This window comes from uncultured Microbulbifer sp. (assembly GCF_947498635.1).
Classification (GTDB): domain Bacteria; phylum Pseudomonadota; class Gammaproteobacteria; order Pseudomonadales; family Cellvibrionaceae; genus Microbulbifer; species Microbulbifer echini.
In genome coordinates, this window is record NZ_CANMKV010000014.1 from 57,672 (window position 1) to 104,646 (window position 46,975).

At 52.1% G+C, this 46,975-nt stretch carries 34 protein-coding genes, 1 tRNA gene, 1 pseudogene and 1 riboswitch (1 of these 37 running past the window's edge); of the genes and pseudogenes, 15 read left to right on the forward strand and 21 right to left on the reverse strand.

What is annotated here, in order from left to right; all coding sequences use genetic code 11:
* The 3 genes and pseudogenes from Q1A69_RS09400 to Q1A69_RS09410 all read right to left on the reverse strand — a co-directional run.
* A pseudogene (locus Q1A69_RS09400) lies at positions 1-455 on the reverse strand (ScpA family protein) (its annotated part extends 322 nt beyond the left edge of the window); the annotation flags it as partial.
* 159 nt (positions 456-614) lie between these two features.
* Positions 615-1,238 (reverse strand): L-threonylcarbamoyladenylate synthase, encoded by a 624-nt coding sequence (locus Q1A69_RS09405; RefSeq protein WP_299584448.1) that lies wholly within the window; start codon positions 1,236-1,238, stop codon positions 615-617.
* Between the two features lie 116 nt (positions 1,239-1,354).
* Positions 1,355-2,347 carry a PHP domain-containing protein gene (locus Q1A69_RS09410; RefSeq protein WP_299584450.1) on the reverse strand — a complete coding sequence of 331 codons (993 nt, stop codon included), beginning with the start codon at positions 2,345-2,347 and terminating at the stop codon, positions 1,355-1,357.
* 192 nt (positions 2,348-2,539) lie between these two features.
* On the opposite strand from Q1A69_RS09410, the gene Q1A69_RS09415 reads away from it, so the two are divergent.
* From Q1A69_RS09415 to Q1A69_RS09450, 8 genes are all read left to right on the forward strand, one after another.
* Complete coding sequence (locus Q1A69_RS09415; protein ID WP_299584452.1) at positions 2,540-3,265, forward strand: VC0807 family protein; 726 nt, start codon at positions 2,540-2,542, stop codon at positions 3,263-3,265.
* Between the two features lie 38 nt (positions 3,266-3,303).
* Entirely contained in the window at positions 3,304-3,603 is a 300-nt protein-coding gene (locus Q1A69_RS09420) for a YciI family protein (protein ID WP_299584454.1), read from the forward strand.
* Positions 3,604-3,632: 29 nt separating this feature from the next.
* Positions 3,633-4,313, forward strand: coding sequence for a TIGR04211 family SH3 domain-containing protein (locus Q1A69_RS09425; protein WP_299584456.1), 681 nt, complete (start codon positions 3,633-3,635; stop codon positions 4,311-4,313).
* A gap of 125 nt (positions 4,314-4,438) precedes the next feature.
* Positions 4,439-5,032 (forward strand): peptidylprolyl isomerase, encoded by a 594-nt coding sequence (locus Q1A69_RS09430; RefSeq protein ID WP_299584458.1) that lies wholly within the window; start codon positions 4,439-4,441, stop codon positions 5,030-5,032.
* Positions 5,033-5,035: 3 nt separating this feature from the next.
* Positions 5,036-5,794 (forward strand): pyridoxine 5'-phosphate synthase, encoded by a 759-nt coding sequence (locus Q1A69_RS09435; protein ID WP_299584460.1) that lies wholly within the window; start codon positions 5,036-5,038, stop codon positions 5,792-5,794.
* Positions 5,794-6,663: a Rossmann-like and DUF2520 domain-containing protein gene (locus Q1A69_RS09440; RefSeq protein WP_299584462.1), complete on the forward strand. Its 870-nt coding sequence runs from the start codon at positions 5,794-5,796 to the stop codon at positions 6,661-6,663. Before Q1A69_RS09435 ends, Q1A69_RS09440 begins: the two co-directional genes overlap by 1 nt.
* Positions 6,660-7,442 carry a 23S rRNA (guanosine(2251)-2'-O)-methyltransferase RlmB gene (gene rlmB / locus Q1A69_RS09445; protein WP_299584464.1) on the forward strand — a complete coding sequence of 261 codons (783 nt, stop codon included), beginning with the start codon at positions 6,660-6,662 and terminating at the stop codon, positions 7,440-7,442. The genes Q1A69_RS09440 and rlmB overlap by 4 nt, the downstream gene beginning before the upstream one ends.
* 318 nt (positions 7,443-7,760) lie before the next feature.
* Positions 7,761-8,990 carry an O-antigen ligase family protein gene (locus Q1A69_RS09450; RefSeq protein ID WP_299584467.1) on the forward strand — a complete coding sequence of 410 codons (1,230 nt, stop codon included), beginning with the start codon at positions 7,761-7,763 and terminating at the stop codon, positions 8,988-8,990.
* Positions 8,991-9,437: 447 nt separating this feature from the next.
* On the opposite strand, the gene guaA is transcribed toward Q1A69_RS09450, so the two are convergent.
* Both guaA and guaB read right to left on the reverse strand, forming a co-directional pair.
* Positions 9,438-11,015: a glutamine-hydrolyzing GMP synthase gene (gene guaA / locus Q1A69_RS09455; RefSeq protein ID WP_299584470.1), complete on the reverse strand. Its 1,578-nt coding sequence runs from the start codon at positions 11,013-11,015 to the stop codon at positions 9,438-9,440.
* Positions 11,016-11,104: 89 nt separating this feature from the next.
* Positions 11,105-12,592, reverse strand: a complete 1,488-nt coding sequence (gene guaB / locus Q1A69_RS09460) for an IMP dehydrogenase (RefSeq protein ID WP_299584473.1) — start codon at positions 12,590-12,592, stop codon at positions 11,105-11,107.
* Between the two features lie 172 nt (positions 12,593-12,764).
* Between guaB and xseA the strand changes: the two genes are divergently transcribed.
* Together xseA and Q1A69_RS09470 are read left to right on the forward strand one after the other, a co-directional pair.
* Complete coding sequence (gene xseA / locus Q1A69_RS09465) at positions 12,765-14,114, forward strand: exodeoxyribonuclease VII large subunit (protein ID WP_299584475.1); 1,350 nt, start codon at positions 12,765-12,767, stop codon at positions 14,112-14,114.
* A gap of 333 nt (positions 14,115-14,447) precedes the next feature.
* The gene (locus Q1A69_RS09470; protein ID WP_299584478.1) at positions 14,448-16,598 is read left to right on the forward strand and encodes a transporter substrate-binding domain-containing protein; all 2,151 of its coding nucleotides are present in this window, start codon (positions 14,448-14,450) and stop codon (positions 16,596-16,598) included.
* Between the two features lie 55 nt (positions 16,599-16,653).
* Here Q1A69_RS09470 and Q1A69_RS09475 read toward each other — a convergent pair whose 3' ends face one another.
* From Q1A69_RS09475 to ftsH, 3 genes are all read right to left on the reverse strand, one after another.
* Entirely contained in the window at positions 16,654-17,631 is a 978-nt protein-coding gene (locus Q1A69_RS09475) for an NAD(P)H-quinone oxidoreductase (RefSeq protein WP_299584481.1), read from the reverse strand.
* A gap of 241 nt (positions 17,632-17,872) precedes the next feature.
* On the reverse strand, positions 17,873-20,167 hold the full coding sequence (locus Q1A69_RS09480; protein ID WP_299584486.1) for a TonB-dependent receptor: 2,295 nt from the start codon (positions 20,165-20,167) through the stop codon (positions 17,873-17,875).
* Between the two features lie 808 nt (positions 20,168-20,975).
* Positions 20,976-22,928, reverse strand: a complete 1,953-nt coding sequence (gene ftsH, locus Q1A69_RS09485) for an ATP-dependent zinc metalloprotease FtsH (protein WP_299584489.1) — start codon at positions 22,926-22,928, stop codon at positions 20,976-20,978.
* Positions 22,929-23,295: 367 nt separating this feature from the next.
* Between ftsH and Q1A69_RS09490 the strand changes: the two genes are divergently transcribed.
* A tRNA-Arg gene (locus Q1A69_RS09490) sits at positions 23,296-23,372 on the forward strand.
* 108 nt (positions 23,373-23,480) lie between these two features.
* Here Q1A69_RS09490 and Q1A69_RS09495 read toward each other — a convergent pair.
* The gene (locus Q1A69_RS09495; protein WP_299584492.1) at positions 23,481-24,248 is read right to left on the reverse strand and encodes a transporter substrate-binding domain-containing protein; all 768 of its coding nucleotides are present in this window, start codon (positions 24,246-24,248) and stop codon (positions 23,481-23,483) included.
* A gap of 307 nt (positions 24,249-24,555) precedes the next feature.
* On the opposite strand from Q1A69_RS09495, the gene Q1A69_RS09500 reads away from it, so the two are divergent.
* Together Q1A69_RS09500 and Q1A69_RS09505 are read left to right on the forward strand one after the other, a co-directional pair.
* Entirely contained in the window at positions 24,556-25,413 is an 858-nt protein-coding gene (locus Q1A69_RS09500; protein ID WP_299584495.1) for a M90 family metallopeptidase, read from the forward strand.
* 727 nt (positions 25,414-26,140) lie between these two features.
* Positions 26,141-26,911: a hypothetical protein gene (locus Q1A69_RS09505; protein ID WP_299584498.1), complete on the forward strand. Its 771-nt coding sequence runs from the start codon at positions 26,141-26,143 to the stop codon at positions 26,909-26,911.
* 68 nt (positions 26,912-26,979) lie between these two features.
* Here Q1A69_RS09505 and Q1A69_RS09510 read toward each other — a convergent pair whose 3' ends face one another.
* The 4 genes from Q1A69_RS09510 to Q1A69_RS09525 form a co-directional block, all read right to left on the reverse strand.
* Complete coding sequence (locus Q1A69_RS09510; protein WP_299584501.1) at positions 26,980-30,993, reverse strand: translocation/assembly module TamB; 4,014 nt, start codon at positions 30,991-30,993, stop codon at positions 26,980-26,982.
* Positions 30,993-32,795, reverse strand: a complete 1,803-nt coding sequence (locus tag Q1A69_RS09515) for a BamA/TamA family outer membrane protein (RefSeq protein ID WP_299584504.1) — start codon at positions 32,793-32,795, stop codon at positions 30,993-30,995. The genes Q1A69_RS09510 and Q1A69_RS09515 overlap by 1 nt, the downstream gene beginning before the upstream one ends.
* Positions 32,796-32,956: 161 nt before the next feature.
* Positions 32,957-33,352, reverse strand: a complete 396-nt coding sequence (locus tag Q1A69_RS09520) for a hypothetical protein (RefSeq protein WP_299584507.1) — start codon at positions 33,350-33,352, stop codon at positions 32,957-32,959.
* A 109-nt stretch (positions 33,353-33,461) separates the two neighbouring features.
* Complete coding sequence (locus Q1A69_RS09525; RefSeq protein ID WP_299584510.1) at positions 33,462-35,441, reverse strand: acetoacetate--CoA ligase; 1,980 nt, start codon at positions 35,439-35,441, stop codon at positions 33,462-33,464.
* A gap of 177 nt (positions 35,442-35,618) precedes the next feature.
* Between Q1A69_RS09525 and Q1A69_RS09530 the strand changes: the two genes are divergently transcribed.
* Positions 35,619-36,506 carry a LysR family transcriptional regulator gene (locus Q1A69_RS09530; protein WP_299584513.1) on the forward strand — a complete coding sequence of 296 codons (888 nt, stop codon included), beginning with the start codon at positions 35,619-35,621 and terminating at the stop codon, positions 36,504-36,506.
* Between the two features lie 60 nt (positions 36,507-36,566).
* On the opposite strand, the gene Q1A69_RS09535 is transcribed toward Q1A69_RS09530, so the two are convergent.
* The 7 genes from Q1A69_RS09535 to thiC form a co-directional block, all read right to left on the reverse strand.
* Positions 36,567-37,040 (reverse strand): Dps family protein, encoded by a 474-nt coding sequence (locus Q1A69_RS09535; RefSeq protein ID WP_299584516.1) that lies wholly within the window; start codon positions 37,038-37,040, stop codon positions 36,567-36,569.
* A 241-nt stretch (positions 37,041-37,281) separates the two neighbouring features.
* The gene (locus Q1A69_RS09540; RefSeq protein WP_299584519.1) at positions 37,282-38,058 is read right to left on the reverse strand and encodes a HesA/MoeB/ThiF family protein; all 777 of its coding nucleotides are present in this window, start codon (positions 38,056-38,058) and stop codon (positions 37,282-37,284) included.
* Positions 38,052-39,614, reverse strand: a complete 1,563-nt coding sequence (gene thiE, locus Q1A69_RS09545; protein WP_299584521.1) for a thiamine phosphate synthase — start codon at positions 39,612-39,614, stop codon at positions 38,052-38,054. Before thiE ends, Q1A69_RS09540 begins: the two co-directional genes overlap by 7 nt.
* A 7-nt stretch (positions 39,615-39,621) precedes the next feature.
* Complete coding sequence (locus Q1A69_RS09550; RefSeq protein WP_299584523.1) at positions 39,622-40,428, reverse strand: thiazole synthase; 807 nt, start codon at positions 40,426-40,428, stop codon at positions 39,622-39,624.
* Between the two features lie 2 nt (positions 40,429-40,430).
* On the reverse strand, positions 40,431-40,631 hold the full coding sequence (gene thiS / locus Q1A69_RS09555; RefSeq protein ID WP_299584525.1) for a sulfur carrier protein ThiS: 201 nt from the start codon (positions 40,629-40,631) through the stop codon (positions 40,431-40,433).
* Positions 40,631-41,704, reverse strand: a complete 1,074-nt coding sequence (gene thiO / locus Q1A69_RS09560; RefSeq protein ID WP_299584528.1) for a glycine oxidase ThiO — start codon at positions 41,702-41,704, stop codon at positions 40,631-40,633. The genes thiS and thiO overlap by 1 nt, the downstream gene beginning before the upstream one ends.
* A gap of 111 nt (positions 41,705-41,815) precedes the next feature.
* A complete protein-coding gene (gene thiC / locus Q1A69_RS09565; RefSeq protein ID WP_299584531.1) occupies positions 41,816-43,726 on the reverse strand; it encodes a phosphomethylpyrimidine synthase ThiC in 1,911 nt (636 codons plus the stop codon).
* An 84-nt stretch (positions 43,727-43,810) separates the two neighbouring features.
* Positions 43,811-43,909: riboswitch (TPP riboswitch) on the reverse strand.
* Positions 43,910-44,183: 274 nt separating this feature from the next.
* On the opposite strand from thiC, the gene Q1A69_RS09570 reads away from it, so the two are divergent.
* Positions 44,184-45,110 carry an SGNH/GDSL hydrolase family protein gene (locus Q1A69_RS09570; RefSeq protein ID WP_299584534.1) on the forward strand — a complete coding sequence of 309 codons (927 nt, stop codon included), beginning with the start codon at positions 44,184-44,186 and terminating at the stop codon, positions 45,108-45,110.
* A gap of 69 nt (positions 45,111-45,179) precedes the next feature.
* On the opposite strand, the gene Q1A69_RS09575 is transcribed toward Q1A69_RS09570, so the two are convergent.
* Entirely contained in the window at positions 45,180-46,748 is a 1,569-nt protein-coding gene (locus Q1A69_RS09575; protein ID WP_299584536.1) for a thioredoxin domain-containing protein, read from the reverse strand.
* Positions 46,749-46,975 lie beyond the last annotated feature (227 nt).

Below are 46,975 nucleotides of genomic sequence, written 5' to 3' on the forward strand. Positions count from 1 at the left end.
TCTGCACGGGCCTGGTGGATATCGCGCCCCACTCGGGGGATCTCATCGAGATCCTCGGCAGCAGTCTTGAAGCGCTCATACTGCTGTAGGCGGCGAATCAACGCTGCGCGGGGGTCCTCGCCCTCCTCCTCTTCGGCAGCGGGGGGGCGTGGCAACAGCATGCGAGACTTGATCTCAGCCAGCATCGCCGCCATGACCAAATATTCCGCCGCCAGCTCGAAACGTATCGAGGTCATCATCTCCACATAGGTCATATACTGACGGGTGATGTCCGACACGTTAATTTCCAGGATATCCAGATTCTGACGGCGAATAAGATATAGAAGGAGATCCAGAGGCCCCTCAAAGGCCTCCAAAATGACTTCCAATGCATCCGGCGGAATAAAAAGATCCGGCGGCAGGTCGGTAAAAGCCTCCCCCAATACGAGCGCGAGCGGCTCCTCGCCGCTCTGCAGGTCTTGGTTTTCCGGGGTGTCGTCGGCAGAGGACTCGGTTTCGGTAGCCGCGACATCGGCAAGTACCTGCTCCTCCACCTCGGCTAGTAATTCTTCACTGGACACCCTGCCCCACCCTCAAAACCGCAAACAGTCGATTATACACCAGCAAGGCGCCAATCAACCCAGTATTTCATCAGCGGCACCGCAGCCCTGGCGGATCAGCTCCGGCTCCTCACCAGTAAGGTCGATCACCGTGGTTGGCTCCAAGCCACAAAAACCACCATCAATAATCAGTTCCACCTGGTGCTCCAAGGTATCGCGAATATCGTAGGGGTCGGTCAACGGCTGCTCATCGCCCGGCATAATAAGACTGCAGCTCATCAGCGGTTCGCCCACCGCCTCAATCAGCGCGAGGGTAATTGCGTTGTCGGGCACCCGAATACCAATCGTCTTGCGCTTGGGGTGGATCAGGCGGCGCGGCACCTCAGCGGTGGCCGGCATGATGAAGGTATAGGAACCGGGCGTGTGATTCTTTAGCAGGCGGAACATCTGGTTGTCCACCTTCGCATAAGTTGCCAGCTCTGACAGGTCGCGACACATCAAAGTAAAGTTGTGGTGTTTATCCAGCTGGCGCAAGGCGCGTATCCGCTCTACGGCCAGCTTTTCCCCCAAGCGGCAGCCTATCGCGTAAGCGGAGTCGGTGGGATACACAATGACCCCTCCGCTGGTGACTATATCCGCAGCCTGACTGATCAAGCGCCCCTGAGGATTTTCCGGATGAATTTGAAAGAACTGCGCCACAAAGCCCCCCAAGCTTTTATGAATTGAAACCTCTCACGGTGGGCACAGGTCGCCCACCAGGGATCCCGGGCCAGACAATATCCGCAACCTGCGCGCGCAGAGTGAACCCCACGCAATCAGGCCGATACCGCTTCCCCGCGTCGATCCCGGTGCAGAGTGTGCCACAGATTCCACACAGGCTCGACGTCTTCGGGCAAGTGCACACAACCGAGCTCCCTCCAGGGCTGCTCCGTCTGGTGGAAGTCACTACCCAGCGAGCAGTACAGCGGAGCCTTGTCAGACTCGACCACCACCGACTGCATCAGAGTCCGCAGCTCCCTGGTCTGTGTGGGGTTTTGCCGGCCGCAAAGCAGCTCTATCGCATCGCCTCCACACTGGTGGAACGCTTGCAGCAAACGCAGTAGCTGGGTCCGGGTAAGTCCATACTTGAGCGGGTGAGCCAGTACTGCGGAACCTCCGGCAGCATGGATGATCTCGACGGTTTCTTCTAATTGCGGCCAGGCCACCGCCACATCGCCGATTTTGCCGGCCCCCAGGTAACGCTTAAATGCGCGGGCAGTATCTTCCACGTACCCCGCCTCTACCAGCCAGCGAGCAAAGTGCGGCCGCCCCAGGACAGCATCCCCAGCAAGGGTGCGCCCCCCCTGCAGAGCTCCGGGAAAACCCCGCTTGTGTAAGCGTTCCGCAATACGCTCTGCCCGCTCCCGGCGCAGCTGTTCGCGCAGAATGATCGCTTCCCGCAGCCGATCCGATGCGGGATCAACATTCAACCCCACAATATGAACCGGGCGGCGCCCCCAGAGGCTTGAAAGTTCAATACCCGCCAATACAGTGATGCCCAAGCGGTCACCCTCCATCTGTGCCTCCACCACACCAGCCAAGGTATCATGGTCGGTGAGTGCCATCAGCGTCACACCCTGGGATTTCGCCCTCGACACCAGCTGCGTAGGACTTAAAATACCGTCGGATGCGGTGCTGTGGCAGTGCAGGTCGACTAGGTCTGTATTCAGATCTTCTGGCAAGGCTTTCAACAACAGGCTCTCACTCTCTTTGATGATGGTGGAAAAGTGTGGTGGTGAAAAAGTCGCAGTATCTATTATTTGGAACAATTATCCGGTGCAGCTGTCTTAGCCGCAGCCGGTATTTTCAGGGATAGGGCCCGGACCACAAGTCTGCCTTGGCGGCCACGAGGAACCGGAGTCTGACAGCAGTATTGTCAGCGGGGAAGTTTTTTCACCCGAAAGGCCATCACCTAATGACCTCTCAAAAGCTTCCCGCGGGCATTATCACCGGAATTGAGTATGACCGAAACGAATTCAACCACCCCTTCACCCCAGCAAAAACCCAGGAAGAAAGAGGGCCTGCTTGGCAACCTACTTCTAAATATCGTGATCCCCACACTGGTTCTGACCAAGTTGTCAGGGGATGACTGGCTGGGCACTAAATGGGCCCTGGTAGTAGCCCTGGCTTTCCCCCTCGGCTACGGTCTCCGCGATTTGATTCGCTCTGGCAAGGTCAATTTCTTCTCCGCCCTGGGCATTATCAGTATCCTCCTCACCGGGGGCATCAGTCTAATGGAGCTCGACCCGCAATATATCGCCATCAAAGAAGCCGCCATTCCCGGCCTCCTCGGTATTGCCACCGTCGCCTCACTCTACACTCGCTGGCCACTGGTAAAGACCCTGTTATACAACGACCAGATACTGGACACTGGCAAAATCGCCCAGAGCCTTGCCCATAAGGGCAATCAGGGCGCCTTCGAACGCACCCTGCAGCAAGCTTCCTGGATGATTGCCGCATCCTTCTTCCTATCGTCGGTGCTCAACTACATACTGGCAAAAATCATTTTGCAAAGCCCTCCGGGCACAGCAGCCTTCAATGAGGAGCTGGGTAAAATGACCGCCCTCAGCTACCCGGTGATCGCCCTGCCGGCCACCATCATTTTGATGCTGGTGCTGTTTTTCCTGTTCTCCCGTATTGGCAAACTAACCGGGTTGAAACTGGAAGAAGTCATGGTCCCCCAATAACAAGATTTTCCAATCAACCAACAAGAGCAAGATTCACAATGTGGTACGCAATCATCAGTGAAGATGTTAGCGATAGTCTCCCTTTGCGCAAAAAAGCGCGCCCCGCCCATTTGGCCCGAGTCAGTCGTCTGAAGGATGAGGGCCGCCTGTTAGCTGCGGGGCCACACCCGTCGATAGACAGCGAGGAACCCGGCGAGGCTGGCTTTAGTGGCAGCCTGATTATTGCGGAGTTCCCCTCCATCGAAGAGGCACAAGCCTGGGCTGATAGCGACCCCTATGTCGATGCGGGCGTCTACGCCTCAGTCACCGTCAAACCGTTCAAGTTAGTACTGCCCTAATAACAACGCTAAGCAGAAGCTGTATCACAATGAAGAAATTACTGTCAGGCCTGATCGCCGCCACACTGCTCAATGTGGTTCCGGCAACGGCGGCCGCCGAGACACGCTATATCACCGACCAACTGCATGTGCCCATGCGATCCGGCAAAGGCACTGGATTTCGCATCCTGCACCGTGGTTTGCCCAGCGGCACCCAACTCAGTGTGCTTGAAGATGCTCCGCAAGATGGCTGGACCCGTGTACGTACCACGAACGGCACTGAAGGATGGATAAGACGCCAATATCTGGTTTCCGAACCGGTGGCAAAGCTGAAACTGGAAGAGGCAACAGCCAATCTAGCCCGCTTCGAAAAAATGGAGGGCAACCTCGGTGGTGAGGTGCGCCGACTGGAGGAAGAAAACGGGAAACTGAGCAGCTCCCTGGATTCTATCCAACAACAGAATCAGACTCTGGCTGCCGAGCTGAAAACTCTCAAAGCCCTGTCAGCCGACGCCCTGGCGCTGAACGAGCGCCACCAAAAGCTCCTGCACCAGCACGAACTGCTGAAGCAGGAAAAAACTATGGCGGAGGCCGAGATCCAACGCCTGTCCGGCAGTGAGTCGCATAAGTGGTACATGTACGGCGCCCTATCCGTCCTGCTGGGAGCCCTGCTCGCAATGATCGCCCCGCATTTACGCCCGCGTAAACGCCACTCGGAATGGGCCAACTAATATCGCCTTAAATCCCTGATATCGCATACTATTGAGCCTGGGGAGGGGTACTACCCTCCCAGGACCCACATCCAACACATGGGCAGCAGCGCAGTGGCTCAGCCGTAAAACCTAAAGGACTAAGGATGATGCGAAAATTTTTTGTTTTGCTACTTTGTGCGGCATTAACACTCCCCGCACTGGCCAAAAACCCACACGTGGAGCTGAAAACCGATTTGGGCATAATTCGTATTGAGCTCTTTGCCAAAGAGGCCCCCGTTACCGTAGAGAACTTCCTCGACTACACCGATAGCGGCTTCTATAACGGGATCATCTTCCACCGAATAGTCCCGGGCTTTGTTGTGCAGGGTGGCGGTTTTACCTTTGACTTTCAGAAAAAGGAGACCCGCGACGCCATCGCCAACGAATCCGCCAATGGCCTGCAGAACCTGCGCGGCACACTCTCCATGGCCAGGACCAACGATCCCAACAGCGCCACCTCACAGTTTTTTATCAATCTGGTGGATAACACCCGCCTCGACGCCAAAGAAGACAAACCCGGCTATGCCGTTTTTGGCCGGGTGATCGATGGTATGGATGTGGTAGAAGAAATAGTGCAAAAGCCCCGCGGTCTCTACCGTCAACATCCCAGCGCCCCCAATGTACCTATTCGCATCCTCGAGGCAAAACGTATTAACACCGGCGACGATGCCGTCGCCACCAATAGCAAGGGAGAATAAGCTGTGATCGCTCTCAGCGTTAATCTCAATAAAATCGCCCTGATCCGCAATTCCCGTGAAGGTAACTTCCCCGATGTAGTCACCCACGCACGCACCTGCCTGGACGCTGGCGCCCAGGGTATCACCGTGCACCCGCGCCCGGATCAGCGCCACATTCGCCCAGGCGACGTGCGCGAGCTGGCCGCCCTATGCGGCAACCGTCACGGCATCGAGTTCAACGTTGAGGGCAACCCCTTTGCCGCACACCAGGGCGACTACCCCGGACTGATGGAACTTGTCCTGGAAACCCAACCAGACCAGTGCACCCTGGTACCCGACAACAATGACCAACTGACTTCCGATCACGGTTTCAACCTTAAACTGGACGGCCCACGCCTGGTCCCCGTGATTGCCAAATTGAAGGATGCCGGTATCCGCGTCAGCCTGTTTATGGACCCTGACCAGGAACAAATCAGCCTGGCCAAAGATGTAGGCGCGGACCGTATCGAGCTGTACACCGGTCCCTACGCGGAAGCAGTGGCCAAACAGAGTCCGGAAATGGAAGATATCTTCAATACCCACTGTGCCGCCGCCGAGCATGCACGCCACCTGGGCCTGGGAGTGAACGCCGGCCATGACCTAAACCTGGTCAACCTACCCCGCTACCGTGCACTGCCCGGATTGCAGGAAGTTTCTATCGGCCACGCCCTCACCGTAGACGCCATCGCTATGGGCCTGGAGAATGCGGTCAAAGCCTATTTGGACTGCCTCGCTGGCAAATAATGAAAACACTCAATATTATTGGTGCCGGGCGCCTGGGGAAAACGCTCGGGCGCTTGTGGCAGCAGGCTGGCTTTTTTCAAATTCAATCCATCCACAATCGCACCATCGACAGCGCACATGCCGCGGTCGAATTTATTGGTGCCGGGCAAGCCACCTCGTCAATCGAGTCCATGGCTGACGCGAATTGCTGGCTGATCTCCTGTAGCGATGGAGAAATCGAAACAGCAGCTGAGCAGCTGTCCTCGAACTTCCAGCAGCGTGAAGGGGCAATCGCTTTCCACTGCAGCGGCGCCCTCAGCTCTAAAGTACTCAAGGCCCTGCATCCAGCCTCTATCGCCAGCGCCCACCCAGTTCACAGCTTTGCCGACCCGCAACGCTCCCTGGATAGCCTCGGTGGCAGCAGCGTTGCCCTGGAGGGTGACAGCCTCGCCGTGCTGACGTTGACAGAGGCCTTCGCCTCTATAGGGTGTGGAACCCTGGCTATCAGTGCCGAGCACAAATCTCTCTACCACGCGGGCTCGGTGATCGCGTGCAATTACCTCACCACCCTGATTGATCTCAGCCTGCAAAGCTTCGCCGCTGCGGGCATCGACCGCGATAGAGCCCTCAGGCTACTCGAACCCATAGTGCTGCAGACCGTGAAGAATACTATGGCTTTGGGCCCGGAGGCCTCGCTCACTGGCCCAATTGCCCGGGGAGACTTGGAAACAGTAGCAACTCAGGCAAAAAGCCTCACCTCAGCAGACCCGCACTTGGCACACCACTATCGCCAACTGGGTCTCGCCTGTGTAAAGTTGGCGCGGCGCGGCCAGCTGTCCGATGAGACAGCGGCCAAATTGATCGAACTACTGAGTGAGCCAATGCGGTGAAAGACTCCTCTGAATACCTGGAAAAAAGGGCCTTCTTCGATAGCCTGCTGACCATATACGGGCGCAAACCGGTCCTGGAAGCACTGGAAGATCCAAGCCTCCCTCTGCACAAATTGCACCTGGCAAGCAGCAACCGACGCGATCAACTGATCAATCGCATGGAGGCCCTGGCCGAGGAGCGCCAAATAGAAGTTGCCCACTGGGATCGAAAGGGGCTCTCCCGCATCTCAAAAAATGCCCGCCAGGATCAAGGGGTAGCACTGGACCTCGCCCTGCCCAACTACGGCACTTGCAAAACATTCCTACAGCAGCGGGAAAGAGGTACCAGCCAACAGGCTTACGAGCTATTGGCACTCGATGGCATTACCAACCCGCAAAACCTCGGTATGATAATCCGTTCCGCGTGTGCCGGTGGCGTGGACGGTATCATCCTGCCAAGAAAGGGCTGCGCCCAGATCGACCCTCTGGTAATCAAAGCCAGCACCGGCGCCCTGTTTAAAACCCAAATCCTGCGCTGTGAAACCCTGGCGGATGCCCTGAGAGACTTTCGCGAGTCCGGTGCGCGTATCTGCGGCCTATCCTCCCACGCGCCAAAGACCCTGGCAGAAGTCACCGGGGACAGGCCGACTATTTTTGTACTGGGCAATGAAACCCGCGGTGTCAGTGATGCGGTAGCCAAGCAGTGTAATGAATTGCTGCGCATCCCCATGCGCAACGGTGTGGAGAGTCTCAATGTGGCCGTCACTGCCGCACTGATTAGCTTTCGTAGGGAGCTATAACAAGCCGATCAGTCTCTGAGTTTGGAGCAATTAAAAATAGAAGAGAGCTTATAAATATCGGTAAGAGCCCTTTTTTGTTGTTCTCTCTGGACTTTTCAGACCCACAGGTCAAGTTACCCTATGGTGAGGGCCCTGGCCTCTGTGATATTTTGTACACTTATTACTATTTAGTGCAATAGAACTTTTAAGCAAAGATTGAATTGAGCGGCCTAGCCTGAACATACCAGGAATTGGGCGATTTCAGGGTTTAGAGTGGCTGAACTCATAAAGATGTACTTTTGTTCCGCTATTAAGCGTTTTTTATAGATACCCAAATTCATGGTTCGTGCCCTTAAGACCCTTCATCTCGCAATCCCCCTATTCTTTTTATCAGCCACCACAATCCAAGTTGATGAGCTGTACCGAGCAGTTTTTTTCTGTGCCGTCCTGCCGGCAACACTGTTTTTGATCTGTAGAGAGCGGAAAAGTTTTTTTACCAATACCCCCAGTGCATTTTGGGTGGGTGCCGCCCTACTTACCTACTTATTTGCAAGTACCCTCTGGAGCACAGATATCACCAGTAAGGTAGCCATTCGCCACCTACGTTGGCTGATCGGAACCGGTATCTTCATTTGCTGCATGTACATCATAGGGCGGGATATCTTGGAGAACCGCCGACCATTTAGGCATATCGCCCACGCCATCGTTCTGTTTGCCACGGTCGCCACACTCGCGACCTACATGCTGGATGGGCTCTACCCCGCACGCCTCACCGGGCCCGGATTCCTCTCTCATGCCATTCAGGGACCCTCTGCACTGATTTCACTCTGGGCGATTGGCTTTATAGATAGAACCCCTTTTGATCGTCGCAATGCACTTTTAACGATCACAGCTACTTCGATGTTACTGGCTTATACCCTACTAACCCAGAGCCGGGGCCCTTTAATCACTTTGATCGTTGCGATTATCTTATATAGCGCCCTCTACCTACGCTCGCTGTACTCGCTAAAACTCTGGCCGCTGATTATGTTACCCATGGTGACTCTTGGTGCGCTAATTACCCAGATCGAATGGGCATTTTTCCAGGAACTGCTGGATCGTGGATCCAGCTTCCGCCTGGTAATCTGGAAACACACCCTGAGTGAAGCGAGTAATCACTGGCTTTTCGGCGCTGGCGTTGCAACCAACCTTCGAGAAACCAGCGCGGGACTGGCCGTCCTCAATGAGGTTGGTATCAATCCGGAGCACCCACACAGCATTATTATTTCCATGTTGTATTACGGCGGGGTAGTAGGCCTGGGGCTTTTCTGTATATTTTCAGGCCTCCTTCTCCGGGGCCTGATCTGTGCTCGACTTACCGGCACAGGCATTGCCTGTATGATCTCCCTAATCACCACATTCCTGCTTATGTCCTCCGACGGGTATCGCCTTACATCCGGCCCCTCCCCCATGTGGTTAACATTTTGGGCTCCCTTTGCCTTAAGCCTGGCGTACATCGCTCACCATGCCTCTAAAAAGCAGCTGGCGGTCAATAGCCCGCCCTATCCACAGGGTCTCCGCAGCGACTAAAACCTCTGTCGATGACCACACTTCCATTCACCTTCAATGGCGTGGATTAAATCCTCAGGGTACACACCCTTACCGGTTAATACGTAAGATATTCCGGGGCCGCTCAAAAGGAAAAGTGCGCGAACAGCCCCGGAACTAGGACTAAATGGCCCTGGGTTATCCTCTACCCACAGAATCTGTGGATATCTCTGAGGATAACTCCACTATCCCCGCTGCGAAGGCCCATGGTTGCGCCAATGTGACAATCTGAAGAAAAAATGACCACACATGGAAACGCTTAAAAAATCAACGAGTTAGGGTTAAGGGTGTAGAGTATTGGGAGGACGGGCGAAGCGGGTGGCTATCCCCAAGGGAAATAGCCACGACTGTGAAAAGTGGAACGCTCAGTGTGGAAAATCCGACTGTGGGGCGCTGAACACCCCATCAGAAAGCCGTGTAGCTAAACAGTTACTCCCACTCAATGGTGGCAGGTGGCTTGCTGGATACGTCGTATACTACGCGGGAGATATGCTCTATCTCATTAATAATACGATTGGATACCTTCTCTAAAAGCGCATAGGGCAGGTGCGCCCAGCGCGCGGTCATGAAGTCCACGGTTTCCACGGCACGCAACGCCACTACATACTCGTAACGGCGACCATCCCCCACAACACCAACAGATTTCACCGGCAGGAAAACTACGAACGCCTGACTGGTTTTGTGATACCAATCGGCCTTGTGCAGCTCCTCGATAAAGATTGCATCCGCCTCGCGCAGGATATCCGCGTATTCGGCTTTTACTTCGCCGAGAATACGCACACCCAGGCCCGGTCCCGGGAAGGGGTGGCGATAGACCATATCGTAGGGCAGCCCCAACTCCAGACCGACCTTACGCACCTCATCCTTAAATAGTTCGCGCAGGGGTTCCACCAGTTCAAACTGCATATCTTCCGGCAGGCCACCCACATTGTGGTGGGACTTGATCACATGCGCTTTACCGGTTTTAGCGGCGGCGGATTCAATCACATCCGGATAAATGGTGCCCTGGGCAAGGAAGTTGACATCCTGTAACTTGGCAGCTTCGCGATCAAAGATTTCGATAAACGTGTTGCCGATGATTTTACGCTTGGCCTCAGGCTCATCCACTCCGGTCAGGCGCGACAGGAAGTCGTCTTGCGCTTCAGAGCGAATCACACGCACCCCCATATTGTCGGCGAACATCTGCATCACCTGGTCGCCTTCGTTCTTGCGCAGCAGACCATTATCCACAAAGACACAGGTCAACTGATCGCCGATAGCCTTGTGCAGGAGTGCCGCCACAACTGAGCTGTCGACACCACCGGATAACCCCAACAGTACCTTGCCAGCTCCCACCTGCTCGCGCACCTTGGCGATGGAATCCTCGATAATATTGGCCGGCGTCCACAGCTTTTCACAGCCACAGATGTCAATCACAAAATGTTCGTAGATCCGCATCCCTTGCAAGGTATGCGTGACTTCCGGGTGAAACTGCACGCCGAAGAAATTCTTCTCGGCGGAGTACATCCCAGCAATGGGACAGGAATCCGTAGAGGCCATCAGTTCGAAACCTTGCGGCATCTGCACAACTTTATCGCCGTGGCTCATCCACACATCCAACAACGCCTCGCCGTCATCGTTGAGATGGTCTTTGATATCCTGTAACAGCTTTGATGTACCCTCCGCTTTCACCTGGGCATAACCAAACTCGCGGATATCACTACCCTGTACCGCGCCGCCCAGCTGGTGCGCCATCGTCTGCATGCCGTAGCAGATGCCCAATACCGGTACACCCAAAGTGAAGATCACTTCCGGTGCTCGGGGCGACCCCTCCTCCGGTACGGACTCGGGGCCACCGGCCAGAATCACGCCTTTTGGGTTGTATTCGCGGATCTCTTCCTCGCTCATATCGAAAGCGCGGATTTCGGAGAAAACACCCAGCTCTCTTACACGGCGGGCGATCAACTGGGTGTATTGGGACCCGAAGTCGAGGATCAGTATTCGGCTGGAGTGGATATCTTGGCTCATGATTGACTCGATAACATGGTGAATAACGGCAAACGGACCTGAAAGGTCCGTTTGCGGCTGGGTGCTGGAAGCTGTTTACTCGGGAAGGCTTAGCGCCCACCCACCGGATAGTTGGGCGCCTCTTTAGTAATCTGCACATCGTGCACATGGGACTCGCCCATGCCTGCAGTAGTGACCCGTACAAACTCTGGGCGAGTGCGCATGATTTCGATGTCCGCACTACCGGTATATCCCATCGCCGAGCGCAGGCCGCCCAGCATCTGGTGCACGATAGCGGACAGTGGTCCTTTATAGGGGACGCGCCCTTCGATACCCTCCGGCACCAATTTTTCCGCACCTTTACTGGCATCCTGGAAATAACGGTCGGAGGAGCCCTGAGTGCGGGACATGGCCCCCAGGGAACCCATACCTCGGTAGGACTTGTAGGTACGCCCCTGATATAGCTCCACTTCACCCGGTGCCTCTTCGGTACCGGCAAACATGGAACCCATCATGACAGCTGAGGCCCCAGCTACAATCGCCTTGGAGATATCACCGGAATAGCGGATACCACCATCCGCGATCATGGGGACTCCTGTGCCCTCCAAGGCAGAGGATACCTCGGCAATTGCCGTTACCTGGGGCACACCGATTCCAGTCACGATGCGAGTGGTGCAGATGGAGCCCGGGCCGATACCCACTTTGACGGCATCGGCACCCGCCTCGACTAAAGCGCGGGCGGCTTCACCGGTGGCAATATTTCCACCGATCACATCTACCTGAGCGTGCATCTTCTTGATGCGACGTACCCGCTCAATCACATTGCGAGAATGACCGTGAGCGGTATCTACCACCAGTACATCTACGCCGGCTTCAACCAGAGCCGCCACGCGGTCATCCGTATCGGGGCTAGTACCCACAGAGGCACCGACACGCAGGCGACCATCGGAATCTTTACAGGAATTGGGGTACTGTTCAGCCTTGTTAAAGTCTTTAACGGTGATCAGGCCACGCAACTCGAAATTATCGTTTACCACCAGCACCTTTTCGATGCGATGCTTGTGCAATAATTCGCGCACCTGGTCCGAGGGCGCATCCTCATGTGCCGTTACCAGACGCTCTTTCGGTGTCATGATACTGGCAACACTCACATCCAGGTCGGTGAGGAAGCGAACATCGCGGCTGGTGACGATACCCACCAGGTCCCCTCTGTCCATCACCGGTACACCGGAAATATTGTGGTGAGTGGTCAGTGCAATTAGCTCACGAACCGTGGCATCAGACTCGATTGTAATCGGGTCTTTAACCACACCGGCTTCAAATTTTTTCACAGCACGCACGGCGAGCGCCTGCTCTTCGATAGACATGCTCTTGTGGATAATGCCGATACCGCCTTCCTGAGCCAGGGCAATCGCCAGGCGCGCTTCCGTCACTGTATCCATAGCGGCGGAGACAATGGGAATATTCAGGGTAATGTTGCGGGACAGTTGGGTTTTAAGGCTGACATCCTTGGCAGTCACCTCGGAATAACCGGGCACAAGTAGGACGTCGTCGAAAGTGAGGGCTTCGCGCGCGATGCGCAGATTAGATTCAGACATTGTTGACACTCAAACCTCGAATAGGCGGGATTGGGTATCGGCGCGATTATACCCCCCAAGTAAAAAAGCGCAAATGAGAATTTACACAAAGTTGGATTTATCGAGTAAAGCACTTTACCTAAACTGGCGATACTGCAATATTGCTCCGCCAGTTTTTTCTTGAGAGGCACAGATGCAGCCCAGCTCCGCAGCTCCCAACACCAAGCGCAGCGTCCTGTCGGTTAGCGACCTCAACCGGGAGGTGAAACACCTGCTGGAGGGCAGTGTGCCCCTGCTTTGGATCAGCGGCGAAATTTCCAATTTCACTGTGCCCAGCTCCGGCCACTGGTATTTTAGCCTGAAGGATGCCCGCGCCCAGGTGCGCTGCGCGATGTTTCGTGGGCGCAACCGCAGCGTGGCATTCCCTCCGAAGAACGGTCGTGAAGTACTGATCCGCGCACGGGTGAGTCTCTATGAGGGGCGCGGTGAATTCCAACTGATCGTCGAACATATGGAGGAGGCCGGCTTTGGCGCCCTGATGCGCCAGCTGGAACAGCTCAAGGCAAAACTGCAGGCTGAGGGACTTTTCGATAGCGCCCGCAAACGTGCCCTGCCCTATTTACCCACCAATATTAGCATTATCACCTCCCCCACCGGCGCCGCTATCCGCGACATGATCCATGTGCTGGGGCGCCGTCACCCTGGGGCACAAATTGAACTCTGGCCAGTGGCCGTACAGGGACAGGGGGCTGCGCAGCAGATCGCCGCTGCTATTGAAAAGGCCGGGCGCAGCGGTCGCCACGACTTGCTTATTGTGGGTCGCGGCGGCGGCTCTCTGGAGGATCTCTGGCCCTTTAATGAAGAAGTTGTGGCGAGGGCTTTAGCGGCTTGCCCTATTCCTACAATCTCCGCCGTGGGTCACGAGACCGACACGACGGTTTCTGACCTCGCCGCCGATGTACGCGCACCCACGCCCTCTGCCGCCGCAGAAATCGCCAGCGCAAATGCCGCAGAGTTATTTCAACGCCTGGAAAACAGCAAGCTTCGATTATATCGAGCCACTCAACAACAAATGCGCCATTTGCAGCAGCAGGTCATGTTGCGACGCAACCAACTGCGCCACCCTCGCGAGCAGCTACAAAACCGCACACAGCGCCTGGACCATCTGGAAATGCGCCTATTCGCCGCGGGGCAGCAGCAGATCCAACAGCGTCGGTCGCAATTAACGGTGGCCCACAGGGCCTTCACTCACTGCCAACCCCAGCGCCGCCTACAGGAAAAACACGAACAATTACGTATGGCGCAAAACGGGCTGCAACGCGCAATGAAACACCTCTTGCAACGCAACACCGACAGGCTCAACCAGCAGGCACAGCTGCTCAACAATGTGAGTCCGCTGGCCGTTCTACAGCGGGGCTATGCCATTGCCAAAGACTCACAGGGTCGGGCCTTGAAAGATAGCCGCACACTCACCGTGGACCAGGAAATCCAAGTGCAACTGGCCCAGGGCCATTTCTCTGCCAGGATAGAAAGTATCGATTAAGGCTCACCCGGTATAAAAAGGAGAACCCCGTTTTCTCAATATCCCCCTGTCCACAACGCAGGCATTTACTCCCCGCACTGAGTTAAACCAATTTTCAACGCATCAATAAATAAAACCCAGTAAATGAGCCGCTGCGGCACGACACTATAATCCGCAAGTAGAGAGCTTCTGGAGCGATCTATGCAGTGTCGTTATAAGGCTGTAAGCCCCTTTATCAGGGTTTTGTTATATCTTTTGATACTAACCCTGGCATTTGCGGGCTGTGCAAAAAAAGCACCTGAGACCACAACACCCAGCTCAGAGACTACTTCTACGTCTCCTGAAGCCAATAACATGCCGGTAAAACGAAACAACGAGACACCTGTTACCCCTGCGAAAGAACAACAAGTCAATTACATTGAGACCGGCGACCTCAAGGCAATAAAAAAGCACGGTACCATTCGCTTTGTAAATTTGACCGGTGCCTCAGAAAACTTACTTCCCCGCGACAGCGTCGTCAGCCTGCGCCACTTCGAACTGGCAAATAAACTCGCCAACCAATTAAAACTGGAAGCCAAGTGGATTAAAGCCGCAACCCCCGACCAAGCGGTGGAAATGGTAATTGCCGGAGAAGCCGATATTATCGCCTATAACCTAACCGTTACGGATGCTCGTGAAAAAATTATCGACTTCGCAGTTCCTATTCGCCACTCCCGCCAACAGCTTGTTACAGGCCCCTCCGGGCCCGATATTAGCGACCCGAGCAAACTGAAAGATGTTGAACTGATTGTTCCACAGGGCTCAGCCAATATAGAAACGGCAAAAGAATTGATCGCCAAGTACCCGGACGCAAACCTCACGGTGAAAGAATTTGTTGTTTACGGCAATCGCGACGGCTTGGTGGACATGCTCAACCAGGGAAAAAATCGGGTGGCAATTCTGGAGGATTTTTCAGCCGAGGGTTTGCGCAACTACCGGGATGACTTGCGCTTAGGTGCCTATGTCAGCGAGGTACAGAATATTGCCTGGGGGCTGCGCAAGGATGCGAAAAGGCTCCATTCCACGGTGGATAACTTTCTTACCCGAAACCTGGTAAAAGCCCAGGAAGAGCGTATCACCGATTGGAAAGGCATCAAAAAATCCGGTGTTATTCGTCTGCTTACCTATAACGGACCCACGACATATTTCCTCTGGAAAGGACTATTGATGGGGTTTGACTACGACCTGGCAAAAGCCTTTGCCGATAAGCACAAATTGCAATTGCAAATTATCGTTGTGCCCTACGAGGAGGACTTGGCGGACTGGCTCCGGGCCGGTCGGGGAGATTTTGCCGGGGCTGAACTCAACATCACATCCTCCTATGAGGCAAAGGGAATGGTATTTACCAAACCCTATGTCGAGTCCGCAGATCAAGTGATCAGCAATAAAGATAAACCGCCAATCGAGCAAATTCAGGATTTGAATGGGCGAAAATTAACATTGCGTGCCTACTCCTCATTTATTGACAGCGCAAAAACACTGCGCGATGCCGGAATTAATGTGGAAATTCAAGTTGCGCCGCCAGACATGTCACAGTCACAAATATTCTCTTTAATTGAAGACGGGCTGATTGATGCCACCATCGCCCACTCAGGCCGCGCAAAAATTGAGGCTTCGGTGCAACCCAACCTGGTACTTGGCACCCTACTTGGTGATCCACAACCCCAGGGCTGGTTAGTGCTGCGCCAGAACTGGCACTTACTAAAAAACCTCAATAAATTCATACAGGACTATAGAAAAACCGCCAAGTACAAAAAACAGTACGCCGCCTATTTCGAGCCCAATAAACGCTTTATGCAGAGGGTGAGTAGCCGGGTTATTCCCGGGGAAAACCTTTCACCCTACGATGACCTGGTGAAAGAATCGGCCTTCAAATACGATTTTGACTGGCGCATGATCGTGGCGCAAATGTGGCAAGAGAGTAACTTCAACCCAAAAGCCGTCTCTCCCGTTGGCGCTCAAGGTTTGATGCAGGTAATGCCGGCAACCGCGGAGGAGATGGGCTTCCCTCCGCCACTCTTTGAACCGGAACGCGGTATCAAGGCCGGGGTGAAATATATGGATTGGGTGCGTGATCGCTTTAATCCATCACTGCCAACGGTCAACAAACTGTGGTTCACCCTCGCCTCTTACAATGCGGGTTACGGTCACCTACTCGATGCGCAGCGTCTCGCCAAACAATTGGGGCTCGACCCCAATATCTGGTTTGACAATGTCGAAGTGGCCATGCTGAAACTGGCACAACCTCAATACTTCAAGCGAGCGCGGTACGGCTATGTGCGCGGCTCAGAACCGGTGCAATATGTGCGCAATATCAGCAATCTCTACAAGGCCTATGTCGAAATGATGAGCGATGATGTCAGCGCAGTATCACCTATAAATCGCTCCCCGGATAACACTTACTGCTCACCACAAAATACTCCTGAGGGTGTTATCAAACAGATTCCCAAATATTCTGCACCCTAGCCAAATTTTACTTAGCCTCACATATTAGTATCTGACGAAGAAGGCCTCTTGAGATTTAGAGGGTTAATACAACCTTGCCGACGAGGTTGCCAGATTCTAGTAACCGGTGCGCCTCAGAAACGTCCCCCAGGGGAAAACGCGCAGCAATTTGCGGATGAATTTTGCCAGCTTCAATAAGTGGCCATACCTGGGCTTCCAAGGCCTGGGCAATCCCCGCTTTTACCCGATCCGTTCTAGCTCTCAAAGTCGATCCCGTCAGGGAAAGCCGCTTTAACATCACCGGCAACATATTAATCTCGACACTGGCTCCCTGGAGATAAGCAATGTTTACTATGCGCCCATCATTTGCCGCCACACGAATATTACGTTCAATATAATCGCCCCCCACCATGTCCAGGATGACATCGGCCCCATGGTCTGCGGTGGCCTCCCGCACTACCTGCACAAAATCCTCTTCTCGGTAATTAATTACCCGCTCCGCACCAAGCCTTTCGCAGGCTGCACATTTTTCAGCGGAGCCAGCGGTGGCAAAAACCCTGGCACCAAGCTGGTGAGCCAGCTGGATAGCCGTAGTGCCTATACCGGAACTGCCACCGTGTACCAATAAAATCTCGCCGCTTTGCAGCCGGGCGCGGTCGAACACATTGGCCCAAACGGTAAAAAAAGTTTCCGGCAGGGCGGCCGCTTCAAGCATAGATAGTGAGCCGGGTATCGGTAGGCACTGCCCTTCAGGCACAGCCACAAACTCCGCATAACCACCGCCATTGGTCAGGGCACAGACTTTATCGCCGACATTCCAGCGCTCCACCCCCTCACCAACTTCGGATATTCGTCCAGACACTTCGAGCCCCAGGGTTGGCGAGGCTCCGGGGGGGGGCGGGTAGTGTCCATTGCGCTGAACGATATCGGGCCGATTAACGCCTGCGGCGGCCACCTCAATTAATACCTCACCAGGCGCCGCTTGCGGCTTGGGCAGGTTCGTAAGCCGCATCACTTCGGGGCCACCATATTCCAGTAAATCAATCGCACGCATGTTTCACTCCTCTATTTCTTCACGACCCGGTAAAGCAATGGCAACTATTTCTGGATACCATCCTGGGCATACTCAGCACTACTGTACCGCTAATACCAAGAAATTACAGGTGAGTAAATACGACTGTGACCAGGGACTCCCACACACCCCCTCAAAAGAAAGTCTGTGCAAGCGACCCCGACCACAAGGAAGTCCATCAACGGCGGCAAGTGCCCCAATTAATGGCGAGAGCGTCTAATTTTTATAGCTCGTACAGGAACTCCACCCCCATCACACGGCCTTTATTGAGTGGGGTAAAGCTGGCGCCAATTCCCCCCATTTCGGGTGGCAATTGAGTGTTGTTGCCTTCGGCCATTTCATCCAGCATATTCTTGCCGAATAGTGAGACGGTATAGCTGCCATTGTCCGGCGTAAAGCCGATACTGAAATCCACCATGTCGACTTCCGACAACATACCGCGGTTGTCATCCGTATAAGGCGCCTCATCCCGATGATTGAAGTTCAAACGGGAAGTGAGTGTGCCGTAGGCCCCTAACTGCAGATCGTGGATAAAACCCGCACCGTAAGTCCAGGGCGCCAACCGAGGAATCTCCAGACCGAGATCGGTACCATCTACAAGACCATCCCCATTGAGATCACCCAATACCTTGTCGTAGTCCCCATCGACATAGCCAACATTAAAAGTAAACAGCAGGTTTTCGCTCAGGGCCGCCATAGCCTCCAACTCCGCACCGCGAATGGTGGCGTCAGCGGTGTTGCGGATTATCTGCGCAACACCGGTTACCGCATCTGGAAGGTTTTCCTCCCGCTGCATATCGTCGATGGTATTGTGGAATACCGCCATATTCGTGCGCAGGCGTCCATCCAACCAATCCACTTTGGCACCGATCTCGAAGCTGTTCTGCTCCTCCTGATCAGTAGCCTGTGGTGCATAAGGCTTTCCTGTTAGAGGGTTAATCCCGGCATTGCGGAAGTTATACCCACCGCTGCGGAAACCCTTGGTCCAGAAAGTATACAGCTGGGTATCATCGGAAACGGTCCACTGCAGGCCCACCTTGGGCGTGAAAGCACTCCAGCTCTCACTATCTATACCGTTTTCGTCATAGGAGGAACAACCGCTCAAGGTACAGGTATTCAGTGGAATAGAGGCAATCTTGGCGTCTTTTTTCTCTCTAGAGTAACGTCCCCCCAGGGTCAAAACCCAAGCCTCATTCAGGTCGATATCCGCCTGGGCAAATACGCCATAAGTACTGTGGTCCTGCTTGCCGCCCCCAGTCCAATCGAATGCCCCCATAAACAGCAGACGATTTTCCAGGTAGGTCACATCCTGGCTAAACCAGTAAGCGCCGGTAGTTAAGGCGGTGCGGCCAAAACGACCCGCATAGCGCAGTTCATTACTGAGCTGGCTCTGCTCAACACTAGAATCCGCATGGAAAAGCGTCAGGGGCAGGGAGTCAATATCCCCCATACCGCGCGCCTCATACTCACGCCAGGCAAGAATATTGGTGATGGTACCATCGCCGAAGGCCATATCTTTGTTGAACTCGGTAATAATCTGGCTCCACTCATCTTTCTGGGAGCCCTCTTCGTTCTGGGCCACCTCAAACGAGCCCTTGCTGTTATCCCAATCATCAATACCCACTGACGCAGCTATTTGGGTGGCGCTACCCCATGGAATAACCCCTGTATCCGTCACTTCAAAATAGGGCTCAGAACCACGGTTCTGCGCTACCACACCATCAGAATCCATCCGGCCGTGTTCCATACGTACCAGCAATTCAGCCGTGTCATTCAGCTGAATACTAAAACTTGGGCGAATAAACCAGCTATCGGAGGCGCCGGCATTATCATTGCCCGTAGCCACATTTTCGAACCAGCCCCGGTCATCGTTGTAATACACCGTTAAGCGACCGTTGACGGTATCGGAGAGGGCACCGTTGATTGAGCCAGCTGCTACGGTGTCCAGATTGTCTGTGGTAGAGAGTTTAAAGCGCGAGGAAAACTCCTCTGTGGGCCGAGCGGTCTTAATTACCACCGCGCCACCAGTCACGTTGCGGCCAAACAGCAACCCCTGTGGCCCCCGCAAGACCTCGACACCTTCCAGGTCAAACAGGTCGGTGACAACGCCAGCGTTTACCCCCAGATACATACCATCCACAAACACCCCCACGGTGGGATCAATGGATGGAATGGAACTGTTGATACCGAGACCGCGCACAGTAAAGTTTGCGGTGTTTTTGACAGTGCCCACATCCTCCAGCTGAACATTGGGCATCTTAAAAGATAGGCTTTGCAGATCCTTGGTGTGCAGTGCCTCTAACTGGTCACCGGAATAGGCAGTGGCTGCAACCGGAACCTCTTGCAGGATCTCGGCATCCGCACGCTTGCGCGCGGTCACTTGCACTTCCTCCATCAGAGTACCAACCGAACCCTCAGCGGCAAAACTGGGGGCTGCACCACTGGCTAACCAAAGAGTTGCTACTGAACAGGCAGATAGCAGAGCGGAATGCTGCTTGAGTTTTGACGGAATTCCCATGTTTTCTCTCCATTGTCTTATTTTTTTTATCTACAACAACGGACTTATCGCAATCGGTACTACTTGGTCCCGCCGCTCTACTCTCTCTAAGAAGATTCCGACTTTGCGAGACTCCGATCCAAGACCGCGCTGATAAAGAGACACAGATTTCGCAGGTTTTCTGTGACAGGAACAGATTACAGGCTACCTAAGCCAGGTGGAAGTCTATTCATCGTGGAGAACGATAAAAATAACTCAATTAGTCTGGAAAGTTCGTTTGAATCGAGAAAATTAAAAAATAACAAGAAACTTAATCTCAAAGTGCACTATATAAGTGCGAACCTATTCATCTCCCAGATTGTTATAACACTGGAAATATGGGAAATTATAAATTCTTCACGTACCCAACAATTATAAAAACTGTTACGTAGGGTCTGAAATACACAGCGGATGAAAAATCAGGAAAAAACCCGGCACTGACTCAAAATAAAAAGACCTAGCAGTCAGCAAATTTGCTTCAATCGCCATTTGGGTGAAACCGAGAGAAACCCTATAGATGGTACCCATGATCATTTTGTTAGAAATAAAATTCTCTTGCCAAGTATTGCCCTACTTTGCCAATAAGCTAACTTGACCATCAAGTCCAAAAAATTTTTTGCCAAATTTCTTTGGTGAGTTGAAATAATTGGCAAACTTGGAAAATACAATTACCAATCAAATTCTTATGTAAGTCATAGGTAGTCAGATCGACTAAAGATTTACTCCGGCATATAGCCGGTATACCTAACCCTGCCCCCATCAATCCATTCTGCTAACTAGGCTAGCCATTTCACTGGCCGCACTGCGCGATCACTTGATGTATTTCCACCCCATTCAGAGTTTCCTTTTCCAGCAATGCATGCGCTAGGGCATCGAGTTTTTTGACATTATTCTTCAGAAGCTCCTCAATTTCTTGTTCTATCCCGCTGATCAAAGCAATAACTTCATCATCAATAATCTCAGAGGTGTGCTCACTAAAATCTTTCTGTTGTGCCATTTCCTTGCCCAGGAAAATGTGCTCCTCTCCTCGCCGAAAAGCCACCGGACCCAGCTTTTGACTCATGCCCCAGTGCGTCACCATATGCTGAGCCAAGCGGGTAGCCTGCTTGAGATCGGACTCAGCACCACTGCTGACTTCTTTAAAGACCAGTTGCTCGGCCACCCTGCCCCCCAGCATCACGCCGATACGATCACGCAGGTAACTCACCTTCATGTTGTGATGATTCTCCGTGGGAATCTGCTCTGTCGCCCCCAAACTGTGCCCTCTGGGGATAATGGTGGCTTTCTCTAGAGGATCTGCGTGGGGCAACAGGACCGCCGTGAGAGCATGGCCGGCCTCATGGTAGGCGACGGTTTTTCGGTCATCCTCCCCCATAATCACTTCCCGCTCTCCACCGAGTACCACCTTGTCTCTGGCCTGTAACAAGCACCCCATATCCACTACCGATTTATTTAGCCTTCCCGCCAGCAAGGCGGCCTCATTGATCAGGTTTTCCAAGTCCGCACCGGCAAAACCCGCCGTCAGGGCCGCGAGGTGTTCCAGGTCGACCTCCCCATGTAGCGGGACATTTTTAGAATGAATCCTCAGGATTTCCCTGCGGGCGGGCCTGTCCGGCAAATCCAGAGTGATTTTGCGGTCAAACCGCCCGGGGCGAAGTAGTGCCGCATCCAACACGTCGGGGCGATTGGTCGCAGCAATCACTACTACCGCCTCCTGGGGATCGAAGCCATCCATTTCCCCAAGAATCTGATTTAGGGTCTGTTCCCGCTCATCGTGCCCACCACCCAAACCTGTACCGCGCGCGCGTCCCACCGAGTCAATCTCATCAATAAATATGATCGCGGGCGCCTCCTTCTTGGCTTCCGCAAACATATCTCGCACCCGTGAAGCTCCGACACCAACAAACATTTCAATAAATTCGGAGCCGCTGATGCTAAAAAAAGGTGCATCGCTCTCACCGGCCAGAGCCTTGGCCATTAGAGTTTTTCCTGTCCCAGGGGGGCCCATAAGCAGTATGCCCCGGGGAATTTTTGCCCCGAGATTGCGATAGTGCTCCGGGTCTTTGAGGTAGCCGGCAATCTCCTGCAGATCCCTCTTGGCATTGGCGAGGCCCGCCACATCATCAAAAGTGATCTCGGATTGACTGCGCTCAAAGCGCTTGGCCGGTGAGCGAGCAAAACTGAACGGGCTACCGGGAGTCACCGCACCCATGCGAGCCTGCATACGCCGTGCTAGCCAGACCAATAGGACAATAATCAGAATCCAGGGCAACAGGAGTATCGCCATCCTCTGTAGAAGACCCCCTTGGGGCGATTCAGCTTGGATTTTCACCTGTTGCCGCTCCAGTAAGGGGAGAAGCTGGGGGTCCTCTAGCGGGGGCAAGGTCGTCGCAAAGCGTTTTTCTTGCGGATTTTCAGTCTTATCCTTACCCGCCTCCTTATCTGCAGCTGAGTAATTGGCCGACGGCTTGAAGACCCCTGTGATGCGCTGCCCTTTAAAAAGTACGCTGGCAACCTTGCCCTCACCGAGGGCTGCTTTGAAATCGCTGTAAGACAATACCTCCCTTTCTACCCCAAACTGCCCATTCGAGCAGTATTGAAACGTGAGGATGATCAAAAAGAGAAGAACGAGATATTGCAGCCAGCTCAGTGGGCTCTGCTGCTGTGATTGGCCGGAGAGAGGAGAACCAGGCTCCTCTGGCGGTAGCTTCTTCCCCTTATCCTCGTTGTCCGCCATTGCCATAGGGTATCGCTCAGTTTAGATTCTCAGCCCTCATCACCTGAGGGGCAGAGATTTTGCCCCGGAACAATTAGTATAGTTCTCCGCCAACAACGGCGGATAAACACCTGTTAGCGATAACTAGACCTGAGAGAGACAGGGTGGCGAACACCTCGGCCAGATTTCTGATACCAAATACTCCAGAGCAACTATTTTAAAAAAAGGGCTTGCAAACCTCTTGTTCAAACGGCAGAATTCGCGCCCTGTCGGACTTACTAGGCGCATTTTTAAAAGCTAGGCAAGTTCGCTAACTTGCGGATTTTTAAGGTTTTTTCCTGGAAATCAGTTGACTTTTCAAAATCAACTGACTATAGTCCGCAACCATAACGACGCGCTCGTAGCTCAGCTGGATAGAGTACCTGGCTACGAACCAGGCGGTCGGAGGTTCGAATCCTCCCGAGCGCGCCATATAGAAAGGGCCTGTATTGAAAAATACAGGCCCTTTTTCGTTTTACTGCCAACTTCCAGCCCAGCCAAGAGAGATCACCAGCATCAACGCCGCGGTATAGCCCCTTATTATTGGCAGACATCTTCCCTCTGCTCCACATCATATTTTCTCAGCAACTCTCGATAGCGGCCACTGTTGCATAAGTTCGCAAGCCCACGGTTAAAGTCATCGCGCACCTTCTGGTCACGAAAGCCAACACGAAAATCTGTCGTCAAAGGGAATATCTTAAATAGATCAACCTGTGTCATCGTATACCCCATCTTCTGGCTATAAAACTTGAAAAGCGCCATGTCTACGACCGCCACCACGCCCTTCATTTTCCAAAATTGTGCGACAAGATCACGCGCTGTAGGTGCCAGGATCAAGTTTTGCCGCTGAGTACCGTTGGGGCCAAACATTTTTTCAAACTCCATGCCAAGATCCATCGGGGCCCCCTGCCAAGTAATGACTTTTTTACCCTTGAGATCTGCTATACGGCTAACTTTCATCTCATCGCTGGCTTTGGCAATGGCGTAATTGGAAAAACTAATCATATTGCCTGAATAAAACAGGTGGTCATTTTTCTTCATTACATTCACTGCGGCCTGCACCTTACCCTGCTCAAGTGCTGGCGCAGTTTGTGCAAATCCCATTTGAACAAACTCAACGTCATAACCCGGTAACGCCTGCCGTACAATATCCACCTCCAAGCCGCCACTTGCGCCATCAATTACATAGGGTGGCGCATCCCCGGCAATCGCCACTTTTAGTGGCGTACCCTCCGATAGGGCCTTCGCCGGGAGTGCAATAAAAAACAGAACGATAATCACACCGAAAACCGTGCGCAGACTATTCATAAGCAACCCAAAAAATGACGGGGAAATCACTTAGCTAACCTAAGTGTTGGCAGCCTGTGACCATTAATCAAGCCACTACAAACAACTTTCATGGCTTGCCCCTCTATTTTTAATCCATGACATATACCCATCAACCTCCTACCAGTCAGGAAACCTTGAAACCGGCACAATCCCCCCCATCATAAGAAAGGGCGAAGAATTAATTGGTTAAATTTGCAATGAGAGCTATAACACTAGACTTTTTGACTGCCTCAACAATTCGGTCAAAACCGGTGGGAAATTCACCGATCGTACGCAGTATCCAATTATGAATGCATTCTTCGCCATTATCCTATTAGCCCTTGCCGTCTGGCTTATTCCGCACTTTTACCGCCGCTGGCGTCTTCAGTACCGACGCTCCCAACCCTTAAACCCTGAGCAAGTACAGCTGTTAACTGAAACACTTCCCATTTATCAATATTTAAATCCGGCACAGCAGAGAGAACTACGCGGTAATATCGTACTATTCTTACACGATAAAGAGTTTGTTGGTTTCGAAGGCCTGCAGGTAAATGAAAAGATGAAAGTCGCCATTGCCGCTCACGCCTGCCTACTGCTGCTTGGCCGTAAAAATGAATGCTACCCCAACCTCTACACCCTACTCCTTTACCCAGACACATATGTCGCTCATGAAATCCGCCGGGAAGGCTATATAGAAACCTCTAGGCACAGTGCGCGAGAGGGGGAAGCTCATTATCGTGGGCCTGTAGTGCTCTCCTGGGGCGACCTGGAAGAAGATCTACAATTTCCACAGCGAGGACACAATGTCGCACTTCACGAGTTTGCCCATAAAGTAGATGAAGAGGACGGCTATTTCGATGGTCGTCCGCTGTTTGAGCAGTCAACGGAAGGTGCTAATTGGGCAGAAGTAATGAGTCAGGAGTTTCATCGCCTGCGCCAAAGAGCCGAACACCGTCAGCCCCCCGGCGACAAACCCTCAGTACTGGACTTATACGGAGCCCAGTCCCCGGCTGAATTTTTTGCGGTCGCTACCGAGAGCTTTTACACCATTCCTATTGCCATACGTACGCTGCATCCAGAGCTCTATAGAGAACTGAGCCGCTTCTATCGACTCGACCCTGCCACGCTGGTCAGCGGAAAGTCCGGGAGGGAAGCGAACGTATAAATCACCTTTGGTCAGTTAATTTTAAAGTGCAGGAATCCTCGATGCGTTTAATCAACAAACTCTCAACCCAATCAGAACAGAAAACCAAATAGCCAAACTTGATTTCAAGTAATAGCTACAAAGCCATACGTTTTCTGGCAGAAAAAACCAAGAGAAAAACCTAAATTTCTCGAAAAATCCACTCTCGCAGGAGGCCAGATCGCTTTAGCGATGCAATATTGGATGCAAGAAACTATCCATTCAGGTCATGGAATTTCTACATCTGCACGGTAAGAATAGTTTCAACTCTTTTCGCCTTCACCAAATAGAGTACATTTAGAATAAATGGTCTTCTTAGTTGAACCCGAACAAAGAAAACCCCCTAACGCTCGCCGACCAAGGCCTTCGGCTGAGCCCCATTAATTAAAAAGTTTCCGCTGAAGGCAATTACTGGAAAACATACAGTAAAAGCAAGAATCAAACACTTTGGTCTGCCATTCGAAAAAACGAGAAAGGGCGTTCAACAAGGTATCCTCCTGGCTTAATACATTAGTCATCAAACTTTCCAAAAGTATTTTATCCGATTAGGTAGATCAAACTTAAACCTCTATACTCGAGCAACGACACTTGGGACCTCTTCTCCAGCGACAAACAGTCTAAAATTCAACATGCTCACTAGCCATTGAGGCAGGCTTTCTTTTTCAATCGCTACTATCAATAAGGGCCTTCTAATTCAGGAGTTAATTCCATGCACAGAGTAGCCCTGGTACTGCTTTGCGCCGTCATTTCTTTTACCCTGCAAACAACCTCGACGGCCTCACCTACCACCTGCAAGCCATTATTTAATCATCAGGACGACAAAGTTGCCCAAAACAATAGGTGTATTCAGAGTGAATTTCAGGCAAGCAATACCCCTGGCTCAGCAATGATTGAAATGAATAGCAATGCTCAAGGTGCCTGTGTTTATACCACTGCGATACAGTGTGGTAACGAAGACATTTTGATGGGCGATATTGCCGCAATTGATTTTGAGATTTCCGTACCCCCAGGGAAATGCCGTCCCACAGAATGGATGGCTGTTTTCATGTTCCCCTGGTGTGGACTAGCTGGTGGGTGCTGGGATGGTGGGGAGCGAGAGGTGGATTTTGTAGAGACTAAAGGCCCAAATGGTCCAGGCGGCTTCTCCTCAAATTGGGGAGAACGCCCCAAGCAAGTAGAGTGGCTTAAGCAAAGTGGCGCCCTCACGGCAGATACCGGCACGAGTCAGCATATTACTTTTACCTCCAGCCAGATTCTATCGGGGCATAATAGCGGGACTTATCAATGGGACATTCGAGTGTGTGATGCTTCAGAGACAAAATGTGACAGCTCGAACCAACTTTGGCATGCCTATCGCGAGACGGGGCCCATTTTTTTTAATACATCCATGATGATTGTGATCGACAATTGGGGCGTCAATCATCCCCCCAAAGAGGGCTGCACTTTAGAGGTTAGAGATATGGTAATTACCAAACATTAAAAATGCTGCGGACGGAAAAACGCCTATCCATTGTCACCGCGTGAATTAAAAGCTGATAGTAGGCGCCACTAATAATCTTTCTTCCATTGCAGTTCCACACTACCGGAACCACTGTCCCCTTCATCAGCCGTTTTGAATTCCAGATTGAGGTTGTCGCGGATTTCTATTTGCATCTCCGCCTGCCAAGGACTTAGAGGATCAGTGCTTCTCTGTAATTCCACATAAATCCGATTCGTGATGTATTTACCCAAACTCAAAGCGTACTCATCCCCCTCATCACTTTCTTCATGCTCAATATTCAAGGTATCCAAACGCAATAATTCGCGAGTTTTGGCCACAGGGTCCAAGGCTGCACGACCGGTCTGAAGGCTGCGAATCACACTGACCAAACGCACAGCTTGCAGTGGAGAAATATCCGAGAGTGACTTGCCAAATAGGAGCTGTGCCAAGATTTCATCCTGGGAAGCAGAGGGGTCGGAGCTAAAATTAATATCCAAATCTGCAGCGTTGCCGGAAATTTTTGCAGTGATCTCTCCCTCACTGTATTCATAGACCCCCTCAACATTGACTGCCACCTCGTTATTCTCGAAACGGATTTCTCCATCCTGCAGATCAAACTTTTTGCCAAGTAAATCAAAACTACCTCGCACAATAGTCAATTTACCTGAGGCCTCGGGTTTAGCCGCTGTCCCATGAATATCTACCTGGCCGCGCAATTGCGAATTGAGGCCGAGGCCGCGCACATAGGACTGCTGGTCCAGTACAATTTCTACTGCCAAACCAACTTTACTGAGCAGTGGTGGTGTGCGCTCTACCTGGAGACCGTCTACCTGAACTTCAGTTACTTGTATTTCTGGCACAGAGCTGCCTATCCACTGCTCGATTTGCACGGCCAAAGGGCGCAGAGTAAAACGGCCAACCACCTCAGCGCTCTCGGAGGTGCCGATCAGAGTCGCCTGACCGTTGATAGCACCGCGTACCCCAGGTGTATTTAGCAGATGGGCTCTATTCAGACTTAGACTGAGATCCATTTTCGCCGGCGCTCGCGCAGGGAAAAATACCGCTCCGCCCAGATTAATCGTGCCGCCATCAACAACTTTGGCACTCCCTCTTTCTATACGCCATTCCCCCGGTGTCAGGCTCGCATAAAAATCAATATTGGCAATGCGGGTATGGCTGGAGCGGTGTTCGTAACTGGCTTCACTCAGCTCAATTGCGCCGTTCAGGCGCGGCTCTCCCAATGTGCCGGTACCATCTGCCGAGAAATTCAATAGCCCGTGCATCACATGTACCCTGGGGTCCATAAATTCCGCTACTACGGAGAGATCCGCGGTGCCACTGCTGGTCAGCTGCAGTGGCAGTGCACTCATCGGCTCGGCGGGGTTATCTGCAAACAGCTGGGCAAAAATTGGCGATATCAGTAGTTTGGCATTGCTATCTATGGCCCGGCGAGCACCGTGATCGGCCACCAGGGTGGCCTGTAGCGAATCGCCTTCGGTATGCCATTCCAAAGCCACAGAGAGTGGCTGTACCTGTACTCTCCCTCGCTCTCGCCTCGGCGCATAACCGCTAAGACGCAACTCTCCCTCAAGCTGGGGCTGGCGAGGACTGCCGGTAATACTCGCGTGCAGAATGACATCGCCCTGCTCGGGTGTAGTAACGGGTAATTCCCGCGAGATATCTTCCAGCGAGGCCCTGCCCTGCAGCTGTAAGTCCAGGCGCTGCTCATTAAGGCTGCCGTGAACCCACAACTGATTGCGCCCCGCCCACAAAAACTCCAAGCCTTCGACAACCAAACTCTTGTCGGCATAATCTAATGCCCCCTGCAGCTGCCAGGATTCATGGCGATAGCGGCCTTGCGCCAACACACTAGCGCGTACTTCTGGACTGGTCAGCGCGCCATTAATTTCGCCATCCAGGCTCACCTCCCCTTCCAGGGTATTGGGTAGGGGTAACCCAAGTACTCCAACCAAACTCAGTGGTAAGTTGCGGGCACTCACACCCACTTGAAGTCGGTCGCTCTTCGGCTCAAGCACGCCATGCGCTTCAATCAAAGCAATTCCCTGTCGCCCCAGACGCTGCGCCTCTTCTGCGAGGGAACTCAGACGGCTCTCACTTTGTGCCGGCTGCACTGCCCCCTTTTCCATACTGGGAATAATCACCGGCGACTGAGGACCGCGGAACTGCCCCGTACCGAAATGATTCACGGTGCCATTGGCAAACAACTCGAGGCGCAAACCCTGTAAGTCGAGTTTTTCCAGGTTGCCACTGGCATCACCTTTCAGGTTATAGCGGTATTCATGTACCAGGCCATCCGATTCCAAGCTGGTGCTCAAGCGCGGGTTTGACCAGGGTCCCTCCACGCCAACCTGACCTTGGGCCCCCAAGGTTACGCCCTTTGCGGAGGCGAAACCCAGGTCTTCCTTAGGGTTGAGGTTGCGAATATCCACCTGCAGCTGCACATTCAGCGTTTTCGCCTCAATATCTACCGTTCCGCCCCCCAGAGCATTCAGCTTGTCACCCACCAGAGTAAAGTCCGTAATCGTTAACCCCTGCAGGTTGCCATCGATCTTGGCCGTCAGCTCATTCTGTAAATTTCGGTAGGCAGATACAGCACTTAGATCCCCTTCAAAATCTGGGTTATCCCAGGGCCCTTTTGCGATGACCTGCAACTGGTGCAAAGTACCGGAAAAATCATCGGGGATTGTTATATGTTCCGTTTGCGGCAGAGAGAGCAATAATCGGCGAATCTCTTCAACTCCCAACTCCTGCACTGCTGCGCGCATATCCAGGGTTTTATTTTCGGTGTCGATACTGCCCGCCGTGCGAATCTGCGCACCGGCAAACGCTACCTCTAGGGACTCCAGTCGGACAATGCCCTGCTCGGTGATCACCCGACCAGCTAGATCCAGGGGCTGCTCCCGGTAACGACTATTTAACTTTATTTGTCCGGACATATTCGGCAGTGGCAATGAACCAGAAACTTTTACATCTGCACTAAACCAACCGCTGTTCAGTAGATTCTGCCAAGGCCGGGAAAGAGTTATGGGCAGGCGATTAAGGTGGAGGTCTGCGACAATATTATCGGCACTGATACTGCCTGATAGGGTGCTGCGGCGACCGTCCACCTGCAACCAGACACCATCAGTTCGCACCTGCCAAGGGAGCAGGTCGACCAGCAAACTGCCCGTCAATGTCAGCCTGTGCTGGGAAAAGGGAGTGGAGAGAGACTCGATATCAATCTGTACCTGCTGATCACGGCGGCGCAGAGAAATTTTACCCCGCGCATCGAGCGCCTGCCCCTCTGGTAAATGCAACAGACGACCAATAAAACCCTGGGCCTTTTCACTGGCCGAAAAATCTAAAAAAAACTGGCCGGGCTTTTGCTCGCGCCCCTCGGCAATAAATTGTAGATCGCCACCATTTAATTCACGGACCTCAAGCTGCAGCTGAGTGGGCTGCCCCTCCCATCGATACAGCGTACTGCCCAACACGGAGACTGCGGGAATATCAGTGACTTTACGACTGATCACTTGTAGCCGATCGAGTTGTAATGCTCCCAAGCGAAAGCTTGGTAGTAGGGTCTCCCAGCTGGTTGCTTCAGTGTTATCCGTCGGCTCCTCGTCCTGGGTTGTGTCAGTCTCCGCCGGAGTTAGAGAGTTCAGTAATTCTGTCAATACATCGAGATTGAATAAAAGATCTTCCGCAGCGATGCGTTCAATATTGATCGGGTTGCGGGAAAAGCTCTGTAACGTTAATTCCAGTTGGCTCGCTTCGGCCAGGGTGTTGCCCTGAAAGTCGACCCGAAGACGTTCGAAAAACCAGGCACCGAGTCGCTCGCTGCCTATACCCTCGGCCTCGATGGCAAGGCCGTCGATCGCCTGCTCCGCCGCGTAAAAAGCCGTGCGAGTTAGATTGACTCTGCCTTGCTCTGTGCCAAGAAAATAAACCAGCGAAAGTAGAATTAACAGACATAAGCCACTGACCAGCGACCCCCCAGTTCTGAGGGGCCGCCACAACCCATGCAGAAAAGTCCTCAATGCACGAAGAAAACTCAGGGAAAATGCACCCAACTTTGACATCAGAAAGCCTGTCCCAGGCTGATATAGACTTGATAGCGATCATCCACGCCGTCGCGGCGGTCCAGGGGAAAGGCCAAGTCAAAGCGGATGGGGGCGAAGGAGGTGTTATAACGCACCCCAAAACCCGCCCCCCAAAAGAGATTAGAAAAATTGGGGCGAGGGTTTTCGTAGGCGTTGCCCCCATCGAGAAATAGAACCCCACCCCAAGTATCACTAAAGCGGAAGCGCCCTTCGATAGAGATCTCACTGATGCCTCGACCACCAATCGCGTCGGACAGGCTCTCCTGGCCATCCTCATCAATTTCCACGAGACGAGGCCCCAGTTCCTGATAACCGTAACCGCGCACAGAGCCACCGCCACCGGCATAGAAGCGCTCATCCGCGGGCAGCTTCAGATTGGGCGCACCCGTAATAGCTCCAGCTTTTAAACGCAGTGCCAGGGTGGGTTCATAGGGGGCGGATTCTGCGGTCTTGTAGGCTGTCATTTGCAGGATAGTTTTTACAAACGAAGTACTGTTATTCTTGAGATCCAGATAGGGTTTTACCTCCAGGGCTGTGGTGGCGCCTCGACGGGCATCCAGTGGCTTATCAGTTGTATTCAACTTAAAACCCAGGGGAAAGGCCAACAGGTGATAATTTTCATCAGGGTCTTCTCCCTCGACAACGGCCCCCTCCACCTTTTCATCGACGCGGCTGAACTTCAGCTCCGCTCCAGCGCTGATGGTGCGGCGCTTACTTAACTTGCGCGATACCAATCCTTTTAGGGTCAATGCTTTGGAGCGGTAGGAATCCACATCCTCCCCGGTCAGTCCAACGCTGCCGGTAAACCGCTGTTTATCACTGAGAAAACGCGGAATGCTCAACTTGCTTTCCAGAGTTTGCTTCACCGAGTTAGCCTTACTCGACACCTCCAGCTTTTCACCACGATGAAATATATTGCGATGCTCCCAGCTAGCGGAGACACCGGGGCCTTCATCGGAGGTATAACCCACCCCCAAGGTAACCGTGCGGTGGTTGCGCTCCTGCACGATAAAAGTGATATCGACGAGCCCTCCATAGGGCTCAGAAACCTGACTGACAACATTGGACACCAGATTGGTGCGTAATAAACTCAGCTGAGCCGCATCCAGCTTGCTACGACTGAAACAGTCCCCCGGATTGATATTTAGTTTATCCCGCAGATAATCCTCTTCTACAGAGGTAGCCCCAAGAATCTGTACTTCACCCACCATCACTTCCGGGCTTGGTGCCACACGATATTCCAGCCGTGCGGAGGCCTCCTGATGAATCACCGTTGCCTGGTAGGTAACGTCCACATTGTATAAGCAGGCATTATTGTTGAGGTACTTGGTAATCGTTTGTACCCCTTCGAGCACCTCGTCGGCCCGCAGGGGATCACCAACCCCAATCGGCAGCCCCGGAAACCCTGCCCGCAGGTCCACGGGCATGTCAATATCCAAGCTTTTAATCAAATACTGGGGACCAGGTATCACCTGATAAACTATTTCGCCACCCACAACAGACTCCCGTACGCTGGCATCGTAATAGCCATCCGAACGCAGTAGTTTCTCTAAATTGCCGCGCTCATAATTGGCGATATCACGGGGGGCCTCATAGCTCTGAAGCGCACTGCTGGTTTTGCGCAACTCCTCTAGCTCTTTACCTAATTTGTCCTGTAGTGCGGGGTCTCCCTGTACAGAAAGAGAAAAACCCGGAAGTTTGGAGAAAAAAGGGATGGCTACCGCCCGCTGCAGGGGCAGCAGTACAAAACCGACAAGCAGAAAGACAAAGAAAATTCGCAAAATATTATCCGTTGCCTACAGCGGTTACTCCACGTGCTACCGGGTGTGCATTCCCATCACATCTGATTTTGCCCCGGACAGATAGTATCCGGGCGGAGTTTGCCGGTATTAACAGGGCCTTAAGCCCACATTAATCACCGGCCTGGAGACGAGTAAAAGGTTTATGGCTGGGTACTGGTGCTCGTACTGGTCGTACTGGGGCTACCAAGTAGCGGATTGCAATCCTTAATAATCACCCGCCCCTTGAGGATATTTCCCTTCGAATACTCAGTGAAAATACATTGGTTGCTTCTAGGATCATAATTTTCGACCCATAGATTATCCTCTTTCCAAGTGGCCCCGATGTGCCGATAGCCATCGGGCACAGAAATACTCATCACGCCACCGAAGCGCTTCACAAAGACCTGCTCGTAGTGAAAATAATACGCCAACCACCCGGCCGAAAAGAAAACTGCGGCCACAATGGCGCCTATTTTCAAGCTGCCCATGCGGCTGCCGACGAAAAGAGAGAGAATAACCAGGGCGATGATCGCCGCCCAGTAGAGATATGTAACCATGCCTGTTCTTCTGCCGTAAATTTATTGGTATTACTAATGGGCAAGGGTAGCGCAGAACCGACGCAAACAAAATGGCGCCCGCCTACATCCCCTTACCCTCCTAGAAGCCTCAGTCCTCTGCCAGCGCGGGCAGATTTTCGAACAACACCAGTGTCTCGGGGTTGGCCAAGGCTTCCTGGTTCTTAACGGCCTTGCCGTGTACCACATTGCGCACCGCCAGCTCGACTATTTTGCCGCTAATAGTACGTGGAATATCTGCCACTTGAATTACCTTGGCCGGTACATGGCGCGGGGTGGTATTGGTACGAATAGTGGAGCGGATTTTCTGCACCAGATCCTCATCCAATTCCAGCCCCTCACGCAGAACCACGAACAACACCACGCGTACATCGTCTTGCCACTGCTGACCAATACAGACGCTATCGAGCACTTCCTCGACCTTTTCCACCTGCCGATAGATCTCTGCAGTGCCAATCCGCACGCCGCCGGGATTGAGCACCGCATCGGAGCGACCGTAAATAATCACGCCTCCATGGGCGGTGATTTCGGCATAGTCACCGTGCGCCCAAACACTCGGCCAGTTTTCAAAATAGGCCGCGTGATATTTGCTGCCATCGGGATCATTCCAAAAACCGATTGGCATACAGGGGAAGGACTTAGCACATATCAGTTCGCCCTTCTCCTCAGTGACCGACTCACCATCGTCATTCCAGACCTCTACAGCCATTCCCAGGCCACGACATTGCAACTCACCGGCGTAAACGGGCAACGTCGGGTTACCCAAAGCGAAGCAGGAAACAATATCGGTGCCCCCGGAAATGGAAGACAAGCAGAGGTCCTGCTTGATATCCCGGTAGACATAGCGGAAACCTTCATGGGCCAGGGGCGATCCTGTAGACAGCACCGCGCGCAGTTTCTTCAGTTCGTGGCTCTCACGAGGCTTACAGCCGCTCTTTTCCAATGCGGCAATATATTTAGCGCTGGTACCAAACACACTGACACCTTCCTCGTCCGCCATATCCCACAAGCTTTTCGCCTCTGGATAGAAAGGCGAGCCGTCGAACAGCACGAGAGTGGCACCACAGGCCAGACCACTCACCAGCCAGTTCCACATCATCCAGCCGCAGGTCGTGAAATAAAACAGGGCGTCCTCACGGCGCAGATCACAGTGTAAGCGATGCTCTTTCAAGTGCTGGAGCAGAGTGCCGCCCACACCGTGCACGATACATTTGGGCACCCCGGTGGTACCGGAGGAGTACATGATATACAACGGGTGGTTGAACTCAGTTTGTACAAAAGTGAGCTCACGCTCGGGAGCTGCAGCTTCAAAGTCCTGTAGCAAAACGGCTTTATCCAGGGGGGCAGCTCCTAACACTTCAGCCGTTTCTTCCCGGGAGCGAGCAACTGGCACCACCACCAACTTTTCGATGGATTCGATGCGGGCAGTAATTTCACCGAGGCGCGGTAGCGAATCAATCACTTTGCCGTTGTACAAATACCCTTCACAGGCAAACAGGACTTTTGGCTTCACCTGTCCAAACCGGTCAAACACACCATTAATACCGAAATCCGGTGAGCAAGAGGTCCAGATGGCTCCGAGGCTGGTGGTTGCCAGCATTGCCACCACGGTATCCATCACATTGGGCATAAAGCCGGCCACACGGTCCCCTTCGGAGACCCCTTGATTGGCCAAGGCTGAGGCAAGGCGCTCAACCCGGCTATACAGCTGCGCATAGCTGAGCTGGCGGCGACGGCCATTCTCCAGGCGCTCCACTAATGCCGGCTTGTCGTCGCGGAAACGCAACAGATTCTCGGCAAAGTTGAGGCGGGCTTCGGGAAACCACTCGGCTCCAGGCATACTATCGCGGCCCAGTACCCGCTCACCGCGCTTACTGGCCAGCACGTCAGAGAATTCCCACAAGTCGCTCCAAAAGGTCTCTCGCTCTTTCACGGACCACTGATAGAGCGCACTGTAGTCTTCCAGCTGTAACTGGTGCCTGTTATTGACCAGACGACGGAACTCATCCATTTGCGTAGCGGCAATGGACTCGCGGCTCGGTTGCCAAAGGGGTTGTGCGGTGTCCTTCATCTCAGCAGACCTTTTAGATGCTTTATTCTCGGAGGTTGTTTGACTTTCGCGAGGCGAAAGCGGCAATCATGCCTTGCCGGGCGACTTTAAACTATTTTAATCTTTAGAGGTTTCATTAAATAAAGTTTAACTTTCCCTGAAGACAAACGGGGACCCGCTGATGTGTCAGGAGCCCCTTTGAGCGCCACTATAAAACAGCTTCGCGCCTTCGTTGCCGTTGCCCGCAACCGCAGTCTGGCACAGGCCAGCGCCCAACTGCACACCTCCCAGCCCGCGCTATCGGTAGCTATCCGCAACCTAGAAGAAACCACCGGTGGGCCGCTGTTCAGTCGCGATGGCCGCCAACTGATATTGACTCCCGAAGGGAGGGATTTCCTGGTCCGCGCCGAACAACTATTACACAGCTGGGATCAGTCTCTGGACGCAATCCAGCAGCGCTTTCGCCTCGAGCGGGGGCAACTGCTACTGGCCGTTATTCCGGCCTTTACCTCGAATCGCCTGCCCGATCTATTGGCACACTTCCACCGGGAGAACCCCAAAATCAACATTGTGCTGGAAGATATTGTGATGGAAGGCGTTGTACGTTCAGTACAGGAGGGCCGTGCAGAGCTTGGCATCAGCTTTCGTCCGGAAGACCTCGGTGGGCTGGCATTCATTCCCCTAGAGCGGGACCGCTTTATTGCCGTCATTCCTCCAGAGCACCCCCTGTCCGGCAAAAGCGCCCTGCACTGGCGGGATCTGGCTGCATATCCATTTATTTCGATGAACCGGGGGTCGGCCGTACGCCGCTGGACCGAGCAGGCCTTTGCGCAGAGCGGCAAGGTGGCCCGCTATTTGTGCGAAGCTAATCAGCTCAGCACGATTGGGCGGTTGATTCGCGCCAGAATGGGAGTCAGTGCGGTTCCCAGCCTGTGCGAAACTCAGATGCAAGAGTACGGTTTGCACTGCCTGCCTCTTTCGGCTCCCGTCGTTTATCAGGAAGTCGGCATACTACTGAAGAGCCGCGGGACCCTTTCGGCTGCAGCCAGTGCCTTCCTGCAGACCATCGATCGCAACACTGAGTAGCTGCCAGATTCATTCAGCGCGGGCAAACAGCCCGTGCTGAATAACCCTCCTAAAACAACCTTAATTACCGCTGGTAGCGCGCAGCATCCAGGCAGTTTTTTCATGCACCTGCATGCGATCAGATACCAGTGCAAGGGTGGACTCATCTTCCCCACTCTGGGCAGACTTCAAAACTTCTCGGCAGGTCTTGATTACCTGTTCATGCCCCTTGGTCAATATTTTAACCATATCTTCCGCCGCAGGAATTTCCACGACTTCTTCAACTGAGCTCAGTTGCGCAAATGCTTGGTAGGTGCCGGGAGCGGCAACACCCAGGGTTCTGATACGTTCAGCGATTTCATCAACCGCCTCGGCCAGCTCCGTATACTGTTCCTCGAACATCAGATGTAATTCACGAAACAGCGGGCCTGTGACATTCCAGTGAAAATTGTGCGTTTGCAAGTAGAGGGTATAGCTATCTGCCAACAAGTGCTTAAGACCGCCAGCAATTTTTTCCCGGTCACTTTCACTAATACCAATGTCAATTTTCTTCATAACAACACGCCCCTCGTGTATAAGAGTTGGGTTTTTGTAAAAAAGGCTGTGCATTGAAAAATTTACAAATATTGAGTCACAAGAAAACTAAGACACAAAATTCAACATCAACAAATACACAGCTTTCGATTACACACTAACAATATAAGAAAGATGTGTCACGCCCCACCACACAATTCAGAATCATTTCGCAAAAAAACCACAAAAAAACAATTAGTTCACCAACCCATTTAAAAAAAAATTATTTATTGCAGGACTCTGTTAATTCTGACTGAGAACAAACTGGACAAATTTCTGATTTATTTAATTTCAAGGCGCTCATTGACAGAGACTCACCCTCGATTACATATAATTGATTGAGACTGGATACGGGCAATCCGAGTAAAATTTTCATCGCTTCTAATGCCTGAGCACTGCCAACAATACCCAAGGCCGGCCCAATCACCCCCACTGTTGAGCAGTTTTGAATATCTTCCTGCTCACGGGGCGGGAACAAGCAAGCATAGCAGGGACTTTTCCCCTGAGAAAAATCAAAGCTGATCAACTGTCCGGAAAAACCCTGTACCGAAGCCATCACCACCGGCCGTTCGAGCTCACAACAAATTCGGTTGATCTGGTGACGTATGGCTAAGTTATCCGTGCAATCGAGCACCAGATCAACCTGCCCAACATGTTGTCTAAGCCAAGCCTCATCCGCCATTTGGAAATGAGCGTGAATACGTACGTTTGGGTTTGCGGCGGTTAATTGCTGCGCAGCCACCTGTGACTTGGATTTGCCCTGATGATTGGTTTTATACAGCACTTGGCGCTGTAAGTTAGAGAGATCGATTTGATCACCATCCACCAGATGTAACTCACCAATACCGGCAGCCGCCAAATAAAGTGCCGCAGGACTGCCAAGGCCACCAAGACCAACTATCATAATCCGCGCAGACGCCAACTTTTCCTGCCCCTCCTCTCCCACCTGGGGCAACATTACCTGGCGACTATAGCGCTGTAATTCCTTACGACTTAACATGATTCAGCTTCCGCACACTTATCTCCCAGCAGAGCATTAAACTCGACAATCGCTCGCTTATAATCCTTCGCTCTAGTAATCGCACTGACCACAGCAATGCTACCTACATTAGCAGCAATAACTTCTGGAGCACGCTGCAAATTGATACCACCAATGGCCACCAGCGGGTATTGAGGTAAGAGTGCAGCCATCCGCGCGAGCTTCTCTGCTCCCTGCAGCTGCTCCGACATATCCTTGGTATCGGTTGCGTAAATAGCGCCGATTGCCAGATAACTGGGGCGGTAACGGTAGGCCAGCAATAACTCGTAGAAGCCGTGGGTACTAATGCCCAGCTTCAAGCCGGCCGATCGGATGGCCGATAGATCAGCAACCTGTAGATCCTCCTGCCCCAAGTGAACACCATAGGCACCACACTCGATAGCCAGCTGCCAATAATCATTGATAAACAAACGCAGCTTATAAGATCGACCAATAGCAACAGCCTGCTGAACCTGCTCGCGTAAGTCCTCGCCCGGATTTTTAATGCGCAACTGCAGGGTACGCACGCCCTGCTCGGCAAGTCGTTGCAACCACCCCACAGTATCCACTACCGGATACAATCCCAATGCCAGGGAGTCCATTGCGGCAAACCCACTAACCAGTGGCTGTTCAGAACTTTGTGCGCCCAGGCCATAATGCTGCGCTCGCGCGTCTCCCGGGATCAATACCTCGGGAAAATCAATTAATTCCAGAGGCCAACCGCAGTGCCCCACCGGGCCATTGCCGGTGCCTATATGCTGATTAGTCCCAAGACGCAAGCCTCGCTGCACATATGCCTTGCCCACTACACAGGCATCCCGCACGGGGTAGCCCAAAGCACGACTGGCCGCAATAGCAGATGACAAGGAGCAGCCTGTGCCATGGCTATTATTGCCGGGCACTTGCCGGCCGATAAACCAGTCAACCTTTTCACCATCCCAAAACAGGTCGGAAACCTCATTCGGGCCCAGCTGAGAGTGACCGCCAGTAACCAGTACCGCAGCCCCGCCCATGGAGTGCAGTTGTCGTGCAGCACTTATTATGGATGCTGCATCCTTAGCCCTTATTTTTGTAAGCCATATCAACTCATGCAAATTCGGAGTTACCAGATCACACTGCGGCAACAATTGTGTCAGCACTTCAGTGGTAATATCCCCTTCGGTCAGATTCGCACCATTGGTGGCAATAGCTACTGGGTCATAAATAATGGGGACCGACTGGAGCGCTTTCAGCCTGCGTAAGAAATCCGCCACAAGCAAAACCTGTTCGGAATTGGCTAACATTCCAATTTTAATCGCAGCGGGAAACAGGTCTCGCTGCAAAGCCTGTAGCTGAGAATTCAATACTGCTAAAGGAACCGCATTAAGCGCAGTTACTTCCAGCGTATTTTGTGCAGTATTGGCTGTAATTGCACTGCAACCGTGACAGCCGAAATCGGCGAAAGTCAGCAGGTCCGCCTGGATACCAGCACCTCCCCCTGAGTCACTGCCAGCAATCGTCCAGACAGTGGATTTATCCGTTAAAAATTGATCTCGCATAAACATCTTATTCCCGCAGCATACTTTCGGCCTGCTGCCAGAAAGGCATATCCAGGGTGGGGGTACTTGGGCTGGCGGTTTGACGCCTGAGCATTAAACCGGCATTAAAGGCAGCGCGCCCGGATTCTACGGCGAGTTTAAAAGCCTGTGCCATAAGCACAGGCTCCTGGGCTTTAGCGATCGCGGTATTCAATAAAACTGCATCAAATCCCATCTCCAGCGCTTCCGCAGCCTGTGATGGTGCCCCAATTCCAGCATCAATTATCAGCGGCACATCACTAAGGCGCTCGCGCAGTGTTTGCAGACTGTATTTATTGAGCAACCCTTGCCCAGTGCCAATTGGTGCCCCCCAGGGCATCAATACCTCACAACCCACATCCAGAAGCTTGCGACACAAGACCAAATCATCGGTGCAATAAGGCAGGACTTTAAAACCAAGCTGGACTAACTCCCGCGCCGCATCCACCAAACCAAAAGGATCCGGCTGTAAATTATAATCATCACCTATAACTTCCAGCTTGAGCCAATCGGTTTGGAAAATTTCCTGCGACATTTTCGCCAACTCCACCGCTTCGCGCGAGGATCTACAACCGGCGGTGTTGGGCAATAATTGGCAGCCGGATTCTCTAACATAATCCCAAAATACATTATCTTGTTGCTGCGCGGGGTTCTGCCTGCGTAGCGACAAGGTAATAATTTCTGAGCAAGAGGCCTTCACCGATTCACGCATAATGGCGGGAGATGGATACAACGCAGTACCCACTAGTAACCGACTGTTAAATGTTTTCCCATAGAAGTTTAATAAATCACTCACTTTTAACCTCCCACTACCGGTGCAACAATATCAAGGCTATCGCCATTATTAATTTGGGTACTACTGTATTCCGAGCGAGCGACAAAATCGCCATTAACCGCCACGGCAAAGGCTTCCCCACAATATCCCAACTGTTGTAAAAGCACGGTGAGCTCTGTAGGAAATTCAAGACGGTGAAGCTCCCCATTAATGAATATCTGCATCAAAACACCAGTAACCGTTGTTGCGCCACTTGATTCTCTACCTGTTGCACCATTGCTGGAGCCAAAAGATAACCGTGGCGATAGAGACCATTCACCCGAATCAATCCTTCCTCATTGTGTATATAGGGGTTGTTGTTCATTGTCGCAGGACGACAATTGACTCGAGTCTCCACAATGCGGGCCTCGGCAAAAGCTGGGTTAAGGGAATAAAGTGCAGAAGACAATTCCATACTGGAGCGCACAGAAATTGGGGACAGATCTTCGCTCTCAATTTCTGTGGCACCAATCACCGTGCGTCCATCGCTGCGTGGCACAGCGTAGAGTTTATAGCGGGGATGTAGCAGACGCACCGGGCGCTGCAAGACAACTTCTCTGGATTCCACCACCATCACTTCGCCGCGAACACCGCGCAGGCCTTTGATCTGATCTTTGGCCCCGAGACCGCGGCAGTCTATAACACAGTCAAAATGCTCTTCCCCGCCGGGAAAAGAAATACACCACGGTTCGCAATTGACTCTAGTGAGCTCACGCAATTGCACCCCCTGCAGACGCAACACATCGAGCAACAAGGGCAGCAGCCGATGATTATTGATATCTGCCTCACCCCGCAGATAAAGCCCCTGCTCAAAGCTGTGTAACGCGGGCTCTAAATCCCGCAGGGCTTCTGTATCCAGGACTTGCACCTGCTCTCTGGCCGACTCGCCCAGCTTGCCCTGCAGCTCCCGCAGGAATTGCAACAGTTCACTTCTGTCCTTACCGTGAGCTACCAGAACCGAGCCCGCTCGACGAAACCCCACCGCGCGCCCGCCCTGCAACTCCAGCTTCCTAGACCAGTCTGACCAAAGATCGAGGCTTTGTAAGCCTTGGGTATAAACCTGTTTTTCACTGTGGACCAGTTCTGACAGGGGTGAGATCATTCCCGCCGCCGTCCAACAGGCGCCCTGCGGCACCGACAACTTACCGGCTTCAAACAGGGTAATATTCACGTCATACTGGCAGAGTCGCCAGGCGAGCAATCGCCCCAACAACCCCCCACCGGCAATGGCAATTTTGGCCTTGCTTTCGCTTGTCACTGACCACCTATCCTCACAATTCCCAATAGATACCCGGCGATAGCAAGCTCCCTTTCACCACCGCACTCATGCCATAAATTCGAGAGAGGCGGGCCTCCCCCAAAACGTTCATCAGCCCTTGTGGTAAATTTCGCTGCCCATATCCTTAAACTTAATAGCCATTTCTTCCATACCCTGTGCCGCTTCCTGCTTGGCCGCGTAATCGCGTACATCCTGGGTAATTTTCATGGAGCAGAATTTTGGTCCGCACATAGAGCAGAAATGCGCGACTTTGCCGGATTCCTTTGGCAAAGTTTCATCGTGATAGGTTCGCGCTCGCTCCGGGTCCAAACCTATATTGAACTGGTCTTCCCAACGAAATTCAAAACGGGCCTTGGAGAGCGCATCGTCGCGTTTCTGCGCACGTGGATGGCCCTTGGCCAAGTCTGCGGCATGAGCCGCAATCTTATAGGCCATCAATCCCTCTTTAACATCCTCTTTATTGGGTAGGCCTAAATGCTCTTTGGGTGTCACATAGCAGAGCATGGCGCATCCATAAGTACCGATAAGCGCAGCGCCAATGCCAGAGGTGATGTGGTCATAACCCGGTGCAATATCCGTAGTCAAAGGGCCGAGTGTGTAGAAAGGCGCACCGTGGCAGTGCTTTAACTGCTCATCCATATTTTCTTTGATCTTATGAATAGCTACATGACCTGGACCTTCGATCATAGTCTGCACATCGTGTTTCCAGGCAACTTCGGTGAGCTCACCCAGGGTATGTAATTCACCAAACTGGGCTTCATCATTAGCATCGGCAATGGAGCCAGGGCGAAGACCATCGCCGAGACTGAAGCTCACATCATAGGCCTTCATAATTTCGCAGATTTCCTCAAAATGGGTATAGAGGAAGTTTTCCTTGTGATGAGCAAGGCACCACTTGGCCATGATCGAACCGCCCCGAGACACAATGCCAGTCATACGTTTGGCGGTGAGCGGCACATAGCGCAGGAGTACACCCGCATGGATGGTGAAGTAGTCCACGCCCTGCTCTGCCTGTTCAATCAGGGTATCGCGGAAAACCTCCCAGTGAAGGTCCTCGGCAATACCATCGACCTTTTCCAGCGCCTGATAAATCGGCACGGTACCGATTGGCACTGGCGAGTTGCGTAGAATCCACTCGCGGGTTTCATGAATATTGGCGCCAGTGGAAAGGTCCATTACTGTGTCAGCTCCCCACTTGGTAGACCACACTAATTTCTCAACCTCCTCCTCAATAGAAGAGGTCACCGCGGAGTTCCCGATATTTGCATTCACTTTACACAGGAAATTACGTCCGATAATCATCGGCTCCACTTCCGGATGATTGATATTAGCCGGGATAATCGCCCGCCCTTCAGCGACTTCCCTTCGTACAAATTCGGGGGTAATTTGCTCAGGAATAAAAATACCATCACGCGCTTTCTGGTAATCGCTTTCTGTCATCTCCACCGCTAATTTTGCACGCCCCATATTTTCACGGACAGCGACAAATTCCATTTCTGGCGTAATAATGCCAAGGCGGGCATAGTGCATCTGCGATACATTTTTCTCCGGCTGGGCACGACGTGGTCTCGGTAGGTTTTCAAAGCGAATATGGTCTAGTCCCTGGTCGGCCATGCGCTTCTGGCTATAGGCTGCCTGACGGGAATCTAGTTGCTCAGTGTCACCTCGCGCCTTCACCCAACCCTCACGTAACTTGGGTAGACCCTCACGCACATCGACTTTTAAATTTGGCTCGGAATAAGGCCCCGAAGTGTCATAGACCATCAGCGGTTCATTGGGCTCTAACACCGGATTTTCAGCATCACCACCTACCACACTGTCTCCCAGACAAATCTGGCGAACGCCAACCTGGATATCCGTTGTTTCACCCAATAAATAGGCCTTGTTCGAATTTGGGAAGGACTGAACCGTGAGATTCTCAAGAAATGATTTAGCAGAATCGCGGCTAGCGGCGCGGGAGGACTTTCCGGCTTTACCGGACTGTTCAATGATCTCGGACATGCGTAACCTTAAAGCTTGGGAATTTAAAGGTCGCAGCGTCCAGGGCAGACACAAAGAGAAAAGTCGCTAAACTGTAAAAAATAGACGACTTCAGATCTTGTTCCCTACGCGGGGGTTACCCCGATCAGGTTCAACGGATCTCGCAGTAGCGATCTCAGCCCATAGGCACTCCGACAAGTAGTCCGCAGTATAGTGGAAGCCCAGGATTATGAATAGATAGTCGATCAAACTAACCGATATTACACCCACTGCTATTTATCAAACTGTTAAGGTTAATCACTGCGCAATGTCCCTGGCGACAAAAGTCCAACGCACTTCAATTTTTTCAATCATGACTCAATAGTCGCAGCCATTCACTCCCCAGCTCTCCTTCCCTCAACCTAAACTCCACTGGTTCACCGATACAGTATCAAAACAATAATGAACAACGACGAAAGTCGGTGTGGGAGAAAATACAATGTGGAATAGATATGGAGTTATAGCAACACTCGTTTTAAGCGTTTTGTCGATACCGTCAACTTGGGCAGCCCCCTCTAAATCGGTTGCTGCCGGAGACAGCATTACCATGGCATTCGGCGCGGACTGCACCCGCAATAAGTACTTCTGGGATCTTTTTTGCCTCCTAGGAGGGGACCAGCCGGAACACTCATGGTTTGATGGTGATAACAATTCTGTAGAAAGTATTTACGATAAATACAAAATCACCTCACCTAATATGGTTGCGAATAAAAAAGCTGCAGAGTCCGGTGCCGAAATGCGCGGAGGTAAGAAAAATTTCGCCGTTCAGGCCGATCGAATATTGTCCCAATCCAATGTCGCTGACCATGTTGAAATTGTGCTTGGTGGAAATGATATCTGTAACCGAGATTGTGCCGATCCTGACAATTGTGATGATCCGCTTTACACCGACAGTGAGTGGCGCTCAGCTGTTCAGGAGGGCTTGGACAAACTCGTCGATGGTCTGCCCAATGGCTCCACGATTATTCTCGGATCTGTGCCAAGAGTACAGGATCTGCGTGCAGCAGGTTTGGATAAGCAGTCTGGTAACTCTCGAGTAAACTGTGAAAATGTTTGGTCAACCTTTGGCATCTGCCGAATAGCAACCAATGGCGGTACCATGAATGGAGAGGATTTTATCACTCGCTATAACGCAATTAGCGAAGCCCAGCGGCGTTATAATGAGATACTTGTTGAAGAAGCTGAGAGCTATAACGGCATAAATGATGTTGAGGTAATCGCCGAGTACACTGGTGAAGATGAGGTAAATGCTGGCACCTTTCAGTTTGGTAAGGACGATATTGGTGGTGGAGACTGCTTCCATCCTAGCGTCCAAGGTCAAAACATCGTGGCGGATATTCTCTGGCAAGGAAATCCAGATAAATAAATGATCTCTTCTATTCGGTGAACACCGGGCCCGAGATAATTCCTTTCGCGGGCCCATACCTATCTAACATTAGTCTTTCTCATTATCGGAACTCTCGTCAAAATAACCGAGCTCTTCAACCACATACTGTATACGCTGCGGTAATCCCTTGCGCATAAAAGCCACATCAATGACCTGCCCACTGGTAAGTGCATCCCACAAATTGTTTTGACCACTATGTACCCAACTATCATTGACTCTCAACAATACATCATTGTCCTGAAACCCCAGAGCGGTGAAAAATTCATTATCCTGGACACCTTCCAGTCGCATCAGGCGATGTCCTTCCACCTCCAACTCAGCTTCAGTAAATTTAGCTTCTAGGGCGTCTTGTTGCTCCAATTGTTCACTCAACCAAGCCTGTCCCAAGGTAAGCACGCCTGAAGAAGCTATCAGCTTGCGAGTCCCCGGCCCCAATGGCTGCTCAATACGCTGGGCCAACTCCTCACTTTGTTCACGGAACCGCGTTAACAAAATTCCGGCACCCTCTTTCCCCTTAAGAGGCAATCTCTCCAAACCAATCTCACTTTTAATGACAGCAAAGTTAGAATAAAGACGTAGCAGCCATACATTTTCTATTACTTCATTCCCCACATTATAATACTTAGCCGCAGTTTCTTCTGCTGTAATTAAAGCCCGTGAATTTTTCTCGATACTGGATTCGCTAACTCCCAGCAGAATAAGTGGCAGTTGGGTGATTGGTAATTCGCGATCATCAGCAATATCATCTGTTCTCTGGGCTTGTTTTTGTTTCGGATTAACACCTAGGGAACGCAATTCCTTATCTACCCAAAAGGCATATTGTTCATAGGTTCGCAGGCCCTTAAGGTACAAACCATTGATAAAAATTACAGGTACATTTTTTAGGCCAAGAGCAAGCGCCCTATCCCGGTCTTTAAGTACTGCTTTTTTGGGGGTATCACTGGAAAAGCACTTTACAAACTTATCATCATCAATTTGCAACTGTTTGATTAATTGAGCATAAGTAGCATCGTCTAGTTCGGGAGTGAATGTATATAAAGCATCGTGGTATTCCCAAAATTTATTCTGCTCCGCCGCACAACGAGCCGCAACTGCTGCTTTAATACCCTCCCGGTGAAATTTCAGAGGAAAATCAAAGTATGCCACCTTTACCCAGTCTTTATAGTTAGTGGTAAGACGCTGTATAACAGGCTGTATTGACTGACAGTGTGGAGACTGAAAAGAACAAAACACCGCCAATGTAACCGGAGCCTCACTATCACCCCGTATAAAACGGTATCCAATGGGTAAGCTTATTCTCGGTGGTTCTGGCACCTTTAAAAGAACTTCTATCCTTTCCCGCGCTCCTTTGGCAAAACTTTCCTTATCCGGCCAAGCATATATCTTACTCAGGCGCAATTGATACTCTTGCTCAGCAATATCATACAAAGCCAGCTGCAAAGTTTGATCCAACTCCCTAAGACTGATTTCTTTTCCGTCAATACGCGCAGCCATTTCGGAATTTACAACTTTCCCTGATTCAGGTATGACGATTTTTCTCTCTTTTATGCACCCAGTAACAATACAGCCAATACTAATAAGAACGATCAATCGCAACAGTAGTTTAAACAGCCACATAAACTCCCCCCTCCATTTTATGGATCGATCCTAACAATCCTGTATCCTCCAATCTAACGAATAGAGAAATAGCGCCAAAGTCACTCTAAAATCATGATCTGAGTATATTTTTCTGTCAGAAAAAACAACGAGGTTGATTATTTACCGACCTGTCTTTCCGTGGCTCCGTAAAAGGCGGGTAAAAAAGCAGCGCCTCTTGCGCAGATTTCCACAGGGGCGCGTTATTA

Coding starts and splice junctions, on each gene's coding strand:
- Q1A69_RS09450 (WP_299584467.1), top strand. CDS start 7,761: ATGGTTCGTGCCCTTAAGACCCTTCATCTCGCAATCCCCCTATTCTTT.
- Q1A69_RS09470 (WP_299584478.1), top strand. CDS start 14,448: ATGCCGGTAAAACGAAACAACGAGACACCTGTTACCCCTGCGAAAGAA.
- Q1A69_RS09535 (WP_299584516.1), bottom strand. CDS start 37,040: ATGAAGAAAATTGACATTGGTATTAGTGAAAGTGACCGGGAAAAAATT.
- Q1A69_RS09540 (WP_299584519.1), bottom strand. CDS start 38,058: ATGTTAAGTCGTAAGGAATTACAGCGCTATAGTCGCCAGGTAATGTTG.
- Q1A69_RS09525 (WP_299584510.1), bottom strand. CDS start 35,441: ATGAAGGACACCGCACAACCCCTTTGGCAACCGAGCCGCGAGTCCATT.
- Q1A69_RS09480 (WP_299584486.1), bottom strand. CDS start 20,167: ATGGGAATTCCGTCAAAACTCAAGCAGCATTCCGCTCTGCTATCTGCC.
- Q1A69_RS09430 (WP_299584458.1), top strand. CDS start 4,439: ATGATGCGAAAATTTTTTGTTTTGCTACTTTGTGCGGCATTAACACTC.
- Q1A69_RS09425 (WP_299584456.1), top strand. CDS start 3,633: ATGAAGAAATTACTGTCAGGCCTGATCGCCGCCACACTGCTCAATGTG.
- ftsH (WP_299584489.1), bottom strand. CDS start 22,928: ATGGCAATGGCGGACAACGAGGATAAGGGGAAGAAGCTACCGCCAGAG.
- thiE (WP_299584521.1), bottom strand. CDS start 39,614: ATGCGAGATCAATTTTTAACGGATAAATCCACTGTCTGGACGATTGCT.
- Q1A69_RS09505 (WP_299584498.1), top strand. CDS start 26,141: ATGCACAGAGTAGCCCTGGTACTGCTTTGCGCCGTCATTTCTTTTACC.
- Q1A69_RS09420 (WP_299584454.1), top strand. CDS start 3,304: ATGTGGTACGCAATCATCAGTGAAGATGTTAGCGATAGTCTCCCTTTG.
- thiC (WP_299584531.1), bottom strand. CDS start 43,726: ATGTCCGAGATCATTGAACAGTCCGGTAAAGCCGGAAAGTCCTCCCGC.
- thiS (WP_299584525.1), bottom strand. CDS start 40,631: ATGCAGATATTCATTAATGGGGAGCTTCACCGTCTTGAATTTCCTACA.
- Q1A69_RS09475 (WP_299584481.1), bottom strand. CDS start 17,631: ATGCGTGCGATTGATTTACTGGAATATGGTGGCCCCGAAGTGATGCGG.
- xseA (WP_299584475.1), top strand. CDS start 12,765: ATGCAGCCCAGCTCCGCAGCTCCCAACACCAAGCGCAGCGTCCTGTCG.
- Q1A69_RS09500 (WP_299584495.1), top strand. CDS start 24,556: ATGAATGCATTCTTCGCCATTATCCTATTAGCCCTTGCCGTCTGGCTT.
- Q1A69_RS09575 (WP_299584536.1), bottom strand. CDS start 46,748: ATGTGGCTGTTTAAACTACTGTTGCGATTGATCGTTCTTATTAGTATT.
- Q1A69_RS09510 (WP_299584501.1), bottom strand. CDS start 30,993: ATGTCAAAGTTGGGTGCATTTTCCCTGAGTTTTCTTCGTGCATTGAGG.
- Q1A69_RS09495 (WP_299584492.1), bottom strand. CDS start 24,248: ATGAATAGTCTGCGCACGGTTTTCGGTGTGATTATCGTTCTGTTTTTT.
- Q1A69_RS09520 (WP_299584507.1), bottom strand. CDS start 33,352: ATGGTTACATATCTCTACTGGGCGGCGATCATCGCCCTGGTTATTCTC.
- Q1A69_RS09415 (WP_299584452.1), top strand. CDS start 2,540: ATGACCGAAACGAATTCAACCACCCCTTCACCCCAGCAAAAACCCAGG.
- Q1A69_RS09570 (WP_299584534.1), top strand. CDS start 44,184: ATGTGGAATAGATATGGAGTTATAGCAACACTCGTTTTAAGCGTTTTG.
- guaA (WP_299584470.1), bottom strand. CDS start 11,015: ATGAGCCAAGATATCCACTCCAGCCGAATACTGATCCTCGACTTCGGG.
- guaB (WP_299584473.1), bottom strand. CDS start 12,592: ATGTCTGAATCTAATCTGCGCATCGCGCGCGAAGCCCTCACTTTCGAC.
- Q1A69_RS09440 (WP_299584462.1), top strand. CDS start 5,794: ATGAAAACACTCAATATTATTGGTGCCGGGCGCCTGGGGAAAACGCTC.